At 48.4% G+C, this 57,671-nt stretch carries 57 protein-coding genes (1 of these 57 running past the window's edge); 32 read left to right on the top strand and 25 right to left on the bottom strand.

Annotation, left to right across the window (positions count from 1 at the left end):
- The 12 genes from pilM to NOG12_RS08025 all read left to right on the top strand — a co-directional run.
- Positions 1-436 carry the final stretch of a type IV pilus biogenesis protein PilM gene (pilM, locus tag NOG12_RS08080; protein ID WP_110076434.1) on the top strand. 632 nt of this gene lie to the left of the window's left edge, so the window shows 436 of its 1,068 coding nt (coding positions 633-1,068); its start codon lies beyond the left edge, outside the window; its stop codon occupies positions 434-436.
- Positions 424-1,023, top strand: a complete 600-nt coding sequence (locus tag NOG12_RS08075) for a PilN domain-containing protein (protein WP_110076435.1) — start codon at positions 424-426, stop codon at positions 1,021-1,023. The genes pilM and NOG12_RS08075 overlap by 13 nt, the downstream gene beginning before the upstream one ends.
- Positions 1,020-1,616, top strand: a complete 597-nt coding sequence (locus NOG12_RS08070; protein ID WP_110076436.1) for a type IV pilus inner membrane component PilO — start codon at positions 1,020-1,022, stop codon at positions 1,614-1,616. The genes NOG12_RS08075 and NOG12_RS08070 overlap by 4 nt, the downstream gene beginning before the upstream one ends.
- Positions 1,613-2,164 carry a pilus assembly protein PilP gene (locus NOG12_RS08065; protein WP_153826275.1) on the top strand — a complete coding sequence of 184 codons (552 nt, stop codon included), beginning with the start codon at positions 1,613-1,615 and terminating at the stop codon, positions 2,162-2,164. The genes NOG12_RS08070 and NOG12_RS08065 overlap by 4 nt, the downstream gene beginning before the upstream one ends.
- A gap of 6 nt (positions 2,165-2,170) precedes the next feature.
- Entirely contained in the window at positions 2,171-4,264 is a 2,094-nt protein-coding gene (locus NOG12_RS08060; protein WP_313932927.1) for a type IV pilus secretin PilQ, read from the top strand.
- Between the two features lie 123 nt (positions 4,265-4,387).
- Positions 4,388-4,906 carry a shikimate kinase AroK gene (gene aroK / locus NOG12_RS08055; RefSeq protein WP_110076438.1) on the top strand — a complete coding sequence of 173 codons (519 nt, stop codon included), beginning with the start codon at positions 4,388-4,390 and terminating at the stop codon, positions 4,904-4,906.
- Between the two features lie 26 nt (positions 4,907-4,932).
- Positions 4,933-6,042: a 3-dehydroquinate synthase gene (gene aroB, locus NOG12_RS08050; RefSeq protein ID WP_313932959.1), complete on the top strand. Its 1,110-nt coding sequence runs from the start codon at positions 4,933-4,935 to the stop codon at positions 6,040-6,042.
- Positions 6,035-6,898: a Dam family site-specific DNA-(adenine-N6)-methyltransferase gene (locus NOG12_RS08045; RefSeq protein ID WP_110076439.1), complete on the top strand. Its 864-nt coding sequence runs from the start codon at positions 6,035-6,037 to the stop codon at positions 6,896-6,898. Before aroB ends, NOG12_RS08045 begins: the two co-directional genes overlap by 8 nt.
- 2 nt (positions 6,899-6,900) lie before the next feature.
- Positions 6,901-7,353 carry a GNAT family N-acetyltransferase gene (locus NOG12_RS08040; RefSeq protein WP_313932926.1) on the top strand — a complete coding sequence of 151 codons (453 nt, stop codon included), beginning with the start codon at positions 6,901-6,903 and terminating at the stop codon, positions 7,351-7,353.
- Entirely contained in the window at positions 7,350-8,123 is a 774-nt protein-coding gene (locus NOG12_RS08035) for a class I SAM-dependent methyltransferase (protein WP_313932925.1), read from the top strand. Before NOG12_RS08040 ends, NOG12_RS08035 begins: the two co-directional genes overlap by 4 nt.
- Positions 8,107-8,592, top strand: a complete 486-nt coding sequence (locus tag NOG12_RS08030; protein WP_153826280.1) for a peroxiredoxin — start codon at positions 8,107-8,109, stop codon at positions 8,590-8,592. Before NOG12_RS08035 ends, NOG12_RS08030 begins: the two co-directional genes overlap by 17 nt.
- 9 nt (positions 8,593-8,601) lie before the next feature.
- Positions 8,602-9,810, top strand: a complete 1,209-nt coding sequence (locus NOG12_RS08025) for a BaiN/RdsA family NAD(P)/FAD-dependent oxidoreductase (RefSeq protein WP_313932924.1) — start codon at positions 8,602-8,604, stop codon at positions 9,808-9,810.
- Between the two features lie 13 nt (positions 9,811-9,823).
- On the opposite strand, the gene NOG12_RS08020 is transcribed toward NOG12_RS08025, so the two are convergent.
- From NOG12_RS08020 to NOG12_RS08000, 5 genes are all read right to left on the bottom strand, one after another.
- Positions 9,824-10,561, bottom strand: coding sequence for a thioredoxin domain-containing protein (locus NOG12_RS08020; protein ID WP_313932923.1), 738 nt, complete (start codon positions 10,559-10,561; stop codon positions 9,824-9,826).
- A 12-nt stretch (positions 10,562-10,573) separates the two neighbouring features.
- Entirely contained in the window at positions 10,574-11,098 is a 525-nt protein-coding gene (locus tag NOG12_RS08015) for a protein disulfide oxidoreductase (protein ID WP_153826285.1), read from the bottom strand.
- Positions 11,098-13,173: a protein-disulfide reductase DsbD family protein gene (locus tag NOG12_RS08010; RefSeq protein WP_153826286.1), complete on the bottom strand. Its 2,076-nt coding sequence runs from the start codon at positions 13,171-13,173 to the stop codon at positions 11,098-11,100. Before NOG12_RS08010 ends, NOG12_RS08015 begins: the two co-directional genes overlap by 1 nt.
- Positions 13,174-13,281: 108 nt before the next feature.
- Complete coding sequence (locus tag NOG12_RS08005) at positions 13,282-13,665, bottom strand: hypothetical protein (protein WP_153826287.1); 384 nt, start codon at positions 13,663-13,665, stop codon at positions 13,282-13,284.
- Positions 13,666-13,756: 91 nt separating this feature from the next.
- The gene (locus tag NOG12_RS08000; RefSeq protein WP_162014560.1) at positions 13,757-14,326 is read right to left on the bottom strand and encodes a TMEM165/GDT1 family protein; all 570 of its coding nucleotides are present in this window, start codon (positions 14,324-14,326) and stop codon (positions 13,757-13,759) included.
- Positions 14,327-14,507: 181 nt separating this feature from the next.
- Here NOG12_RS08000 and fnr point away from each other — a divergent pair, with 181 nt between their 5' ends.
- Positions 14,508-15,212, top strand: coding sequence for a fumarate/nitrate reduction transcriptional regulator Fnr (gene fnr / locus NOG12_RS07995; RefSeq protein WP_153826288.1), 705 nt, complete (start codon positions 14,508-14,510; stop codon positions 15,210-15,212).
- 12 nt (positions 15,213-15,224) lie between these two features.
- Here fnr and NOG12_RS07990 read toward each other — a convergent pair whose 3' ends face one another.
- Positions 15,225-15,767, bottom strand: coding sequence for a hemerythrin domain-containing protein (locus tag NOG12_RS07990; protein ID WP_110076450.1), 543 nt, complete (start codon positions 15,765-15,767; stop codon positions 15,225-15,227).
- 173 nt (positions 15,768-15,940) lie between these two features.
- On the opposite strand from NOG12_RS07990, the gene norR reads away from it, so the two are divergent.
- A complete protein-coding gene (gene norR, locus NOG12_RS07985) occupies positions 15,941-17,491 on the top strand; it encodes a nitric oxide reductase transcriptional regulator NorR (protein ID WP_153826289.1) in 1,551 nt (516 codons plus the stop codon).
- Between the two features lie 34 nt (positions 17,492-17,525).
- Positions 17,526-17,921, top strand: a complete 396-nt coding sequence (locus tag NOG12_RS07980) for a YbaN family protein (protein WP_110076452.1) — start codon at positions 17,526-17,528, stop codon at positions 17,919-17,921.
- Here NOG12_RS07980 and NOG12_RS07975 read toward each other — a convergent pair.
- The 3 genes from NOG12_RS07975 to ubiU are packed head-to-tail and all read right to left on the bottom strand — an operon-like array spanning position 17,918 to position 21,030.
- Entirely contained in the window at positions 17,918-19,123 is a 1,206-nt protein-coding gene (locus NOG12_RS07975) for an NnrS family protein (protein WP_153826290.1), read from the bottom strand. The two genes, NOG12_RS07980 and NOG12_RS07975, sit on opposite strands and share 4 nt — an antisense overlap.
- Before the next feature lie 33 nt (positions 19,124-19,156).
- Entirely contained in the window at positions 19,157-20,032 is an 876-nt protein-coding gene (locus NOG12_RS07970; RefSeq protein ID WP_313932922.1) for a U32 family peptidase, read from the bottom strand.
- 2 nt (positions 20,033-20,034) lie between these two features.
- A complete protein-coding gene (gene ubiU / locus NOG12_RS07965) occupies positions 20,035-21,030 on the bottom strand; it encodes a ubiquinone anaerobic biosynthesis protein UbiU (RefSeq protein WP_110076454.1) in 996 nt (331 codons plus the stop codon).
- Between the two features lie 87 nt (positions 21,031-21,117).
- On the opposite strand from ubiU, the gene ubiT reads away from it, so the two are divergent.
- The gene (gene ubiT, locus NOG12_RS07960) at positions 21,118-21,648 is read left to right on the top strand and encodes a ubiquinone anaerobic biosynthesis accessory factor UbiT (RefSeq protein ID WP_313932921.1); all 531 of its coding nucleotides are present in this window, start codon (positions 21,118-21,120) and stop codon (positions 21,646-21,648) included.
- Positions 21,649-21,706: 58 nt separating this feature from the next.
- On the top strand, positions 21,707-23,086 hold the full coding sequence (gene hemN, locus NOG12_RS07955) for an oxygen-independent coproporphyrinogen III oxidase (RefSeq protein ID WP_110076456.1): 1,380 nt from the start codon (positions 21,707-21,709) through the stop codon (positions 23,084-23,086).
- A gap of 77 nt (positions 23,087-23,163) precedes the next feature.
- On the opposite strand, the gene nrdD is transcribed toward hemN, so the two are convergent.
- Positions 23,164-24,981, bottom strand: coding sequence for an anaerobic ribonucleoside-triphosphate reductase (gene nrdD, locus NOG12_RS07950; protein ID WP_313932920.1), 1,818 nt, complete (start codon positions 24,979-24,981; stop codon positions 23,164-23,166).
- Between the two features lie 16 nt (positions 24,982-24,997).
- On the bottom strand, positions 24,998-25,450 hold the full coding sequence (nrdG, locus tag NOG12_RS07945; RefSeq protein ID WP_153826295.1) for an anaerobic ribonucleoside-triphosphate reductase activating protein: 453 nt from the start codon (positions 25,448-25,450) through the stop codon (positions 24,998-25,000).
- Positions 25,451-25,811: 361 nt separating this feature from the next.
- Between nrdG and NOG12_RS07940 the strand changes: the two genes are divergently transcribed.
- Together NOG12_RS07940 and NOG12_RS07935 are read left to right on the top strand one after the other, a co-directional pair.
- Positions 25,812-28,076 carry a nitric-oxide reductase large subunit gene (locus NOG12_RS07940; protein ID WP_153826296.1) on the top strand — a complete coding sequence of 755 codons (2,265 nt, stop codon included), beginning with the start codon at positions 25,812-25,814 and terminating at the stop codon, positions 28,074-28,076.
- A gap of 146 nt (positions 28,077-28,222) precedes the next feature.
- Complete coding sequence (locus NOG12_RS07935) at positions 28,223-30,022, top strand: ATP-binding protein (protein ID WP_153826320.1); 1,800 nt, start codon at positions 28,223-28,225, stop codon at positions 30,020-30,022.
- Here the strand turns inward: NOG12_RS07935 and NOG12_RS07930 are convergent.
- Positions 30,019-31,377 (bottom strand): MFS transporter, encoded by a 1,359-nt coding sequence (locus tag NOG12_RS07930; RefSeq protein ID WP_313932919.1) that lies wholly within the window; start codon positions 31,375-31,377, stop codon positions 30,019-30,021. The two genes, NOG12_RS07935 and NOG12_RS07930, sit on opposite strands and share 4 nt — an antisense overlap.
- Before the next feature lie 213 nt (positions 31,378-31,590).
- Between NOG12_RS07930 and narL the strand changes: the two genes are divergently transcribed.
- The 3 genes from narL to NOG12_RS07915 all read left to right on the top strand — a co-directional run bounded on the left by narL (position 31,591) and on the right by NOG12_RS07915 (position 33,918).
- Positions 31,591-32,235 carry a two-component system response regulator NarL gene (narL, locus tag NOG12_RS07925; RefSeq protein WP_153826298.1) on the top strand — a complete coding sequence of 215 codons (645 nt, stop codon included), beginning with the start codon at positions 31,591-31,593 and terminating at the stop codon, positions 32,233-32,235.
- A gap of 161 nt (positions 32,236-32,396) precedes the next feature.
- Complete coding sequence (trhP, locus tag NOG12_RS07920; protein ID WP_313932958.1) at positions 32,397-33,740, top strand: prephenate-dependent tRNA uridine(34) hydroxylase TrhP; 1,344 nt, start codon at positions 32,397-32,399, stop codon at positions 33,738-33,740.
- A complete protein-coding gene (locus NOG12_RS07915; protein ID WP_153826299.1) occupies positions 33,724-33,918 on the top strand; it encodes a YfhL family 4Fe-4S dicluster ferredoxin in 195 nt (64 codons plus the stop codon). The genes trhP and NOG12_RS07915 overlap by 17 nt, the downstream gene beginning before the upstream one ends.
- A 61-nt stretch (positions 33,919-33,979) precedes the next feature.
- On the opposite strand, the gene NOG12_RS07910 is transcribed toward NOG12_RS07915, so the two are convergent.
- On the bottom strand, positions 33,980-34,828 hold the full coding sequence (locus NOG12_RS07910) for a LysR family transcriptional regulator (protein WP_110076465.1): 849 nt from the start codon (positions 34,826-34,828) through the stop codon (positions 33,980-33,982).
- A 190-nt stretch (positions 34,829-35,018) separates the two neighbouring features.
- Between NOG12_RS07910 and NOG12_RS07905 the strand changes: the two genes are divergently transcribed.
- From NOG12_RS07905 to NOG12_RS07895, 3 genes are read left to right on the top strand one after another with little or no spacing between them, the layout of a single operon-like run.
- Positions 35,019-36,194: an acyl-CoA dehydrogenase gene (locus NOG12_RS07905; RefSeq protein WP_153826300.1), complete on the top strand. Its 1,176-nt coding sequence runs from the start codon at positions 35,019-35,021 to the stop codon at positions 36,192-36,194.
- Between the two features lie 43 nt (positions 36,195-36,237).
- Entirely contained in the window at positions 36,238-38,460 is a 2,223-nt protein-coding gene (locus NOG12_RS07900; protein WP_313932918.1) for a thiamine pyrophosphate-dependent enzyme, read from the top strand.
- Positions 38,453-39,490, top strand: coding sequence for an ACP S-malonyltransferase (locus NOG12_RS07895; RefSeq protein ID WP_313932917.1), 1,038 nt, complete (start codon positions 38,453-38,455; stop codon positions 39,488-39,490). Before NOG12_RS07900 ends, NOG12_RS07895 begins: the two co-directional genes overlap by 8 nt.
- Here NOG12_RS07895 and NOG12_RS07890 read toward each other — a convergent pair.
- On the bottom strand, positions 39,450-40,265 hold the full coding sequence (locus tag NOG12_RS07890) for a mechanosensitive ion channel family protein (RefSeq protein WP_153826302.1): 816 nt from the start codon (positions 40,263-40,265) through the stop codon (positions 39,450-39,452). The two genes, NOG12_RS07895 and NOG12_RS07890, sit on opposite strands and share 41 nt — an antisense overlap.
- Positions 40,266-40,310: 45 nt before the next feature.
- Positions 40,311-41,294: a hypothetical protein gene (locus NOG12_RS07885; RefSeq protein ID WP_313932916.1), complete on the bottom strand. Its 984-nt coding sequence runs from the start codon at positions 41,292-41,294 to the stop codon at positions 40,311-40,313.
- 184 nt (positions 41,295-41,478) lie between these two features.
- On the opposite strand from NOG12_RS07885, the gene NOG12_RS07880 reads away from it, so the two are divergent.
- Entirely contained in the window at positions 41,479-42,105 is a 627-nt protein-coding gene (locus NOG12_RS07880) for a LysE family translocator (RefSeq protein WP_313932915.1), read from the top strand.
- Here the strand turns inward: NOG12_RS07880 and recQ are convergent, their stop codons facing one another.
- Entirely contained in the window at positions 42,106-43,938 is a 1,833-nt protein-coding gene (gene recQ / locus NOG12_RS07875) for a DNA helicase RecQ (RefSeq protein ID WP_219968257.1), read from the bottom strand.
- Between the two features lie 126 nt (positions 43,939-44,064).
- Between recQ and rarD the strand changes: the two genes are divergently transcribed.
- The gene (gene rarD, locus NOG12_RS07870; protein WP_110076472.1) at positions 44,065-44,964 is read left to right on the top strand and encodes an EamA family transporter RarD; all 900 of its coding nucleotides are present in this window, start codon (positions 44,065-44,067) and stop codon (positions 44,962-44,964) included.
- Here the strand turns inward: rarD and uvrD are convergent.
- The 7 genes from uvrD to lptM form a co-directional block, all read right to left on the bottom strand.
- On the bottom strand, positions 44,940-47,138 hold the full coding sequence (uvrD, locus tag NOG12_RS07865) for a DNA helicase II (RefSeq protein WP_313932914.1): 2,199 nt from the start codon (positions 47,136-47,138) through the stop codon (positions 44,940-44,942). The genes rarD and uvrD overlap by 25 nt on opposite strands.
- Positions 47,139-47,242: 104 nt before the next feature.
- Complete coding sequence (locus tag NOG12_RS07860) at positions 47,243-47,959, bottom strand: HAD-IA family hydrolase (RefSeq protein ID WP_313932913.1); 717 nt, start codon at positions 47,957-47,959, stop codon at positions 47,243-47,245.
- Positions 47,960-47,981: 22 nt separating this feature from the next.
- Positions 47,982-48,881 (bottom strand): tyrosine recombinase XerC, encoded by a 900-nt coding sequence (locus NOG12_RS07855; RefSeq protein ID WP_313932912.1) that lies wholly within the window; start codon positions 48,879-48,881, stop codon positions 47,982-47,984.
- The gene (locus NOG12_RS07850) at positions 48,881-49,585 is read right to left on the bottom strand and encodes a DUF484 family protein (protein ID WP_110076476.1); all 705 of its coding nucleotides are present in this window, start codon (positions 49,583-49,585) and stop codon (positions 48,881-48,883) included. Before NOG12_RS07850 ends, NOG12_RS07855 begins: the two co-directional genes overlap by 1 nt.
- Positions 49,582-50,403, bottom strand: coding sequence for a diaminopimelate epimerase (gene dapF / locus NOG12_RS07845; RefSeq protein WP_110076477.1), 822 nt, complete (start codon positions 50,401-50,403; stop codon positions 49,582-49,584). Before dapF ends, NOG12_RS07850 begins: the two co-directional genes overlap by 4 nt.
- Positions 50,400-51,650 (bottom strand): diaminopimelate decarboxylase, encoded by a 1,251-nt coding sequence (lysA, locus tag NOG12_RS07840; protein ID WP_313932911.1) that lies wholly within the window; start codon positions 51,648-51,650, stop codon positions 50,400-50,402. Before lysA ends, dapF begins: the two co-directional genes overlap by 4 nt.
- On the bottom strand, positions 51,647-51,781 hold the full coding sequence (gene lptM / locus NOG12_RS13365; RefSeq protein WP_418055313.1) for an LPS translocon maturation chaperone LptM: 135 nt from the start codon (positions 51,779-51,781) through the stop codon (positions 51,647-51,649). The genes lysA and lptM overlap by 4 nt, the downstream gene beginning before the upstream one ends.
- A 108-nt stretch (positions 51,782-51,889) precedes the next feature.
- Between lptM and cyaY the strand changes: the two genes are divergently transcribed.
- The 5 genes from cyaY to NOG12_RS07815 are packed head-to-tail and all read left to right on the top strand — an operon-like array spanning position 51,890 to position 56,265.
- The gene (gene cyaY, locus NOG12_RS07835) at positions 51,890-52,213 is read left to right on the top strand and encodes an iron donor protein CyaY (RefSeq protein ID WP_110076479.1); all 324 of its coding nucleotides are present in this window, start codon (positions 51,890-51,892) and stop codon (positions 52,211-52,213) included.
- Between the two features lie 20 nt (positions 52,214-52,233).
- On the top strand, positions 52,234-53,175 hold the full coding sequence (gene hemC, locus NOG12_RS07830) for a hydroxymethylbilane synthase (RefSeq protein ID WP_153826309.1): 942 nt from the start codon (positions 52,234-52,236) through the stop codon (positions 53,173-53,175).
- Positions 53,172-53,963, top strand: a complete 792-nt coding sequence (locus tag NOG12_RS07825; protein WP_153826310.1) for a uroporphyrinogen-III synthase — start codon at positions 53,172-53,174, stop codon at positions 53,961-53,963. The genes hemC and NOG12_RS07825 overlap by 4 nt, the downstream gene beginning before the upstream one ends.
- Positions 53,960-55,111: a uroporphyrinogen-III C-methyltransferase gene (locus tag NOG12_RS07820; RefSeq protein WP_313932910.1), complete on the top strand. Its 1,152-nt coding sequence runs from the start codon at positions 53,960-53,962 to the stop codon at positions 55,109-55,111. Before NOG12_RS07825 ends, NOG12_RS07820 begins: the two co-directional genes overlap by 4 nt.
- Positions 55,108-56,265: a heme biosynthesis HemY N-terminal domain-containing protein gene (locus tag NOG12_RS07815; protein WP_313932909.1), complete on the top strand. Its 1,158-nt coding sequence runs from the start codon at positions 55,108-55,110 to the stop codon at positions 56,263-56,265. Before NOG12_RS07820 ends, NOG12_RS07815 begins: the two co-directional genes overlap by 4 nt.
- A 58-nt stretch (positions 56,266-56,323) precedes the next feature.
- Here NOG12_RS07815 and NOG12_RS07810 read toward each other — a convergent pair whose 3' ends face one another.
- Together NOG12_RS07810 and NOG12_RS07805 are read right to left on the bottom strand one after the other, a co-directional pair.
- On the bottom strand, positions 56,324-56,899 hold the full coding sequence (locus tag NOG12_RS07810) for a YceI family protein (RefSeq protein WP_313932908.1): 576 nt from the start codon (positions 56,897-56,899) through the stop codon (positions 56,324-56,326).
- Positions 56,900-56,918: 19 nt separating this feature from the next.
- Positions 56,919-57,464 carry a cytochrome b gene (locus NOG12_RS07805; protein ID WP_313932907.1) on the bottom strand — a complete coding sequence of 182 codons (546 nt, stop codon included), beginning with the start codon at positions 57,462-57,464 and terminating at the stop codon, positions 56,919-56,921.
- Positions 57,465-57,671: the final 207 nt, after the last annotated feature.

Below are 57,671 nucleotides of genomic sequence, written 5' to 3'. Positions count from 1 at the left end.
TGATGGCGAGGTAGTTAGCAACCGCTTTCAAGCCGGTGGTTTACAGCCCTTACTCAATGCCCTTACCGAAGGCGATTACAACAAGCATGGCGAAGTTTTGGCCAAATTACGCAGCGGTGAACATGAGCAATACCCCGATTATATCTTGGATGACATGCTCAATGATTTAGGCAGCCAAGTATCTCGGGGCATCCAAATGTACCAAAGTAACGCGGTTGAACGCGGCTTTGCGGCGCTATTTTTGATTAACACCGGGGCTATGATTCCAGTTCTACAAGATATGGTTGCAGCGCAGGTTTCCTTTCCTGTGCATGTACTTAATCCTTTTGAGCATTTCCCCTTGCCCGATAAGTTGAGCCATTTGCATGCACACGGCCCACGCTTTGTTGAAGCCTTGGGGCTAGCCTTACGGAGTTACGCACCATGGCACATATAAACCTGCTACCGTGGCGCGAAACGGTCAAGCAACGAGCCAAAACTCGATTTGGGATACACGCTGCTTTAGCCTTGGGTAGCGCTGCTCTCATTTTTGCGGTGGCCTACTTTTTAATTAATGATTACAAGAACTATCAACAGCGTCGGAATCAATTTCTGCAATCAGAAATTTTGGTGCTGGATAGTCAAATAGCTGAAATCCGTAATATTAATAAGAAAAAAGATGAAGTCTTGAATAGAATGAAACTAATTCAAGCCTTACACCAAGACCGTAACACAGCGATTACCTTATTTAATGAATTAACTCAGCGCACTCCTGATGGGGTGTATTTGCACTCGGTAGAAAAACGCGAGTTAACCCTAACCATTAACGGCCGTAGTAGCTCGAATAACCGGGTTGCTGAGTTTTTACGAGCGCTGAAAGATTCTCCTACGTTTGCTCAACCCGAGCTACGTAACGTGGTGGCCGCCAGCGCTAACGACCGCAGCATTCCTGATGCTGATGGCTTGGGCTACGATGCTTTTAGCTTAACCATTAATATTGTGCCCACAGCCTTGGCTACCGGTGATACCGGAGGCAAGCCATGAGTGTTAACTTAGATAGCCTTCGTGAACTTGATATCAATGAATTACCATTTTGGCCGCGACCCTTTCGAGTGGCGGTTCTGGTGCTACTAGCGGTTATCGTACTAGGTCTTAGCTATCACTTTGTATTAGCTGACGAGTTAAAAGCCTATCAGCGCGAGCAAACCAAAGAGGCACAATTGCGCCAAGACTTCGAGAGCAAATTCAACGAAGCCATTAATTTGCCGCTGTATCGTAAGCAATTAGATACGTTGAATGAAAACTTAGAAGTACTGCTGCAAATGCTGCCCAACAACGATGAAACACCTAAGTTATTGGACGATATCACCTTGATTGGCACTCGCAGTGGGCTTAAATTTGATCGTATTGAGTGGCTACCGCCCCAACCACGCGAGTTTTATACTGCCCTGCCGATGCGGTTTGAGCTCAAAGGTGAGTATCATCAGATTGGTGAGTTTGTTGGGCAAATTGCCAGCCTAGACCGCATCATTAGTGTTAAGAATTTCACCATGCAACTGCAAGACGGCAGCAGTTCCATTCGCTTAATTGTGACCGCTGAGACCTATCAGCAGCAAACCCTGAGGGCAGAACCATGATAAGTCTGCTACCTCGTGGTCTAGGCCTCAGTTTTGTTAGTGTCGCTTGTGCCCTGCTGATTGGGTGTGCCCCAGTGAGTTTGAGTGATTTAGAGCAATTCAAGCAGGGCGTGCAACAGCGTGCCCAGCCCGGCATTAGTCCTGCCCCAGAGCTACCAGAGTTAGCGCGCATGGGCTATTTGGGCCAATCCGCCCGCAATCCTTTTCAACCGACGCCGGTGCAAGCGCAGGCAATTCAAAGCGGCGCCGGCAGTTGCCCACAACCTAATCTAAATCGGGCAAAGGGTGCGCTGGAGGCGGTTGCGCTAGACCAATTAACCTTTACCGGCACCTTACGTACCGGCGCTAGTGGGCTTACGGCGCTGGTGGTTTCAAACGAAGGCCGGCTGTATCGAGTAACCCAAGGCCAGTACCTTGGTTTAAATATGGGTGAGGTATTAACCATCTCACCTCAAGCAATTGCAATTCGCGAGTGGATAGCTACCGGCGACGGCTGTTGGCAGCGACGCGATGTTTCGTTAACCTTGCTGAATTCGCAAAGGAATTAAAAAAACATGAAGCACTTAATTCGCACGGTCTGTTATTTGGCGCTATTACTACCCGCCACTCTTTATGCTAACGACCTGATCCGCGTTGAAAAAATCGGCTTAGGCCCGGAGCGGTTCAACTTGGAGGCGCATTTTAGCGAACGCGTAGATGCCCCTGTGGTGCGACGTCATAGCAATCCGTTAGTGCATGAATTCTTATTGCGTGGCACCTCAGCAGCCGCTCTTGCTGGGCTGTTGAACGTAGGTGAGCACCCACTATTAGATCAGGTTGAAGTAGAGCAGCAACGCGACGATGTGTTGTTACGGGTTAGCACCACCAAGCCGCTGGAACACCTGATGAGTCGCATGGGCGAAGTGATGGTCTTAGTCTTTGTGGCGAGTAAGAAAGCCCCTGATGCTGTCGCTGCAACGACTCCTGCTCAGCCAGCCCCACGCTCAGCCCCAGCAGAGCCAGCTCCGTCACCACAGCCGCCAGCTCGCGACCCTGAGTTACGTACCGCCAGTGCCGCCTATATCGCTACGCAAAACGCTAGCCATAGCACAGTCACCTCCATCAATTACTTTGGTTTAAGTGGTGCTACTGGCCAGCTCAGCATCGCTTTTAAGGGCGCTGAAATTGAACACGAGCTCGATGCTAGCAAGCAGCAGCTTGAGCTTACCCTGTTTAATACTAAGTTACCTGACGACCTATTATACGTGCTTGATGTTAGTAAGTTTGATACCCCCATAGGCTACGTTGAAACCTTTCAAGAAGGCCGTCATGCGCGCTTAAAAATTGCCGGCAAGAGCGATTTTAGACATCAACTGGAGCAGTTGGATGGTTATCTGCGCCTCACCTTTGCCGAGCGCACCGAGCCCAAGCAAGCAGCGCTAGATAAAAATCAAAAACCCATTTCGTTAAACTTTCAAGACGTACCGGTACGCCAGCTCTTACAAATTTTGGCAGAAGAAAACCAGCTCAACTTGGTGGCGAGCGAGTCTGTCACCGGTAATATCACCCTGCGTTTAGACAATGTTCCTTGGGAGCGAGCGTTAGAAACGATTCTGCGCGTTAAAGGCTTAGATAAACGCATTGATGGCAATATTCTGATTGTGGCACCAGCCGTTGAGTTAGCGCAGCGAGAAGAGCAGCAGTTAGAAGCCAATCAACGGATGGCCGAACTAGCGCCATTAACCAGCTCCTATATTCAGGTTAATTACGCTAAAGCTGCAGAGATCGCGGCTATTTTGCGCACCGATAGTTCTGATTTACTGTCCTCGCGAGGAGCGGTGACAGTCGATGAGCGTACCAACACGCTCTTGGTGCGCGATACCCAGCAGCAGATCGACAGCGTTAAAGCCATGGTTGAGGTCTTAGACATTCCAGTAAAACAAGTGATTATCGAAAGCCGCATGGTGACTGTACGCGACAACATTAGCGATGAACTGGGGATCCGCTGGGGTATTACTGAGCCTAGTGTGGATACTAGTTTGCCACTACCCTGGGGCTCAGGCACCTCTATTACTGGTGATTTTAATGTCAACCTGCCGGTAAGTAGCCCCGCTGCAACCATAGGTTTTCAAGTCGCTAAATTAGCCGACGGCCGGTTACTTGATCTGGAGCTGTCTGCGTTAGAACGAGAGAACAAAGGTGAGATTATTGCGAGTCCTCGCATTACTACCGCAAACCAAAAAGCCGCTTACATTGAGCAAGGTACTGAAATTCCATACGTAGAAAGTGCCTCTTCTGGGGCAACGTCGGTGCAATTTAAGAAGGCCGTGCTGGGGCTGCGAGTAACCCCACAAATCACCCCTGATAATCGCGTGATTCTTGATTTGGTGATCACCCAAAATACCCGTGGCGAAACCGTAACCACCCCTACTGGGCCGGCGGTTTCAATCGATACCCAAGAAATTGGCACTCAAGTTCTAGTAGAGAATGGCGAAACCATTGTGCTTGGTGGTATTTACCAACAGCAAATTCTTAATGATATTTCCAAAGTACCCTTGCTTGGTGACATCCCTTACGTTGGGGTATTGTTTAGAACGGAAAACCAAGTGAACGAAAAGCGTGAATTATTAATTTTTGTCACGCCACGAATTGTGACCAATAATCCGTAAACCTTGCTTAAATGGCTGTGACTTGCGATAATCGCGCATCTTTTTGGTTGGGTAAAGGAAGGTCTTGAGACACTCCGGATTCCGTGAGTCACAGCTAGTTAAACAAGTGAAGTAAAGCATCTAATGGCTGAAAAACGTAATATTTTCTTAGTGGGCCCTATGGGGGCTGGTAAAAGTACCATCGGGCGACAATTAGCACGCCAACTCCATCTTGAATTTTTCGATTCTGATACTGAAATTGAGCGCCGTACCGGTGCTGATATTGCGTGGGTGTTTGAATTAGAAGGCGAAGACGGATTTCGTGCGCGTGAAGAAAAAGTCATTGAAGAGCTCACCGAAAACACTGGCATTGTGTTAGCTACTGGTGGCGGATCGATTTTAAGCAAAGAGAGCCGTAATCGCCTTTCTGCGCGAGGCGTGGTGGTCTATTTACAAACCACCATCGATAAGCAGTTAGCAAGAACCCAACGTGATAAACGACGCCCTCTGATTGCGGATGCAGAAAATCCTCGCGAAGTACTAGAAAACTTGGCTGAAATCCGTAATCCTTTATACGAAGAGATTGCTGATGTTATTGTTCGTACAGACGAACAAAATGCAAAGACAGTGATTGACCAAATTATCGAACACATCAACGTATAAATTCGGAGACGCTCATGCAGACACCCATACAACAAATCACCGTTGGTCTGGGTGAGCGTAGTTATCCGATCGAGATTGGACCCGGCCTGTTGCAACGCAGTCCGCTATTTCCAAATCTTCCTCAGCAGATTTTAATCATTACCAACACCCTGGTAGCACCGCTCTATTTAGCCAAAGTAAAACAGTCGCTGGCGGCACATCAGGTGGTGGTGCATGAAATTGGTGATGGCGAAGCCGAAAAAAGCTTACCTAACTATCAAGCCATCATGGATACCCTAATTAGTCATAGTTTTGCGCGTGACTGTGCCATTATTGCCTTAGGTGGCGGTGTGGTTGGCGATTTGGCCGGCTTTGTTGCAGCAACCTATCAGCGGGGCGTGACCTTCTATCAAATTCCAACCACCCTGCTGGCGCAAGTGGATTCGTCGGTAGGAGGTAAAACGGCTATTAATCATCAGCTTGGTAAAAACCTCATTGGCGCCTTTCACCAGCCCCATGGGGTGTTAATCGATACCGACTGCCTGCAAACACTCAGTGCTCGTGATTACACCTGTGGCCTTGCTGAAGTAGTTAAGTACGGCATTATTGCCGATGCTGATTTTTTCACTTGGCTGGAGCAGCAAGCCGGCGCTCTGTGCGCACGGGATACCAGCGCAATAACTCAGGCGATCAAAGTAAGTTGCAGTATTAAAGCCGCCATTGTCGCAGCGGATGAGACCGAACAGCATCAGCGTGCCTTGCTCAATTTAGGGCATACGTTTGGGCACGCCATCGAAGCAGCCGATTATCAACATTGGCGCCACGGTGAGGCGGTCGCCGCAGGAATGGTGATTGCGGCCACCTTGATGGAACAAACCGGCCAACTAGCCAGCACAGATCTGCATCGAATTCGGCAACTCTTGCAGCAACTGGGGTTACCTGTTGAAGCTCCTCAACTAACGTTGCAGCAATGGCAAGATTACATGCAACGCGATAAAAAAGTAAAAGCCGGAGTGATTCGATTTATTCTCCCTACCGCCATTGGCCAAGCTCAAATGATTGGCTTAAGTGATTGGCAAGTGATTGCGACAGCAATAAACGCTTGTAGCAGTTCACGGCCCTTCAGCAAGCTGATGGCAGGATCGGCTGATGCTTAAGAAACGCGCGTTTTTAAAATGGGCTGGGGGCAAATATGGTCTTATTGAACCTATCACTGCGCTCTTGCCAGAGGGCAACAAGTTAATTGAGCCTTTCGTCGGCGCCGGTTCGGTGTTCTTGAACACTAATTACGACAAATACATTCTTAACGATGTTAATCCAGATTTAATCAACCTGTTTAAGATCGTCAAACGCCGGCCGCGACGTTTTATTGATGATGCTGCGCGCTTGTTTACTCTGAGAAATAATACCGCTGATGCCTATTACTCACTACGAGAGCAATTCAATCAAAGTAGCGACTTATATCAGCGTGCACTGTTGTTTTTGTATCTGAATCGCCATGGCTACAATGGCTTGTGCCGTTACAACTTATCAGGACAATTCAATGTGCCCTTTGGACGTTACAGCCGGCCTTATTTTCCACAAGCAGAATTAGAATTTTTTGCAGAAAAAGCCCAGCAAGCCGTCTTTACCTGTATGAGTTTTGAGCAGGTGTTTCGTCGTGCCCGTAAAGGCGATGTTGTGTATTGCGATCCTCCTTATGCACCGCTCAGCACTACCGCTAACTTCACCAGTTATGCTAGCGGTGGCTTTAACCTCGAGCACCAGCATGAGTTAGCTCGTCGGGCTGCTCATACCGCACATAAACGCGGCATCCCGGTGCTGATCAGTAATCACGATACGGAACTAACACGATTGCTGTACCAAGATGCGGATATTCAAAGCTTACAAGTAGCACGCTTTATTAGCCCCAAAGGCGATAGTCGTGGCAAGGTTGCAGAGATTCTGGCGCTCTACACTCAACCTGAGCGCGCCAATGTCATTCCTTTAACTCGGCGAGTGAGAAGCAGATAACGATGAACTGGCAGCTAAAATCCTTTCCTCAGCTCAGCACCAGTGAGCTGTATACCATCTTGAAAGTGCGCCAAGAGGTGTTTGTGGTTGAACAAACCTGTCCCTACTTAGACGCTGATGGGAAAGACCCGCAGGCTCTGCATTTGGTCGCATGGGATGCGTCCTCGGCGCAAGCTGAGCTGTGCGCCTACGCTCGTATTTTTATTGGTGATGCGCACACGCCATCACGCATTGGCCGAGTATTAACAACTAACCATGCTCGTGGCCGTGGGTTGGGTCGTGAGTTGATGCAGCGTGCAATCACGATTTGCCAACAACATGCTAAGACTCAGCCTATTCAAATCGGTGCGCAAGTATATCTACGCGACTTTTATCAAAGCTTAGGCTTTATTGAGACCAGTGCCGAATATCTTGAGGATGACATCCCTCATGTGGATATGGAGCGCGCCGTATGAATGCTGCCGAGGTACCCATTCTGGTGCTGACTGGGGCAGATCATGACTATGCACAAAGGTTAGCCCAACGCTGCCAACTGCAAGTGCTTAGCGCTACGAACGCTAATTTAGACCAGTATGAATTTGTGCTTGAACTTACCCCTACCCAGCTACAACTTCGCTGGCTTGCTGCGCCTAAGATGTTGCCGCTGGTGGTTGATTTTAGTCAGGGTAAAGCAGCCTTTCGGGCGGCCAAGGCGAGCCTTAAAGATGAAGCGATCGGCCGCGCCTGTGGCCTGGCTAAATATAAATCAGCAACTATCCTAGATGGTACTGCTGGCTTAGGTCGCGATGCCTTGGTGCTTGCTCAGCTGGGGGCTACCGTCTTACTGCGCGAACGTAACCCGGTAGTAGCAGCTTTATTGTTGGACGGATTACAGCGGCTGCAACACAGCGATGCTAACTTAGCCACACGGTTACAATGGTATGACGACAGTTATCAAGGGTCTATCGATGTGGTTTATTTAGACCCCATGTACCCGAAAAGCGATCGAAAACAGCGCGCAGCCGTAAAAAAGGACATGCAAATGTTTCAGCAGTTAGTTGGGGCCGACCATGATGCCGACCAGCTGCTAGCAGATGCGCGCGCCAAGGCGCAGTATCGGGTGGTCGTTAAGCGTCCACAGCACGCTGATTTTCTGGATCAACAGCCACCTCAGAGCCAAGTAATAAGCAAAAAACATCGATTCGATATTTACTTAACGGAGCAATCTCATGATTCAAGTCAATGACCGTATTCCCGCTGGTACCTTAACCGCTTTAGGTGATGTTGGCCTTCAGCAGTTTAATCCAGCAGAGATGTTTGCCCAAGGCCGTCATATCCTCTTTGCAGTACCTGGCGCCTTTACTCCTACCTGTTCAGAGAAACACCTGCCAGGTTTTGTTGAGCATGCTGCTGCGCTGCAACAAGCAGGGGTGCAGACTATTACCTGTGTGGCCGTAAACGATGCCTTTGTGATGCGCGCTTGGGGTAAAGCCCTCAATGTAAATGACAAAGTGCAGTTGTTAGCTGATGGTGATGGTTCTTACCATCAACAACTGGGGCTGACTAAAGCAACGGGCTCGTTTGGCGGCTTGCGCGCAGAACGCTACGCTATGGTGATTGAAGATGGTGTTGTCACCCACCTCTTTGTGGAAGATGAAAAAACCTTTGGTGTAAGCAGTGCTGAGCACGTGCTAGCAGCTTTAACAGGCGAGTAACCCTAGTCCATGAGTGAAGCAGTTCAGCATTATGACGTGATTATCATTGGGGCGGGTGCCGCCGGTTTACACTGTGCTGCACACGCAGCAGCCCGAGGCAAAAGCGTGATAGTGCTGGACCATGCTAAACAAGCTGGTAAAAAAATTCTGATTTCTGGTGGTGGACGTTGCAACTTCACCAACATGTTTGCGAGTGCTGAAAACTACCTCTCGGATAACCCTCATTTTTGTAAATCTGCACTAAAGCAATACACCCCATGGGACTTTATTGCTCTAGTTGAGCGCCATGGTATCGCTTATCATGAAAAAACCTTAGGCCAGTTGTTCTGTGATGTAAGCGCCAAAGACATTGTCTCTATGCTGCTCAAAGAATGTAAGCAGTATGGCGCCAAAGTACAATTACGCACCGACATAACCGCAGTTGAATACCACCAGCAGAAGTATGAGTTAACCACCTCACAAGGCCAGTTAACTAGTACTGCTCTGGTTGTTGCCTGCGGCGGCTTATCTATGCCAAAACTTGGTGCAACGCCTTTCGGTTACCAACTAGCCGAGCAATTCGGGCATACCATATTGCCCGTACGCGCTGGCTTAGTGCCTTTTACTCTGCATGACACCGATAAACAACAGTATGCGGAGCTTTCTGGGTTAGCTGTTGATGTGATTGCTAGTACGGCAGCCGATGCTAAAATGAGCGCCAGCTTCACTGAAGCAATGCTGTTTACCCATCGTGGTTTATCTGGTCCGGCAATGCTGCAGCTATCCAGCTACTGGCAAGCTGGTGAAGTTATCGATATTAATCTACTGCCTAGATTTGAGTTGTTGCAGCAGTTACAGCAACTGCGTCAACAACGCCCAAAGTTAGGACTACGCAGCGCTTTGCAAGAATGGCTGCCCAAACGCTTGGTACAAGTGCTAGCTCAGAGCCAAGGGTGGCCTAACAAGAACCTCGCTGATTGCAATAATCAGCTGCTACAAAAAGTCGCCGAGGACATTCAAGCTTGGCGTCTTAAGCCCAACGGCACCGAAGGCTATCGCACCGCCGAAGTGACCCTCGGCGGTGTTGATACTAAAGAAATCAGCTCTAAGACGATGCAAAGCACCATCCAGCCTCAGTTGTATTTTATTGGTGAAGTGATGGATGTTACCGGTTGGCTTGGCGGCTATAATTTTCAGTGGGCGTGGAGCAGTGCCTACGCCTGCTCTCAGCACCTCTAAAATCACTAGCGCTTTAATCCAGCATCTCTTGCACTAAGGCTTGTAATTGGTCGTATTCCACAAAGCCAGGAATCACTGCGCTGCCCACCACAATGGTTGGGGTGCCGCGATAGCCAAAATCGCTAAAAGCTTTGTAGTTTTCCATCAAGTTACGACGAGCAACTTGGGGATTATTGAGTTGTCCGCGTGTTCCTGTTAAGCGGGCCACATGCTCTATCGATTGAGCTGTGTGTAAGCCGTTTTTAGCGTAAAGCAGCTTGGCTACTTCAGGGTATTGCTCAGGTTGATGCTGCCACACATTCATGGCGAACTCAGACGGGTTAACGTTACTACCCTCTGTTTGTTGCTGGCGTAACGGCACCACAATATTAATCACCTTAACCCCATCAAACTCTTCCACTAAACGCTGTAAATGAGGCTCGATGCGTTTGCAATAAGGGCAATCGTAATCGGTATAAACCAGCACGGTCAGTTTGGGATCGGCTGCGCCATACCAAGGTTGCACCTTGTCGTTATCGTATAACCAGCTTTCATATTTAGCTTGAGCATTACGGCTGGCTTCTTTGCCCTCAATGTAACGCTCAACACTATTTAGCACGTCACCAATCACTTCGGGATGCTGCTTTAACAAACCGATCAACTGTTCAAGTTGTTGTGCTTGTTGATTGGCCTGCTGTGCTTGTGCAGTAGCGCCCAAGGTAGCTAAGCCGAGGGCCATCAGGGTGCCGAAAAACAAAGATTTGAACGTCATACTACTCTCCAATTAACCAGAAAAACTTGCCCACCAGCGCCGCCACCATAAGCCAGTTGGCGTGGTGATACCAGTGGTATAAGAAACAATTTCGCCTTCATGAACGATGGCGACAGTAGGGGTAGCCGTTATTTGCCACTGCTGCCCCACTTGTCCCAGTGGATCGTTCACCGTAATGAGTTGGTAATTTTGTTGCTCCAAATAATGCGCAACCTTGGCATCAGACCCCGAACGTAACGCTACCGTGACCACCGGATAATCGGCTGCCATCCAATTCACCGTTGGCGTTACGTACGTACACACCGGACACCAAGTGGCCCAAAAATACACAATGACAGGTTCACTGTAACTGCGTTCCAACCAATCTTCTGTCGTTCCTTGTAGATCGGTATAGGTCATCAGCGGCACCGCTTGCGGATCGAGATTACGGCCTCGCCACGCATCTACAGCCGTACTAATCAGCATAAACATCACCACCATGGCGGCAATATTTTTGAGCAGCTTGAGCCATTTGCTGGATTGCTTTGGCTGCGACATTATTCTCTCCCCGCGGCTTGGTCGATTGCGGCACTAACAGCCTCGGCCGTTAGAATCACAGGTAGATCGATGCCCGCAGGGGCATTTGGACCATAAACCCGATTAAAGGGCACCCCATAACGCTGATATTTGCGTAAATACTGAGTGACTTGGTCATTGGCTTGGCTCCAGTCACCTTGCATGGTCACCACCTGTGGGTCTTGCAACAATTGATATACGGGCTGCTGTAATAGCACCCCTATTTTGTTGGCCTTGCAGGTAATACACCAATCAGCGGTAATATCGACAAACACCACTTGACCTTGGGCCACGGCCCGGCTGATCTCCGCTTCATTTAAGCCTACCCAAACGTGATCGGGGCGCGGGCCACTAGCCCATTTAGCGCTGGTAAGACTAGCGGTGACGGCTACCGCAGCTACCACTAACAAGCTACTGGCCACGGCAATCAACAGTCCTTGTTTGCCGTAAGTTCTAATCACCAGTAGCGCGGCTACTACTAACCAACTTAACGCTAAGAGCCAGACCATCGCAGCAGTTAAATGATTATTGAGTAAAGTGAATAGCCACAGGGTGGTGGCCGCCAACATCAGACTAAAAATCACTTTTGTGATCTGCATCCAACGGCCCGGTTTAGGTAGCAACTTAGCCAAAGATGGTAGCGCTGCAACCAATAACCAAGGCGATGCCATGCCAAGTCCTAAACCAGTGAAAATAAACCAGAGTTGTAGATTAGAGGCGGCCATGGCAAAACTTACTGCGGTTCCTAAAAAGGGGGCCGAACAAGGCGTTGCTAATAAGGTCGCGAACATGCCTTGGACAACATGCCCTAGGTACGAATTATCACCACGTTGGGCAGCCCAAGTTTGCCAGCTACTAGGTAATCGAAATTCAAATAGGCCAGCCAAGTTGAACGTAAATAAACCAGTGACTAGCACCATAAAGCCAATGAACCACGGGCTTTGGAATTGAATACCCCAGCCTAGCGCGCTACCACTCGTTTTTAGGCCCCAGATAAACAGTGCCAACAACCAAAAAGACAGCACAATACCTAATGCCGATGCTAAGAACTGACGCCGAATAAGCCCTCTCTCTCGCGGTATCAACAACACGCTTTGCAACTTCATCCCCAGCACAGGTAGGACACATGGCATGATATTTAAAATAAGCCCGCCAAGCAGCGCAAAAGCAAACATCAAACCAAGACTACTAGATACCGCTGGTGCATGAGTGACTTGCGCCACGGCCTGCGCCGTTGTGGATAGTTCAGCCGCTAGCGCCTCATCTAACACAGTAATTTGAATGGGATAACTAGCCACCTCGGCAGCACCTAACCAATGGCTAATGTTGAAGGTAGCCAGTAACCGCTGACCATCGATATCCAAGCGTGGTGGTGCCACCGTCATATCTGCCAATTCCGTGGCCAAGCTATCAACCAAGACATCCGGCTGTTGCCAGCCCTGTGGGTGGGTAAGCTCAAGTTGCAACTGCTGTTGACTGGCTGACCATTCTGCCCGCTCCAAGACCACCGCGGGATGGTCTAGCCGAGGCACTTGGCTTAGTGCCTTCTGCAATTCAAACACCCGCTGCTCAGATGCGGCCAGTTGGGCCGGATTGAAGCTGATATCAACGGGGAAATCCGTTAACACGCAGATGTTAGTGCAGCTAGACATGGTCACCACACCTTGTAGTCGCGCTGGCTGCTGCCAGTTTTCTATCGTCAACGTTAGCGGAAAGGCAACCGTGCCCTGATAGCCTACCGTTTCAATCCCTTGCACTTGATAACGTTGTGGAGCAGGCCACTGCCACTGCACCCTACTGATATTACTCTTGGTTTGCCACTCTGCGGTAGGGGGAATGCCGCCCTCTCCGGGCGCCCGCCAATAGGTCTTCCAAGGGCTCTCTAAGCGAACCTTTAGCAAGGCTTGCAACTGTTGCTGATCGGCTTGCGCGGTCACTAAATCTAACTTGATTTGAACGTGCGGATGCTCTGAGCTGGTTATCCAGTCAGTAGAATCCTGTGCCCATGCAGAACTCATCAACATGAACAATAAAATAAAGGGGATTATGTGTTTCATCTATACATCTCAACTAACCTATGACTGAGTACCTACTTGAACCGATTCGAACAGAACAGTCGTACCCCTCGCTTGCTGCATCAAGCAGCTACAGACAACTCAGTGAGGTTATTCTCGAAACACACAAAAGTGCAGATGTGGCCGATATCGCCACCGCGGCGGTGGCACTGTCAAAGTTACCGCGGTGGTGCCTAGCCGGCTGGAGAAAAGCAGAGCAACGACTAATAATAGGCCGACACTCAGTTGGTCAAATAATTGCTGTAATGCCTGCTGCAATAGTTGCTCACTGGCACTACAATCACTCTCGCTAGCTAGGGCACTAGCGGCGTCGCTGGTGGCGCTAGTTGCCACCAGGCTAGCCTGCGGTAGCGCCTGCTGTTGTAATGGACAGCCTTGAATCCAACTACTTTGTTTCGCCAAACACAGACACAACACCAGCATGACGGCCCATAGGCAGCCACGTGCGCGTTGTTGTTCAGTCCAGTTAAGCATCAGGTTATCTCTTTAATTTAGCTGTTGCCGATACTAGCAAGTTTTCAACGCGCGGCCAAGTTTTAGCCAGCGCCAAAGTGGCTTAGAACGTTTAAGCCAAGAGTTGACTTAGCGCAGTAGCAATACCTAGCACCACGAACAAGGTCGCCGCAATATAACGAGCTGCATTCAGAGGTAGTTTTTGCATCAACCGTTGTCCGAGTAGCACGATCGGAACATTGGCAAGCATCATCCCTAAGGTTGTTCCTAATGTAACCCACAATACACTGGTGTATTGAGCTCCCAGGATAACCGTAGCTACTTGGGTCTTGTCACCTATTTCAGCAATAAAAAACAGCACTGTGGTGGCGATAAAAGCGCCGTATTTACGCACGTTTTCGTGTTCGTCATCATCTGCTTTATCGGGTATCAGTACCCACAGGCCAACGGCTATAAAAGAACCTGCGACCACATAGGTGGCGAGTGTTGCTGGGATGACATCCACTAACCATGAACCCAGCCAAGCGGACGCTAAATGATTGAGCAGAGTCGCCACTAATATCCCCATGATAATCGCTGTTTTGTGGCGGTAACGCGCCGCCAAGAACAGGCTTAGTAATTGCGTTTTATCACCTATTTCGGCTAAAGCGACGGTCACGGTTGAAGTTATAAATGCATCCACTTAGGTGCTCCTGCTGGTTTGGACGCGCATTTTAACAGTATCGGGCAAACCCCACAAACCCTACCAACTACCCCCTCTTAGGCATATTGGAGGTACTCCATCGGCACAAGGTTACTTTTCAGGCGTTGGGCGTATACTGCAGTTATTCGTTAGGGATGTTGATCTAAATCAGGAAATCATTATGGCTAATCTGACTTCTCACATACATTGTCAAAATTGCAGCATGGCAGCGCTATGTTTACCGTACCAATTAGATCAAGAGGGTATGAATCGGCTAGACACTATTATTCAGCGTCATAAGCCTCTGCATAAACGTGACGTGTTAGTTAATGCCGGTGCGCCGCTCAAATATTTATATGCCGTGCGTAGCGGTTCACTAAAGTCTTACACCATCGACGATAATGGCGTAGAGCAAATCATTGATTTCCATTTGCCTGGCGACCTCGTCGGTTTTGATGCTTTAGCTGAAGGTCAACACCGCAGTTACTCACAAGCGCTAGAAACCACCATGTTGTGCGAAGTGCCTATTGTGTCACTGGATGAGCTAGTGATTGAGATGCCATCCCTGCGCAAACAAATGATGCGTTTAATGAGTAGCGAGATATTCTCCAGCAAACAACTACTCGGCACGTTGAACAACCGCTCAGCCCATCAACGTTTAGCGCACTTCTTAGTCACCTTGTCCGATCGCTTTAAAGCGCGCGGATTATCTAGCACTTCGTTTCGCTTAACCATGACTCGCGCTGATATCGGTAACTACTTAGGCCTCTCGGTAGAAACCATTAGCCGTATTTTATCGGCACTGCAAGGCGAAGGTGTGATTGATGTGCAGAACAAGCTAGTTAACATCATCGAGCCAGCCCGCTTGCGCGAGCTAGCTCACTAACTGACGCAGCACTTATTGGCAACCACCACAGCAGTGACCATTACCATGGCCACTGCTGGCTGGTTTATCTGCTTGCTTAAAAAGAATGCTATTTTCAATATCGATGTGCAGCTGCAAGTCTTTCACTAACTCATTTAACCCCTCATAAAGCATGATCCAGCTTCCACATGCGCCGCGTGGAGCTTGGTTTTGATGGGTCAACTCTAATAATTCGGCTAACATTTGCTCGTGCTGGTCGTGCTCTTCTTCCATCACCGCGATAGGTCCGCTTGGATAGATCCCACCAGCTAACATCGGAAACAAAATTTGCTCTTCTTTCATCATGTGGCTTTCTAGCTCTTGGTACATGCTTTGCAGCAATTCTGCCAAGCCTGCTGGACAGGCTTCATGATCATTATGTACGTCTTCTATTTTGCGCGCTAAGTTAATTAACTCCGGCAGCTGTGCGCGATGCTTATCGTGAAAATTCTCAACAATATAATCAATTAAATGCTTGCTAGGCATGGCTTGAAACACGGCTAAAGCTTCTGCATGAATGGTAGATGGTGTTGACATAATAACTCCTAATTTTGAGATAAAAGCGGCCAAAATGGACCAGCAATACCTGTTGATATTGCAAAATAGATGCCAAAACTACCTACTTTGATTTATATCGAGTTTTTCCCTGCAATGGTAAATTAAACCCATATTTATTTGGGTCAAAAAGGACTTTAAGGGTTAAATCTACCATGCAAGATGTCACCTTACTTGAAACTCTGATCGCCGATTTAGTGACCGAACAGCCTGCCGTAGTACGGCTAGAGAAAGTCGTCAAAACACTACGCCAACACTTTCATTGTGGTGCCGTGGTGCTGCTTAAATTAGAGCAGCAAATGCTTAAGCCCATTGCTAGTATCGGTTTAGCACGGGAGGCCTTAGGGCGCCGTTTTATTGTGCATCAGCATCCGCGCCTAGCCACCATTATGGCGAGTCGCGAAGCGGTTCGATTTGAGCCAGATAGCCACCTCGCAGACCCCTATGACGGGCTTATAGAAGATAGCCCCGATGGCCATTTGGCAGTACACGATTGTATGGGGATCTCATTACATGTTGAAGGCAAATGCTGGGGGGTTCTGACCCTAGATGCCCTCACCCCAGGAACCTTTGATACGGCTGCCATGCATGCACTGCAACGAGCAAGCTTGCTGGTTGAAGCGGCGATTCGCATGGGGCAAATTGAGCAAAGCGTCAGAGCCCTACGTAATCAACGGCGCGATCAAGAATACTCGCTTAGTGGCGAGGCTTCCGCTAGTTACGAAATCATCGGGCGTAGTGCTCCATTGCTCAATGTGATGCAAGAATTGAGTGTTGTGGCCGGCTCAGATCTTCCGGTATTACTGCTGGGTGAAACCGGCGTGGGTAAAGAGTTATTTGCACGACAGTTACATCGCCAGTCACAACGAGCGCAGCAGCCCTTAGTGTATGTGAATTGTGCAGCGTTACCTGAGGCTCTGGCCGAGAGTGAGCTCTTCGGCCATACCAAAGGGGCCTTCTCTGGGGCAACCAGCGAGCGGGCCGGTCGGTTTGATAGCGCTGATGGCGGCACCATCTTCTTAGATGAAGTAGGTGAGCTGCCACCAGCAATTCAGGCCAAGTTACTACGAGTATTGCAGAATGGCGAGATTCAACGCTTAGGAAGCGATCGTAGCCATACCGTCAATGTCCGAGTTGTGGCGGCAACTAATCGCGACTTGAAGCAGCAAATAAAATCTGGTGATTTTCGTGCTGATCTCTACCATCGCTTATCCGTGTACCCGTTACCTATTCCACCGCTGCGTGAGCGTAGCGATGATATTCCTGTGTTAGCCGGTCACTTCTTAGAGCTTAACCGAGCTCGCCTTGGGGTACGAGCGTTACGCCTCACCCAAGCGGCAGAGCATGCCTTATTGGCTTATGATTGGCCTGGCAACGTGCGCGAACTTGAGCATACCATCAGCCGGGCGGCGATTAAGGCGCTTAGCATAGGTGCGGCACGAGAAGATATTGTTAGTATCGATATTGGTTTGCTGGATTTACCTGGTGCAGCCACCGCCAGCGTGCAAGTCACGGATATATTGCAGAGCAACCAGCGCAAGGCGTTTCCCACCATGAACTTGAAAGATACCCTCAATGCGGTGCAGCGTCAGCTTATTGAGCAGGCTTTAGAGCAAGCGGACTACAAATGGACCCAAGCGGCCCGTATACTAGAGATAGATGCAAGCAACTTACACAAATTGGCGCAGCGGCTGGGCTTAAAATAGCAGCTGCCCACTACCAAGCCATGCAAGGAGCTCTATGACGGTTGTGCTGCGGATTTTATTGTGGCGGACGCTAGCTATTATTACGCTAGCGCTGGGTATCATTGGTTTATTGTTGCCCATCATGCCAACGGTACCTTTTCTGCTGGTGGCCGCATGGGCCGGCGGCAAGGGCTGGCCGGTATTAGAAGCCAAGCTATTGGCGCATCCAACCTATGGCCCGCAAATCATTGCCTGGCGCCGCTACGGTGTCATTAAGCGTAGGCCCAAAGTGATTGCATCGGTGATGATGTCCGGGAGCGCAATCATGTTGGCATTTAGCCCAGCACCTTTATGGTTAAAAGGCTTAGTTATTGGCATTATGGCCACCGTTGCAGTATGGATGTGGCTGCGCCCAGAGCAACAGCCACCTGATTCAGGCTCCGATTCTTAACCTGGACGTCCATCTGGACGTGGCGTGGTAAGAATAGGAAAGTACACCAGTACATAAATGCCATAGGCCAACACCCAAGCAAACGCACTTAGGGCATACCAATACACGGATAACTCTGGCCATAAGCCTTGCACAAATACGCGAACCACCGCAGCTACTATCACTAACATAAAGGCTGCGCTAATGATGGGTTTGGGTTGTAGGGCACGACCACTATGGCCCAGAGAGACCCGTGCAATCATCGCTAAAATCATATTACCCATAGCGCCAGCAGTTAATGCATGTAACGCCAAGCTGTTGGTGATAGGAAAGCCCGCATAGCGCAGCGCATATAGCGCTAAGCCAATTGGAATAAACCAGTAAGCTACATGTAGCGACCACAGTAACGGTACTTTCCAGGTGATCCAGATACGCCAGCGGGCGCAGCGAATAGCTAAAGCTAAAGCACTTGTCGCGAAGAGTAGAGCCATCACCAAGGCCGGTACCATGGCGCTGAAATTGGTAATATTCAGCACAAAAATCAACCACAAACTACCTAACCCGATGCGGTCTAACCAGACGATGGGTTCGGCTTTTGGTGTCATAGTTCCGTTGGCGGTGAACATAGGGAGTACCCGACCCCCTACGATGGCCATCAGTAAAGTGACCAACCACACCGCATTTTGGCTACCTAATTGTTGAATTTCGTATTGTCCGGTCTGCAGCCCAAAGTGCATGAGCGCATTGCACAAGGTTAACAAGAAAAGCACGGGCACGAAGAATAGGTTTCGCTGCTGCTTCACCGCAATTAAGGGCACAGCCAATAAAATCGCCGCTAACGGTAAAAATAATAGATCAACCGCAGCTACCAGCCACCAAGGTAGCCAAGCCCCAACTAAAAGCCCTAACCGACCCAACACCCATACCGCAGTGAGGATGCCAAGGGCCCGTCCGTGGGTAGCGCGTAAGCCAGTCCAATTCTGTACGGCGGTCAGCAAAAAGCCCACGATGATGGCCGCCACAAAACCAAAGATCATTTCATGACTGTGCCAGAATAAGGTTTGCCCATACACGGGCAGCTCGATGACCTGAGCTAATACCAGCAGCCACAAGGTGATGGCCAAGGCACTAAAGCTCGCCCCCAATAAAAACATCGGCCGAAAAGCTTGCCGCAATAACGGCCACATTTTTTGCTCAATTTGTAAGTCAGTAATTTGAATCATGCTGTCTTCCTATATGGTTGCTAGCAACCCTAATTATGCTGTTTGCACTAACCCTGCTAATGCCATCCAATAGCCGTTACTATCGTTCGGCTCGAGGGCTTGGGGCTGTTCGCCATGCTGGTTCTGCCGAAATTTTTCTAACCAAGAAAAGGTGCCTTCTAACTGCGGACTTAAACGCACTATGTCAACTAAGCCTTGCATGCTAGGTAACTGATTTACCAAGTTATAACGAGTTCCGGATTGCGTTTGAATACCATTTAGAACAAATACTTGCTGGCCTTCTTGGCTATCGACACGACGCCCCTCTGGGTATTTAATGCAACAGAGTTCGCATTGGTCTTTGGCACGGTTTTCTGAGCGCGCCGTAAAACAGCGACCGGACCAAGCCAAAGGCATGTGCCCAAAGCTAAACACTTCAACTTCTAAGCAATCGCGCACATCTTTTACCATCGGCTGTTGCAGTAATTTCTGCAACCAGTCACGAGATAATTCAACCGGCATCACCCAACGGCTCATCCCCATCGTCATTAATTGCCGCAGCGTGTGTTGGTTGTAACAGTTGATAGCGGCTCCTGCGACAAAGGGTAGTTGGTTATCTTGCAGTAGTCGAATGGCGCCCACGTCGTTGGCTTCCACTAAAAACTCACCATTATCACAATACTTGCGTAGCTCTCGTAGCTCGGATGGTGCTTCTAACAGGGTCATGGTAGACAGCACCACCTGTTTGCCCGCCTCGCGTAATTCATGAGCGACTTGCAGCCAATCAGTAAACTTCAGTTCACGCCTTTTACTACAGACCGTCTCGCCTAAATAAACAATATCAACGGCAGATTCTGCGGCTTGCCGATAGAAGTTTTTTACCACTTGCTGCGGCCAATAGTATTGAATTGCTCCTAGAGAAAATTTCATGATTACTTCCATTTCCGGTGGTAGGCACCCAAAGTGGTTTGGCTGCCTTCAGATAAACCTGCGAGAGTCGTATTCCAGTCGGGCTGCACGGCAAAATTAGCAGGATCTGCTAGCACTTTGTCTATAGCCTGACGCCACACCCGCGTTAACTGGGCGACATAGGCTGGGCTGCGTTGCCGACCTTCAATTTTTAAACTCACAATGCCCTCTTTATGTAGCTCCGGTAACAGGCTTAACGTATTCAAGCTGGTTGGTTCTTCTAAGGCGTGATAGGTGTCTTCACCGACGGTGAAACGTCCTTTACACAACGTGGGATAGCCAGCAGTTTCATTGGGGGCAAAGGTATCAATCAGAATATTGTTTAGCCGTGACTCTAACGAGCCATCTTCGTGTTCATCCCAGCGTACGTATTTTGCCGGTGAACAAGCTCCTGCGGTGTTCGGTGATTCGCCTGTCATGTACGAGCTTAAATAACAGCGCCCTTCGGCCATAATGCACAGGCTACCAAAGGCAAAAACTTCGAGGTCAACATCGGTGGTGCGCGCTAGGGTACGTACTTGGTTCATCGAGAGCACGCGCGGCAGCACCACGCGCTTCACATGAAACTGTTGATAAAACTCTATTGCGGCCGCATTGGTGGCTGAGGCTTGTACCGAAAGGTGTAATTCAACCTGGGGATAGCGCTCCGCTGCGTAAGCTAGCACCGCAATATCCGCCAAAATGAGCACATCAGCGCCGCACTTAACCGCCATATCAACCGCTTTCCGCCAGTTTTCCCAGCTATCTGCATGCGCAAAGGTATTAATGGCAACATGCAACTTCTTGCCATGGCTATGCGCAAACCGAACGGCTTCAGTTAAACCTGCTTGGTCAAGATTTAAACCAGCAAAATGACGTGCGTTAGTTTCATCTTTTAAACCTACATATACCGCATCTGCACCATTTTCAATGGCTGCTTTCAAGGCTGGCATACTGCCGGCGGGGCAGAGTAATTCCATAATTATTGATCCCGTCCATAAACATGCATTGGTAATGAGTATTATAATCGGGTTAAATTTTTCTGGGCTGATTAATCGAGGTAATAAATGGTTATCCCTAAAGTAGTAGATCTGGCCTATCAGTGGGGCCCACACCTTTCTAAATCCTTATTGCAAGTAGCCCCGCGTGGGGTAACTCAACGCCTATTCGCGCAAGCTCTTAACCATGTTCTCAACGATGAACTGGTGGCCGATAAATTTGCTTTCTTGCGCCAGCGATGGGTTCTTATTGAGGTGCCAGACTTAGCCTTAAAGTTCAGCGTATCCCTCGCCAACCAAGGCCTACGACCACGCCTACAAGTAACTTTTGACGGCCCGCAAGCAGACGTTACCATGCGCGGCAATAGTGAGTATTTATTGCTGATGCTAAGTGGCAAAGTAGACCCGGATACCTTGTTCTTCCGACGCAAATTATTGATCAAAGGTGACACTGAATTAGGGCTTGAAGTGAAGAACTTATTGGACACCATTGAGTTGAATCAACGCCTGCCCAAGCCTATTTTTAGGTTTAATCAGGCCTTAGCCGAGCGTATTTTGCAGCAGCAAGCTTATACCCCTTCAGGCGTATCAAAATTCTGATCTGCATCAAGTATTATGAGCGACAGAATTTAACCAAGGTGTCACCAAGGGGTAACGCATGAACGCATCAGTAGCAAATATCACCTGGAGCCAAGAGCTCATTGATAAATACAACATTAACGGTCCGCGTTATACCTCGTATCCGACCGCCTTGGCGCTGCATGATAAGTTTCCGATCGGTACTTTAGAGCGCACCCTGGCTGATGCGCCAGAAAAGTTAAGCCTCTATATTCATTTACCTTTCTGTCACAAGCTTTGTTACTACTGCGGCTGCAATAAGGTGATTACTCGGCATCAGCACAAAGCCGATATCTATCTTGATTACTTAGCCGAAGAAATGGCGATGTACGCCAAGCTGTTAGGGGCTCGTAAGTTTGAGTCTGTGCATATGGGCGGTGGTACCCCAACCTTTTTAACCGAGCAACAATTGTCACGCTTAGATGATTTGCTACATCAACACTTCAGTTTCACTGACGATGCTGAGTGGAGTATCGAAATCGACCCACGCAGCTGTAGTGATGAAAAATTACGGCATTTACGAGCGCTCGGTTTTAATCGTGTAAGCTATGGGGTGCAAGACTTTGACGAAAAAGTACAGATTGCGATTAACCGTGTCCAAGATACCGATCTCATCCGACATCAAGTAGAGCTGTCCAAAGAATTGGGCTTTAAGTCGATCAACCTAGACCTAATCTACGGTTTACCTTACCAGCGTCCAGAAACCTTTAAAGCCTCAATTGATCAAGTGATTGCCTTGGCTCCCGACCGGGTATCGTTATTTAGCTACGCTCATTTGCCGGCACGTTTTGCTGGTCAAGCAAAAATCCCAACTGAGAGCTTACCTAAGCCATCGATTAAGTTAGAACTGTTGCAGCTTGGGATTACTCGTTTTAACGCTGCCGGTTATCAGTTTATTGGTATGGACCACTTTGCAAAAACATCTGATGAACTTGCTATTGCTCAGCAACAAGGGCGCTTACAGCGTAACTTCCAAGGCTACACCACCAGCGGCCAGGATGCTTTGTTGGGGATTGGAGCTTCTTCCATTAGCCAAATTGATGGGGTGCTTTGGCAAAACAGCAAAGAACTACCTGACTATTACAAGCACCTGAAGGCACAACGCCTACCGGTTATTAAAGGATTTGAACTGAACGCAGATGACCGCTTGCGCGCCGCACTTATTTCGCAAGTTATCTGCCACTTTGAATTGGATATTGCTGCGTTTGCACAGGCTTGGCAGTTGACTGATTTTTGGACTTACTTTGCCAATGCTAAACAGAAATTAGCCCCCTTTATTGAGGATGGGCTGGTGACCATTGATGACTCGCAATTACGTGTTACTGAATTGGGTCGCTTATGGGTACGGAGTATTTGTGCCTGCTTTGACGCCTACTTAGACGATGCAGCTACGGCTCCACGCTACTCTAAAGTCGTTTAACTAAGAAGAGGCTCTCGATAGGTGCTGCCATAGTCTAGCTATGGCAGCATCATTTGTGCTGGCCTGACCATCCCAAGCTAGCCAGCTTGGGATGTTGCCGCCTCTACCGCCCGCTGCGGCTGGCGATGATAATGGCGGGCGGCATGTTCTTGCCGACGCCCAGCACTAAATGCCGACACTCGTTTTAAATAGCCAATCACCCGCGTACCATAATCAATATCGTCAGAGCCGCAACTTGAGCAGTTATGCAGGGTGCGCTTATCAATATGTTCACAGTCATTACAAATGGTAATCTTCACATTGATACAGAAATAATTGCAGCCAGTTTTAGCAGCAATATTTAACAGTGATAAATAGCCATCCTCGTTAAGTTTTTCATCTAGGTTAAGATGTAGAGCCGAGCCACCATCTAAAAACTCTATTAATTCATGACCATGTAAGGTGAACTTATCAATTGCATTGGTTTGTTCATCCTCTACCACGTAAAAGTAGGAGTTGTAGCAATCACGCGGCACAACATAGCCATCGGCGCGGTCCCACTTCGCATTTTTGACACCAAGGTTTTCTGCCGGCACAAACTCGGTATTAAACATATAGCCATATTCTTGTTTGGCTTTTTTATTAGCATCGTAAATAACCTTTAAGTGGCGCTGCACAAATTCAATGTACTCAGGATTATTACTGGCCGTTAAACCTTGCGATTCCGCCGCCTCTACCATGCCATTGATACCAATAGTTAAGAACTGCTTATCCAGGGTAATAAAACCAGCATCGTAAACCGTGAGTAAACCGGCTGCTTGGTAATCTTCCATGAGCAGCCGATAGGCCACTTGGTATTTTTGAATTTTCTCAATTTCCTCACCCAAGTCGCGTCCATCTTGCACTAACCGATTCATATTAATGGTGATCACATTAATGGATCCGGTCGCGACGCCACCAGCACCAAGGGTGTAAGAAAAGGTATTATCACTAATTTCAGAGCGTAAACGACAGCAAGAAGCTAACGAATCGGCATTGGGTGACAGATACACGAAGAATGAGTTACCGACAGATAATTCATGGGCAATATGCTGAGCAAATTGCTGATCTTTGCACTGACCATTTTCGGTCAGCATAGCCACGGTAACGACCGGGAAAGTGAGTATGGTTTTCTTCCGTTCTTCATTAAACCAATGTAAGAAAAAGTCCTGAAGCTGGCTCACCGATTGCCATGATGATTTGCTGAAATCGGCGGGAAAGACAAAGTCACCAAACATACTTTCAAAATAATGCTGGTCATAGACTGAGATATTCCAGAAGACACTTTGATAACCGCGCGCTGCCGCGGGCTGATTGAGGGCATACACGACGTGCTGTAAGTGGTTTTCAATCTGATGGCGATGTGTTTCTAGGTAGTTATCACCGTAATCTTTACGAGCAAAATAATCAAAGTAAGCCAAAAATTCGACGGTGGCGACGGCCCCGGCAAACTGTGAGCTCACCGCAAAGACGAAGTTCACGAAAGTGCCACAAAAGCTTTCTAGGTGTTTTGGTGCTTTTGATTCGCCGCCCAACTTAGTGAGCCCATCACGTAAAAACGGATACATGGTAACCGACACACAGTAAGGCTTTAAGCTAGTTTCATCATGCACATAAATCTCATGATCTTCTATTTGACGAATATACTCCTGCGCCAACGGCGGGCCAAACAACTCTGCAATTTTATTGCTGACTTGCTTGCGGTTCACTTGAACAAAAAAATCCTTCATGATTTCTGACTCTAGCGTCGCAATATTCTTTTGCGTCACGTTCGCATTAGCATCCATTTTTGAGCCATCAGCGGCATTTTCGGCATGGAGATATTGCTGAATAAAGTCAACTTTGGCGTCTACTTGATCGGGGTATAAGCGCAACATAGGTATGCTCCTTGTTTTAATCAGTGCTTAAAAAGCGCACGTTTAGTAGTTGTTGATTGCGTAAATCAATAAACTTCTGATTTGTGTTTGGACTATCTAGGCCACCAAGCTCAGCTATCCAAGGGCCCGTTTTTAAATAGGTGAGCTGTTCGCGGAGTGCAGGCAGCACCTGCTCATAACCGGTATACAGACAGGTTTCTAGCCCCTGCTCACGAGCTAATTTAAGTAAGTGCAGTAATTGCTCTGGGTACCATTCACCCCCTAAAAACAACACGCAGGTGATGAGGCCCCGATATTGCTGCAGCCGCTTCGTAAAATACTCTGGGGTTAATTCCACTCCGCTATGAGCGGGCCAGCTATCAACGCTATGACAGCCTTTACAACCCACAGGGCAGCCGGTGATGGTATAAGCCAACGAGACTTCGCCGGGCACCTCCTGAAAGGCTATTTGCTCTGAACAGTAGCGCATTAAAACCCCACATATTGTGCTTGATTGCTTATTTGCATCTATATATTGTGTTAAAGCCTAGACGATCACCTAGATATTGTGTTGATCCGGATCAATAAATAAGCAGCCTGAAAAACTCTGAACGCCGCTTGGCCAAGCTAGCCAAAACATGCTGGTGGGTAAAAATAACCCTACGGGTTACTAGCACCCTCAAAAAGTGCGGTTATATCTACCCTAAAAACAAACAAAAACCAATAAAATCAGATGGATAAAAGTTGGCACGAGACTTGCTATAAGGAAAGGGTACTCATCTATGAATGCGTGCGAAATGCAATAAAGGGAGACTCTCGCATGAATCAACAACAACAACCGGAGGTGCCATATGGCCGGTTATAAGAAACTTTGGTGGATACTCATCGGCATCCTAGCGATTACCTTTGGTATCTTGGGTTATTTTGGTAAAGAGGTATACCGCGAAGCACCGCCTATTCCAGCGCAGTACGTGACGGAATCGGGACAAGTGTTAATGACTGAAGAGAGTATTCTCGATGGTCAAACCGCTTGGCAATCCATCGGTGGTATGCAATTAGGCTCGATCTGGGGCCATGGTGCTTATCAAGCACCCGATTGGACTGCAGACTGGTTACACCGTGAGCTCGTAGCTTGGTTAGAAATTGTAGCGCAACGTGATTACGGCATGAGCTACGATAGCTTGAGCCCAGCTGAGCAAAATGCTCTGCAATTTGCGTTAAAACAGGAATATCGTACCAACACCTACGATGCTGCAACTGATACGGTGCTACTAAGTGAGACTCGAGTAGCAGCCATCAATGACGTAGCGGATTATTATATTCGCTTATTCAGCGATGCTCCTGAGCTACAAAGCACGCGCGAAAGCTATGCAATGAAAGAGAACACCTTGCCGAGCCTTGAGCGACGCGAGCGTATGACTGAGTTCTTTTTCTGGACTGCTTGGTCAGCCGCTACTGAACGCCCTGATAGCAATGTCACCTACACCAATAACTGGCCGCATGAGCCGCTTATTGATAATAAGCCAAGTGCTGAGAATATCATTTGGTCTATTATTAGTGTGATTTTACTGATTGCTGGTATCGGTGCTTTGATTTGGGGTTGGGCTTTCTTGCGCGACCACGATGAAGAAGAAATTGAGATTCCTAAGCAAGATCCAATCACTACCTTCAAACTTACACCATCACAAAAAGCACTAGGTAAATATTGCTTTATCGTCGTGGCGTTGTTTGCTTTACAAGTTTTGTTAGGTGGCTTTACTGCTCACTACACTGTAGAAGGTCAAGAATTCTATGGTATTAACGTGTCTGAGTGGTTGCCCTACTCGCTAGTGCGTACTTGGCACTTACAAGCGGCCATGTTCTGGATTGCTACTGGCTTCTTAGCTGCTGGCTTATTCTTAGCACCTATCATTAATGGTGGTAAAGATCCTAAGTATCAAAAACTAGGAGTCGACCTACTATTTTGGGCGTTAGTTGTAGTGGTTGCTGGTACCTTTATTGGTAACTTCCTCTCTATTGCTCAAATTATGCCTGAGCACTTAAGCTTCTGGTGGGGTCACCAAGGTTATGAATACGTCGACCTCGGTCGTGCATGGCAGATTGGTAAGTTCTTAGGTATCGTGTTCTGGTTAGTGTTGATGATGCGCGGTGTCTTCCACGCTCTTCGTCAACCAGGCGACAAGAACTTATTAGCACTACTCACCGCATCTGTTGTTGCTATTGGCCTGTTCTACGGTGCTGGCTTCTTCTATGGCGAACGTACTCACTTATCAGTGATGGAATACTGGCGCTGGTGGATCGTGCACTTGTGGGTAGAAGGCTTCTTTGAAGTATTTGCCACCGCTGCCCTAGCCTTTATTTTCCATAGCATGGGCTTGGTTTCTAGAAAAATGGCTACTACGGCCACCTTAGCGTCAGCATCGTTGTTTATGCTTGGCGGCGTACCTGGTACTTTCCACCACTTGTACTTTGCCGGTACCACCACTCCCGTGATGGCCGTTGGTGCAACTTTCTCTGCGCTAGAAGTCGTTCCCTTGATTGTCTTGGGCTACGAAGCTTGGGAAAACTGGAGCTTGCAACGCAAAGCTGAGTGGATGCAACGCATTAAATGGCCACTCATGTGCTTTGTTGCGGTAGCCTTCTGGAACATGTTAGGTGCTGGCGTGTTAGGTTTCATGATTAACCCACCTATCTCGCTGTACTATATTCAAGGTTTGAACACCACACCAACTCACGCTCACGCGGCCTTGTTTGGGGTGTATGGCTTCTTAGCGCTAGGTTTTGTCTTACTCATCTTGCGCTACATTCGTCCAAACCTGCAATTTAACGATAAACTGATGACCACTGCATTCTGGTGGATGAACATTGGCCTTGGCATGATGCTATTTACTAGCTTGCTGCCAGTTGGCTTCATCCAGTTCTATGCATCAGCGTCTGAAGGTTTATGGTATGCACGTAGCGAAGCCTTTATGCAACAACCGTTGCTAGAGGGTCTACGTTGGGTGCGCACTGTTGGCGACGTGGTCTTTATCGTCGGTGCTTTTGCTATCAGCTGGCAAGTGGTGTATGGCTTGTGGTTTGATAAAAGCTCACGTGAACAACAGCATATAGCTTAATCACAGCCTGAAATTAAAGGTGAAGTTAAAGGCGGTGGCACTTAGGTGCTGCCGCTTTTTTTACGGTTGATTGTTGTTCAGTTGCTATCCGAGGTACACTAACGCATCTGTTTAAATCAACCCAAGAGTTTGACTCCTAATTGTCTATGCCTAATTCATCTATTGTGACACGCATTGGTTTTGCTTTGAGTTTTATGGTGGCGCTTACCGTAGTCACGCTGTTGGCTTCGTATTGGCTCTCAGAAAAAGCAGATCAAGATGCCTTAGCCATAAATATTGCAGGCTCACTGCGCTACCAAGCGTATCAATACAGCTGGCATCAATTACATGATGCTGATAGTGCTGCAGCAGCAGCCATGCAAGCCGAATTTGAACAAAGTTGGCATCATCAAGTCTTTAACCGTTTTAGCCATAGTGAGTCTGATTTAGCAACCTTATATACGCAAACTCGAACCAGTTGGCAGCAATTCCAGCAGCAAATAGCCGATGGCGTGGTCACCAGTGCTAATTTACAACAACAGATTTTGCCGCAAATAGACCAAATTAATCGCTTTGTTACCGCCATTCAACAAGATGCCGAGCAGCGCATACGTTCCATTCGATTAATTCAGGTGCTCTCGTTGTTTTCTAGCATTGGTTTAGCGCTGGTTATTTTCTATTGGTTACGCACCCGCGTTAAGTATCCATTAGAGGTTTTAACTCTCGCCGCCAAAAGAATTGGTCAGGGCGACTTTACCGCCCGTGTGAATCATCCCATGCGTGATGAGCTAGGTGTGCTCTCGGGCACCTTGAATAAAATGAACGAAGCTGTGGGTTACATGTATGGCAATCTTGAAAAACGCGTCGATGAACAAACCCGAGCCATTTCTCAAAGCAATGTGCGCTTGCAGTTTTTGTACGACACCGCGCGAATGATCATCGAGCATTCACCTGGTTATCACGACTTTACCACCATTGTTGAAGGGTTAAAGCGCGCCTCTGAGGTTGAAGACCTCGAGCTTTGCTTAATTACCGAGGCAGGCAATAAACCCTATTTACAGGTGCAGCCTATTGGCGCCCCAGAAGATCCTTGCGAAGGGGTTGATTGTAGCCAGTGTGTGAATGCTGGGGCCGGAGTGAGTATCCAGAACAACCAGCGCATTTATCGCTTTAGCATTGAGCGCGAACAACAAAATTACGGGGTCTTGGTAGCTCGTTGTAGCCTTAGCGAGCAACTCAACGATTGGCAACAACAGTTGCTACAGTCAGTTGCCGACCAACTGGCCATTGCCCTAAGCCTGAAACAAGAAGAAGAGCAAGTACGGCGCCTAGCTCTTATTCAAGAGCGTACGGTGATTGCGCGTGAGCTGCACGACTCTCTTGCGCAGGCTTTGTCCTACTTGAAGATTCAGGTGACACGCCTCAACAAAGCCATTGAGAAAGATAATAAAGAAGTGATTGATGATGTTGCAGAAGAGCTTAAACAAGGGCTTAATGCCGCTTATCGGCAGTTACGCGAATTGCTTACCACTTTCCGCCTCAAAGTAGATGGTGCGGGGCTGTTGCACGCCCTGCAAACAACTATCAATCAATTTAGTGAGCAGTCTGATCTGTCCTTCAGGCTGAACTATCAGTTAGAGAATACCCCCTTGGTACCGCATGAAGAAATTCATTTGCTGCAAATTATCCGTGAAGCCTGTCAGAACGCCATTCACCACAGCCAAGGCACAGATGTGGTGGTACAGCTAAGCCAGCACGATCAGCGAATTGAATTAAGCATTGAAGATAATGGTGTAGGTATTCCCGATCAGGCCGAAAAAATGAATCATTACGGGCTTGCTATCATGCAAGAGCGTAGCCGTCATCTAGGTGGCACCATTGAAATAAAACGCCGTTCTGAAGGTGGCACAGGAGTCTATTTTAGTTTTGTGCCGCAGTACCTGTTAGAGCGTGAAGCGACTGTTTAAGGGTTATAAAACTCGCTACGCCGGCGCAGATACACCCAGCTAACTAGTGCCGCACACAGCACGTAAAAAAGTGCAAAGGCCACCAGCGTATTGGCGCCATGGGCTTGGCTCACATTGATATACCACAGGGCTGGTATGTAGATAGCGCCAGCAGTTGCCACGGCTGTAAGCCAACGCAATGCTAATGGTAACTGCTCTAATGGCAGCACCACACTGGCAGTTTTAAAGACCGCACTACTAGCCGTTCCGGCCGCAATAAAAATCACCAAAAAGACCAGCAGGTAGGGTAAGAACCACTCTTCAGGAACCCTACTTTGCAGGGCTGCTGCGGTCATGTAAGCGGCACTCAAGCAAGCCATAGCCATCACTAAAGCACACACCACCAAGACTTTGGCGCCACCGTACTGGTCAGCCAGCCAGCCACCAAAAGGTCGGGCCAGCACTCCTAAGAGTGGCCCAATCCAAGCATACGTTAGGGCACTTGGTGTGTAGTTAGCACTAAAGGTTTCAAGGCTTAAGGGTAGTGTCATCGCAAAGCCAATAAAGGAACCAAAGGCCATCACGTAGAATAAAGTCATCAACCAAGTGTGGCGGTTCTTTAGAATGCGCCCTAGCATCGGCGGTTGGGTGTTGGTAACAACAGGCTCAGCGCTGGGGGGATGCCCTGAGGGGCTAGGCATAGCCTGAGCTCCTCGAGCACGGCGCTGCCCTAACGAATACAGGCTTGTTGCAATCACTGCCACCATCAATAACCAGCCCGTGTTGGCAAGCCATAGGGGCGTACTCGGCGGTAACACCCCGACAATATCACCACTTGTTTGATGAGTTAACCAAGGAGAAGCCGCCCAATCACCTAGCCAGTTGATACCGCTAAGCAACGGTAGTAGGGTTTGTGCCAACACAATCCCGACCCCACCGATCCCTGCGTTAACCGCTAGCACCCAGCCAAGTGAGCTCTTCTCAATCCGTGCACCTGCAGCAGGTTGTAAGGCAATAAATTGGGCGCCACCTAAGCCAGAAAGAAAGGCCAACACATACAGTTGCTCAATCGCAATCTCCTCCACACTTAGCTGCCACGTAAGTCCAATTGCCGGTATCAATAACAGTACTGAACCTACTTGAATAAAGCGCTTATGCATACTGCGCTCACCCAGCCATAAAAAAACAAACTGAAACACACAAGCACCGCTCCCGGCTGCTGCCAGCAAACTGTATAGCTGTGCATAGCTCAAATGAACCGTTACTGCATGGAGCTGCACCACCAAGACACTCCAACTTAGCCACAAGGTCATCCCCACAATCAGATTGATTGCGGTGAGTTTGTCGATGGTTGGCGAAAGTCGAATGGTGTTCACATGTTACTCCTCAGCTATGCTAGTAACTATGCGTGAGCACCGCCAAATAAACAATTTAGCGAGGGGGATAAATAGCAATGCAAAAGAGGCAGTTAAAACTACCCCCAAAGGGTTAATAAGGTGCTAAGCTTTGGCTAACGGGGCTACATTGTGCAAAAATACCCCCTATAAAATATTGACGCTTATCATCATAAGACATTAAAGGAGCAACTCATGTCTGATACTCCAGCTAGCATTATGCTTGTGGACGATCACCCACTTTTGCGTAAAGGGCTCAAACAACTGATTTCGCTTGAAGACGGCTTAGAGGTTGTAGCTGAATGTAGCAGCGGTGCAGAAGCACTAGAGTTAGCCGAAGAAATTGATCCGGATTTGATTATCCTTGATTTGAACATGCAAGGTATGGATGGATTAGAAACCCTTAAGCGGATGCGCGACAACGGGGTGACCTCTCGGATCGTCATGCTCACCGTGTCTGATGCCGATGAAGATGTCGTTACGGCGATAACTAACGGGGCCGATGGCTACCTATTAAAAGATATGGACCCGGAGTTATTATTAGAACAAATTCAACGCGCTATTGAAGGCAAAATGGTGCTTAGTGAGTCTATTACCGAAGTTTTAGCAACCGCCTTGCGACGTCCCTCAGCACCTTCTGCGAGCAAGTACGATAGCCTCACCAATCGCGAACAAGAAATTTTAAAACTCATCGCTAAAGGCATGAGCAACAAGGTGATTGCTCGTGAGTTAGATATTTCTGACGGTACCGTTAAAGTACACGTGAAGCACTTGCTGAAAAAGCTAGGTTTACGGTCGCGGGTAGAAGCGGCAGTGTGGATGGTAAACCACGACGCTTAAGCTAGTTAGAACCTGAGCAAACTCCAGCAAAGATTGATGCCGATCAAGTTTTGTCTGGGGTTTTATTTGTAACATGAGCGGCTGCGCACCGTAGCCTCTTAATAACCCATCTAAGCTCTCGCTTAGATGCCATGTACCTTGTAGTAAGAGCAATGACCATCATGACAAGCCCTGAACTTCTTTCGCCCGCTGGCAGCCTAAAAGCTATGCGTCTGGCCTTTGCCTATGGCGCCGATGCCGTTTATGCCGGCCAACCAAGATACAGTTTACGCGTGCGTAATAACGAGTTCGATCTCGCTAACCTTGCGCTCGGTATTGCTGAAGCACACGCCCTAAACAAGAAGTTCTATGTGGTAGTCAACATTGCTCCTCATAACGCTAAGCTTACCCGATTTGTAGAAGACATGGCGCCAGTGGTGGCGTTACAGCCGGATGCTTTGATCGTTTCAGACCCTGGCATCGTGATGCTGCTAAGAGAGCATTACCCGCACCAAGCATTACACCTAAGTGTACAAGCCAATACCGTCAACTGGGCGGCGGTTAAATTCTGGCAACAACAAGGCATTGAACGGGTCATTCTGTCTCGTGAACTCGAAGTACGCGAAATTGCCGAAATTAGGCAGCGCTGCCCCGAGATGGAAATTGAAGTTTTTGTGCACGGCGCATTGTGTATGGCCTATTCCGGCCGTTGCTTGCTGTCGGGCTATTTCAATAAACGAGACCCTAATCAAGGTGCTTGCACCAACTCGTGTCGCTGGCCCTACCAAGTGCATGATGCTGAAGAAGATGCCGTCGGCCAGTTTAATCCGATTGATAAGCCGGTATTATTAACTGAGCCCCAGCGCCCGGGCGAATACATGCTGATGGATGAGGATATTCACGGCACCTACATTATGAATTCAAAAGATTTACGGGGTATCGAGCATGTCGAGGCACTCACCCACATGGGAGTGCATTCGTTGAAAATCGAAGGCCGTACCAAGTCGCCTTATTATGTAGCTCGTACTGCACAAATTTATCGCCAAGCTATCGATGATGCTGTTGCTGGTAAGCCTTTTAACCGGGCGTTACTTAACGAGCTAGATGGCATGGCCAACCGCGGCTTTACCGAAGGCTTTTTACGCCGCCATGTACCCAGTGATACCCAAAATTACGACACCAGTCATAGCTTAGGTGAGCAGCTATTAGTGGGTGAGATTATCCGTAGTAGTGGCACCCAAGCTTATGTCGAGGTGAAAAATGCATTTGCTATAGGCGACACTATCATCTTGATGAAGCCTTCTGGCAATATCCAATTTACCTTGTCCAGCATGCAAGATAATCAGGGCCTTGATTTGGTTCGCGCCGCGGGTGCCGGTCGTCAAGTTACGATTGATTTGCCATGTGCGTTAAGCGAAGCAGATGCTCCATTTGCGATGCTTATCAAAGTTGCTGCGGTTAAACCCCAGCAGACGATTCCTGTTGTTGATCTCAATGTGGAGGTTAAAAATGCCGGTGCTCATTGAAAGTGACTGCATTAACTGTGACATGTGTGTACCCGAGTGCCCTAACGAAGCCATCGCTATGGGCCCAGAACATTATGTGGTTGATGTTGAAAAATGTACTGAATGCGAAGGCTTTTATGATGAGCCAGCCTGCATTCCAGTCTGCCCCATAGAATGCATGGTGCTGGTGCCTAATTAGCCTGGCTCTAGCACCGGTCAAAATGGCAACCTCTCGGTTGCCATTTTATCTTGGTTGGTGCTTATTGTAGGTCGTGACTGCGTTGCTGGCATAAAGTGCGCAGCCATTCTAAAGCCGGTTGTCCTGATTTAGAGCGTGGATAAGCTAAACCAATAGTGCGCTGTAATGTTAAACCTTGCAGCGGTCGTAAAATCACATCCTGACGTTCACGTAACGCCTCAAAATCTGGCACTAGTGCTACTCCAACACCTGCAGAAACCAATCCTAATGCATATTCAATGGTGTGAATGTCTGCTCGAATATCCGGTTGGATGCCATTTCTTATCAACTCTGGATACAACTGTGACCACGCATCGCATGGGGTGCGCTTAATGAGTGCCAGTTGATCAAAATCAGCCAAATCTAAGGAGCTTTTTAACCCCAGCGGGTGTCCGGCAGGTAACGCCACCAAAAAGTTATCAGTCCAAATGGGTAGAAATTGCTCGCCCGCTTTCAGCATTTTGGGTGTGATAATACGAGCATCCCCTTCGTCTTCTGGTTCAACAAGATGCAACTCTAAACCCTCAACCCCGGCACTGAACTCTCTTAATAGCTGGCTCATTCGTTCTACCCCAAGCGCGCGAATTAAGCCTAAACGAAACTGAACGCGCTTCACGCTTTGCCGAAAAGACGCACGCAAAGATTGCATCTGACTAAGCATACGCCCGGCATGACCATATAAACGCTCACCATCCTCAGTGGGGGTGACACCTCGTGATTGCCGCGCAAATAACGCAACGCCTAGTTCATCCTCTAGTTGTTGTAAGGCTTTTGAGAGACTCGGCTGAGCCACATTACAAACCCGCGCAGCGGCGCTAATACTGCCATTTTCATAGACAGCCACAAAATAATTGAGTTGGCGCAAATCCATAGTTATTAACTATACCTGATGTAGATTTTATATGATTTAACTTTACAGCAAACCGGAGTAAAGTGAAGCCTATGAAATAAGAACAAGAGCGATATTAGCTATTAAACATGAGCTATTGATTGATAGCACAGCTCTAATATCCAATATCTAATAGCTATTATCCAATTTGCATTAATACAGAGGATTCTCCATGGCACGTTTTCCTTTTGACTGGCAAGACCCGTTTCAATTTTCTAGCATGCTGACTGAAGAAGAACGCATGATTCGCGATACTGCTCACCAATATTGTCAAGAGCGCCTTATGCCGCGGGTACTGACAGCTAATCGCGAAGAACGGTTTGACCGCGAGATTATGAACGAACTAGGCGAGTTAGGTTTGCTCGGTGCTACTTTGCCAGAAAAGTACGGTTGCGCTGAAGTTAACTACGTTTGTTATGGTCTTATTGCCCGCGAAGTAGAACGCGTCGATAGCGGCTATCGTAGCGCGATGAGCGTACAATCAAGTTTGGTCATGCACCCGATTTATGCTTACGGTACCGAACAACAACGAATGAAGTACTTACCCAAGCTCGCCAGTGGAGAGTGGGTCGGTTGTTTTGGTTTAACTGAGCCAGACGCGGGTTCAGATCCTGCTAGCATGCGCACTACTGCCAAGAAAATTGATGGCGGTTATGTGCTTAAAGGCAGCAAGATGTGGATCACGAACTCCCCTATCGCAGATGTGTTTGTGGTGTGGGCCAAGTTAGATGGTGAGATTCGCGGCTTTGTTTTAGAAAAAGGTATGAAAGGCCTTTCTGCACCCAAAATAGAAGGTAAATTCTCACTGCGCGCCTCCATCACTGGTGAAATTGTGATGGATGATGTGGAGGTTGGCGAAGATGCCTTACTACCAAATGTAAGCGGCCTCAAAGGGCCTTTCGGGTGTCTCAACAAAGCTCGCTATGGGATTGCATGGGGGAGTTTAGGTGCCGCTGAATTCTGTTGGCACGCAGCGCGCCAATACACCCTAGACCGGCATCAGTTTAATCGTCCACTTGCAGCTACCCAACTGATTCAGAAAAAACTGGCCGATATGCAAACTGAGATTAGCATTGGTCTGTTGTCCTGCCTGCAAGCTGGCCGTTTGATGGATTTAGATCAGCTTCCGCCAGAAACTATCTCGCTCATCAAGCGTAACTCTTGTGGCAAGGCATTAGATATTGCCCGGGTTGCTCGTGATATGCATGGCGGCAATGGTATTGCTGATGAATACCATGTGATTCGTCACGTGATGAACTTAGAAGCTGTTAATACCTACGAAGGTACGCACGATGTGCATGCGTTAATTCTTGGCCGCGCCCAAACTGGGTTACAAGCGTTCGCTTAACCAACTCATTCAAGCTAGCCATAGTAACGCGTAGGAGAATTGCATGTCGACCTCAGAGACCATGCCACGGGCTGCTATGCACCCCTGGCTCTCGGAACTGTTGCAGCGCATTGAGCAGGGCCAACTGCCACAGGCGCACGCCGCTGGTGGTGTGTTGAGTGACGCCGAGCTGTATGATTTATTTGATTCGCAGCTTAGTAGTCGTTTATTAGATTTACAGTCTCGCTTAATGCAAGCTGCCGGCCAGAGCTTCTATACCATTGGTAGCGCCGGCCACGAAGGCAATGCTGCCGTTGCGAAAGCTTTGCGGGTTACCGACCCGGCCTTTTTACATTATCGTAGCGGTGCGTTTTTTATTCAGCGCGCCAAGCAAGCACCGGGCTCCACTCCGTTGTACGACATGCTACTCAGCTTTGCCGCAGCCGCTGATGAACCTATTGCTGGCGGTCGTCATAAAGTGCTTGGCAGTTTGCATCTCAACGTACCACCGCAAACAAGTACCATCGCATCGCATGTGCCAAAGGCGATGGGTACCGCTTTTGCATTAGGCTTGAGTAAACGGTTAGCGCACCAAGGCACTTGGCCTCATGATGCTATCGCGGTTTGCAGTTTTGGGGATGCCTCAGCAAATCATTCCACCGCTTTAGGTGCGATCAATTCAGCCAGTTGGGCCGCTTATCAACAAATTCCGATGCCTCTGCTACTGGTCTGTGAGGACAATGGCTTGGGGATTTCCACCCACACTCCCAGAGGATGGATTCAGCAACAGTTAAGTCAGCGCCCAGCCCTTAAGTATTTCAGTGCTGATGGCAGCAACCTTGCCGAAACCTATTTGGTGGCTCAGGCCGCGGCCGATTACGTACGCAATAAGCGCAAACCTGCCATCTTGCATTTACGCACGGTACGCTTGTTTGGGCATGCGGGCGCAGATGCCGAAGTTGCTTATCGCAGTAAGCAAGAAATTGCGCTAGACAATGAACGAGACCCGTTACTGCATAGCTGTGCCGCGATACTTAGTCGAGGATTACTCGATCCGCATCAACTCGGTGCATTTATTCAAACGCAGCAACAACGTATTGCACGTATTGCGGTGCAAGCAAGCCAACGGCCTAAACTCAATTCTGCCGCTGAAGTGATGGCCAGCATCGTGCCTCCAGCACGGTCGCAAGCGCTGCCAAAACCAGCGCCAGCCGAACAACGCCAAGCGCTATTTCAGTGGGACAAGCACAATGTCGGCAAGCCCCAGCATTTAGCTAAGCACATCAATTGGGCGTTACATGATTTAATGGCGCAATACTCTAATATCGTGATGTGCGGTGAAGATATCGCTAAAAAAGGCGGTGTTTACCACGTCACTCAGCATTTGATGGAAGCTTTTGGCCCCAATCGCGTCCTTAACACCGTGCTTGATGAACAAAGTATTCTCGGGTTGGCCATAGGTATGGCGCAACAAGGCTTTATTGCGATGCCAGAAATTCAATTTTTGGCTTATGTGCATAATGCTGAAGACCAAATTAGAGGCGAGGCCGCAACCTTATCTTTCTTCTCCAGTGGTCAGTATACCAACCCCATGGTGATCCGAATTGCTGGCTTAGCTTATCAACGCGGTTTTGGTGGTCATTTTCATAATGACAATTCGTTCGCGGTGTTTAGGGATATACCAGGGATCATCTTGCTGTGCCCGAGTCATGGTCGTGATGGCGCATTATTGATGCGACAAGCGGTGCAACTTGCAGCTCGTGAACAGCGAGTGGTGATCATGCTCGAACCTATTGCTCTGTATATGACGCGCGATCTACATCAAGTGGGTGATAACGGCTGGCTAAGTGATTATCCAGACCCGCAGCATCCTGTGCCAGAGTTAGGCGAGCCAGCCGTGTTTGGAGACGGTCTCGAGTTGGCTATTATTTCTTACGGCAACGGCTACTATCTAAGCCGTCAAGCTGAAGCCAAGCTAGCCGCAGCAGGGCACTCGGTTCGGGTTCTTGATCTAAGGTGCTTGGTGCCTCTGCACGTAGATAAAATCATAGCTGCACTAGCGGGCTGCAAAAAGGTGCTGATTGTGGATGAATGTCGTAGTCGCGGGTCATTAAGCGAAGAGTTATTCACAGCCCTGCACGAACATCAGCCAGGATACTTTCATATCCAGCGCCTTAACGCTGCTGACAGCTTTATCCCATTAGGTGCAGCAGCCTATACCGTCTTACCTTCGTGCACCGATATCGTGACTCAAGCCTTAGCTTTGCTGGAGCAACATCATGACTAACTCTCGCAAAACGGCAGTGGTTGTTTGCCCTGGCCGCGGTACCTACAACAAGCCAGAGCTTGGCTCTATTAGCAGCGCCTTACCTGCAGCTCTGCAACCTACCTTGGCGCAAATCGATCACACCCGCACCGACCTCAATCTAGCAACTGTCAGCGAATTAGACCAAGCGCCGTTGTTTAAAAGCTCGCTTCATCAGCGCCCGGAGCATGCGGCGGCACTGATTTATGCCGGTGGCTATTTAGACTATCAAGCGCTTAATACCGATCAGTTTGAGGTTGTGGCTATCACCGGTAATTCAATGGGCTGGTACACCGCCATGGCCTGCGCCGAAAGCTGGAACATAAATACCAGCACACGCTTAGTAACGCGCATGGCGCAGTTAACTGCTGGCGGTGCTGGGGCGCAATTTATTTATCCTGTCGTCGATGAGCAGTGGCGACCTTGTGCCGCCAAGCAAGCAGCAGTAGCGCAGCAGTTAGAGCGTTTTGCCGGTGATTTAAAAATGTCGATAAAGTACGGCGGCTATGCCGTGTTAGCTGGTTCCGAGGCTGCTTGCAGTGCTGCTATGGCGGCTTTACCTCGATTAGATGAGCGCTTTCCTATGCTCTTACCAGGCCACGCCGCATTTCATACCCATTTTATGCAACAGGCATCGCAACAAGCTTTAGCTGAATGGCCAGCAGCGGCTTTTCATGCTCCACAAACGCCCTTGATTGATGGTCGCGGCCAGATCTGGCCTGCCCATGTAACTCATCAAGCGGCATTACAGCAATACACACTGGGGCACCAAGTCACCGAAACCTACGATTTTAGCAAAGCGATACAAACGGCCGCGAAAGAATTTGCCCCTGACCACTTTATCCTGTTAGGCCCAGGCGCAGGGCTTGGTGGTGCTGTGGCGCAAGCACTCATCGAAATTAACTGGCAAGGTCTAGACAGCAAAGCCGAGTTTAGCGCACGCCAACAGGTGCCATTGCCCTACTTGTTATCTATGGGGTTACCTGAACAGCGTGCTCTGGTGACAGGTTAGCAAACTCAATATTTAACGCGCGTAGGCAAGCTTTGCCTCGCGCCGTTAAATCTGTCATGAACTGAAATTGTTGCCGCGGATCTATCGGATAAGCTTTTAAACGGTAGTGAGTGCCCCACGGCTTCTCAAGAATGATCACCACAATCGGTTGTTTCAGTTGCACATAAGGACTGGTCAGAGCAACATCTTCAAGCAGCTGTTTAACCTGATGCGCATCATGATTAGCGGCTAAATAAAAATCGGTGACCACCATCAGGCTGGGCCCGCCATTGTTAGCGTTATGGATTAGGCTATTCCATAATTTTAAATGAGGCACAAACACCACGGTATCATCTGGCGTCACCATCTCTACCGCACGCATACCAATGTGTTTTACTTCACCGTAAGTGCCGTCAACCTCAATCCAGTCGCCCGGACGATAAGGTAATTCATAAACTGCGACAATACCGGCAATTAAGCTACTCACGTAATCTTTAAGTGCAAACCCTATGGCGAGCCCAGCTGCGCCTAATATCGCCACCATGTTTTGTACGGTGGTTTCAATTACCATCGGCACTATCCACAAGGCCGCTAAGATGAAAACCACCACCCGAAGGGTTGGGATCATAGCTAAAACAAACAGCCGCTGCTTACCATGTAAATGGTCTGCTAACCAAGGTAAGAGGCGCTGACTAAGCCAAATAATAGCTACTGCGACAGTGATCACTATCGCAATCTCTATCACAGCGGCACTCGTTACTGTTTTAAAGAGCCCCAGTATTTTATCGGTTTCCATGAGTTAGATTATCCTGTTTGACCCATTGCGGATGCTCGTTTGCACTTAAAACGAATCCATGAAATAACCACGACTGTTAAGAAAGTCATGCGCGGCTAAATAACCATAAACAGTAACTTCCCACTTACCTTGATTGCACTCGACCAGATCAGCTTGCTGTAATTGCAGTAGTTGAACATCCAGCTGGTCTGCCGCCAACGTAGGAAGGACGCTTTGTAAGGCTGCACCACTCAGACCGTTGTGAAGAAGCAGTGCATATAGAACAAAAGCACTGGCATCACCGCAATCAGCTGGCATCGCTGGTAAATCTTTAGCATCATCTTGTGTCACGGCCCATAAGGCTAGTGCTAACCCAACGTTTCCCATGGCTCGTGCTGCCAATGCGCGCAGTTGTTTACTCGGTGCCTGAATACCTACTTGCTGCAGCAACGCTTCTGTTGCGGCTGAAAAACAATACACCTGTGGCAAATGTACTGGCCAAGCACGCTGTAGAAAGGCAAAGCTCCAGCTATCACACACGACGATTCCCTTACCTAACTCGCCGCGCATTAACTTAGGTAGCAGGGCACGAATAAAAGCTAAGCCATTGGTTTGTCGCTGCCAATAATCAGCCAAATGATCAATCACCCACACGGGTGCTGCTTGCGGTTGCCACCAGGCCTCGATATCAACACCGGCAAAGAGTTCAGCCTCCGGCGCTTGTAAAACAGGTAACTGGTGACGTTCTGCCCACGCTCGACTAATTGCCGCGGTGCCACTAAAAGGTGGGCTCACCAAAAACTTCACCCCAGTGCCGTCACTAGCCAACCATTCTTGCCACGCCTCATCTAGCGCATCAGCGGCCGGAGCTAAGTCAAAATCACGGTAGCCAGGAAAGTCTTTTGCCTCAGATTCTTCTGTACCTTGCTCTGAGCTAGGAAAAAGATTGCGCAAGTGCTGCACCAATTGCTCAATCCGTGTGCTTGCTGGAGCACTTGGTCGCTCAAATTCAGCAAGCTTAATAATCTGCCAATGATTGTCCTGGCTCATTTGGGTCCTTGTTCATCATGAGGGTTCAACTTTATAGTACCTCGCATGCGGTTGTCGTCAAGCTCACGTGAGAGGATGACGCTCGTGGAGCAAGAATAGTCTAAATTCGTGCTTGGGATCTTGGCTTTATTGGCAAACTACTATTAAATGACAGCATCATCCATGACTAGATTGCACACGGACTATGTTTGAAATTTTCATCGCCGTCTTATTTTTTGCCTTTTCTACAACCATCACTCCCGGCCCAAATAATGTGATGATCATGTCTTCGGGCATGAACTATGGCATTAAAGCCAGTATGCCGCACTTTCTTGGCATTTGTTTTGGCTTCCCATTGATGGTGCTCTTAGTTGGGCTTGGCTTTGGGGTGATTTTTGATAAGTTCCCTAATCTGCACCAATTGATTAAAGTGCTAGGCGTGCTTTATCTCATTTGGTTAGCTTGGCATATTGCTAGTGCCGAGCCACAAGCTATCAAACGTGGTGAGAAAAAACCTTTCAGTTTTTGGCAGGCAGTGTTGTTTCAATGGGTTAATGCGAAAGCTTGGGTGATGGCCACCGGTGCCGTTGCAGCCTTTACTACGGTGCAAGGCTCTCCGTTCATGGAAGTATTGGCTATTACTTTGGCGTTTTTATTGATGGCGTTTCCATGCGTGGGTATTTGGCTGGTCTTTGGTTCGCTCTTACGTAAAGTGCTGACCAACCCGCTAATGCAACGTCTGTTCAATATCACTATGGCGCTTATCTTAGTGCTTTCTGTGGTGCCTGTGATGTTAGAGTTGTGGCACTTCTATATGGCGCCAGCCGCCTAATTAAAAGCGACTGATAGGTTCATCATCAGCATCTAGATAGGCGGTAATGGCAGCAATAAACTCATCGCCATAGCGCTCTAGCTTCTTATGACCCACCCCACTTATGTTGAGCATAGCGCCAGCCGTGGTGGGGTATTCTATCGCCATTTCGACCAAGCTATTATCATTAAAGACCATATAAGGTGCCAACCCTTCGGTATCAGCAATCGTTTTACGAAGTGCGCGTAAACGTCGGAACAAGACTTTGTCATAATCGCCTCTATCAGCCACTCGTGGCTTACTCGTGGCCAAGTTGATTCTTGGTTCAGCTAATTGTAGGGCAATTTCACCACGTAAAACGGGACGTGCAGCTTCAGTGAGTTGTAGCACGCCATACTGTTGCACGTTCTGGACTAATAAACCTCGATGCACCAGTTGTCGAATAATAGCTTGCCAGTACTCTTGGCTATGCTCGGCACCTATACCGTAGGTAGAGAGCTTATCATGCCCAAGATCCATCAACCGCTGTGACTTGCTTCCACGTAGTACGTCTATCACATGAGTAGAACCAAAGCTTTGCTGCACTCGATAAACACACGAAAGTACCTTTTGTGCGTCCACTGTCCCATCGTATTGACGTGGTGGATCTAAACAAATATCACAGTTATTGCAGGGCTTATCACGGTATTCGTTAAAGTAATTTAGCAGCACCAAGCGCCGACAAGTTTGTGCTTCGGCCATGGCTTGCATGGCGAGGAATTTATGAGTCTCTACCCGCTTGCGATCTTCATCCGGATGATCATTAATCACTGAGCGAATCCAGCCCGCATCACTTGGTGCATACAACAGCATTGCTTCAGCGGGTAAGCCATCACGTCCGGCTCGTCCGGTTTCTTGATAATAACCCTCGACACTGCGCGGTATGTCAAAGTGCACGACAAACCGCACGTTGGGTTTATTGATACCCATACCGAAAGCTACGGTTGCCACAACCACATCAATGTCGTCACGCACAAACCCACGTAGCACCCGTTCGCGTTCATCATGGTCCATGCGAGCGTGATAGCCTGCTGCACGCAAACCGTCTCGCTGCAACATCTCAGCTAGCTCTTCTACTTTTTTGCGGCTGCCACAGTAAACAATGCCTGAAGCGCCTTTTTGCTGTGCAATATAGTCGCGTACCTGCTTGAAAGGCTTGAATTTTTCTTCCACTAAGTAGCGAATGTTAGGGCGGTCAAACGAGCCTTTGTACACTTCCGGCTGGTTTAACCGAAGGCGCGAAATGATGTCTGCCTCGGTGGCGGCATCGGCGGTGGCTGTAAGTGCCATAAATGGCACTTGTGGTAGAGCTTCTCTTAATTGCCCCAACTGGCCATATTCGGGACGGAAATCGTGCCCCCACTGGGAGATACAATGAGCCTCGTCGATGGCTACAAAGGCGACTTGCCATTCTTGCAACCGTTTAATAAAAAAGGGCTGCATCACGCGCTCAGGGCTTACATATAAAAGCTTGATCCGTTGCTGCTGTAGCTGTTGATAAATCTCTGCATTTTGCTCAGGGGTGAGGCTGTTATTCAACGCGGCTGCCGCCACACCCATTGCGTGAAGGGCCTCAACTTGGTCTTGCATCAGTGAAATTAACGGCGAAATAACAACCGTCAACCCTTCCGCAGCCAGCGCTGGCAATTGATAGCACAGCGATTTACCGCCCCCAGTGGGCATCAGCACTAAAGCATCATGCCCCTCTTGCACCGCCTGCATCACTTGCGCTTGGCCCTCGCGAAATTTGGTGTAACCAAACACTTCGGCAAGAAGTTGTGACAGCGTAGAAGATGACAAAATAAAGGCCCCAATTGACGGCAATGAACGATAGCTCTATTGTATGCATCCCTGTCGCTGAACACTACCGGCACAGGCCTTTTTCCGTGATATTCCGCCACCATCTGATTAAAAATCGCACGAATGTGAGATCCGACCATAATGACTGAGACCACCCAACGTAGCCGCCAGGGCGTGCTATTTGCTATTGCTGCTTATACCATGTGGGGCATTGCACCGGTTTACTTCAAAGCCCTCGAGAGTGTGCCGGCGATAGAAATTGTTAGCCATCGTATTATTTGGTCATTTGTTCTGGTGTTAGCGCTTATTCTGCTCTTGCGTCGTGGTGGCCGGCTCAAACCCGTGTTACAGAATCGCAAGCACATGTTGCGTCTTACTGTCGCGACCTTTTTACTGGGCGGTAATTGGTTTCTTTTTATCTGGGCGATCAACAACGATCACATTTTAGATGCCAGCTTAGGTTATTACATTAACCCATTACTTAATGTGGCTATCGGCATGGCGTTTTTTGCCGAACGGATGCGGCGTTTACAGCTGGTAGCGATAGGGTTAGCTTTTACTGGGGTGTTTATTCAAGTGGTATCGTTTGGTTCGGTACCTTGGGTGGCTCTTATCTTAGCGAGTAGTTTTGCTATTTACGGTGCTATTCGTAAGCGCCTTCCGATAGATTCTATTACTGGGCTGTGGCTAGAGACTGTGATCTTGTTACCTATCGTACTGGTTTATATGCTCTTTTTCGCTCAATCAGATAACGTGAACATGCTCGACAATAGCTGGCAAATCAACAGTCTACTGGTAGCGGCAGGAGTGGTAACTACCGCGCCGCTGCTCTGTTTTACGGCAGCAGCACAGCGGATCCGCTATTCCACTTTAGGCTTTTTTCAATACATAGGGCCAAGCCTGATGTTTATTCTCGCTGTCTGGGTTTATCACGAGCCGTTAGCGTCAGATAAACTGGTCACCTTTGGCATTATTTGGGCTGCACTGGCGCTGTATAGTTTTGACTCACTGGTACATCAACACCGCTCTAAACGAGCATAGGCAGTCATTAACCATTTGGAGCCTACGCCATCAAAGTTAATTTGAATGCGGCTTTGGGCTCCTACGCCTTCGTAATTAAGCACGGTACCCTCACCAAATTTAGGATGTCGTACGCGCTGTCCTAGCTCATAGCCCGTTTGCTCAAAGGTCTCATGGCTGGCGCCACTATGAAAGCGGCCAAGTGCAGGGCTGTGATGCTGAGTTCGGCTTTGTAAGCGAACATGGTGGAGGGTTTCGGGAGGCATCTCACCCACAAAACGGCTTACTTTATGAAAGAACTCTTGCCCATAAATACGTCGCTGTTCAGCATAGCTAATCACTAATTTTTGCATCGCGCGGGTCATGCCAACGTACATAAGCCGACGCTCTTCAGCTAATCGTCCGCTTTCATCCAAAGACTGCTGCGATGGAAATAGGCCTTCTTCTACACCCACCATAAACACCAACGGAAACTCTAAGCCCTTAGCGCTATGCAGGGTCATTAATTGCACTGCATCTTGATGTTCTTCCGCTTGCTCATCGCCTGATTCAAGGGCTGCATGAGCCAAAAAACTATTCAGCGGCGTCATATTTTCATCGTTGTTTTGCTCATCAAAAGCATGGAAATTATCGCAGGCATTCACTAACTCTTTTAAGTTTTCGACCCGCGTTTCAGCTTTTTCACCTTTCTCAGCTTGATACATCGCCATCAAACCGGAACTTTTGATAATAGTATCGACCTGTCGTCCTAACGGAAAGTCACTGACATCGTCTTCTAATCGATCGATTAAATCTAAAAACGCTTGAACGGAATTACCGGCGCGACCACTGAGAATCTTCTCCTGCACCAATTGCTTGGCCGCATCCCACATGGTGGTTCCACGAGCTCGGGCCCCATCACGAATAATGGCCAGAGTTCTATCGCCGATACCTCGCGTGGGAGTGTTGATCACGCGCTCTAGTGCCGCATCATCGTTGCGACTGGCTAACAGCCGCAAATAAGCCAGCGCATCTTTGACTTCTTGTCTATCAAAGAATCGCAAGCCGCCATAAATTCGGTAGGGAATACGCGCATGCAATAAAGCTTCTTCAATTACCCGTGATTGCGCATTACTACGATACAAAATCGCGACATCTTGCAGGGCATGGCCTTGTTCATGCCACTGCTCGATTTGTCCGGCAACATAGCGTGCTTCGTCCATCTCATTAAAAGCGGCATAAAGATCTATCGCATCACCACTTCCGTCTTCGGTCCATAATTCTTTACCTAAGCGATCGTTATTGTTGGCAATCACTTGGTTGGCAGCCTGGAGAATATTATTGGACGAACGGTAGTTTTGTTCTAAGCGGATGGTTAGTACATTTGGATAGTCCCGCAAAAACTGCTGAATATTTTCTACTTTCGCACCCCGCCAGCCATAAATAGACTGATCATCGTCACCGACAATGGTGACATAATTGGTAGCTTCAGCGCTGTTACTAACCCCTGAGAGTAACTTTATCCATGCGTATTGAATCGAGTTAGTGTCTTGAAACTCGTCCACTAAAATATGTCGAAAGCGGCGCTGATAGTGCTCCCGGACAATAGCGTTGTCGCGCAGCAGTTCATGCGCTCGCAATAATAGCTCGGCAAAATCCACCAGCCCCGCGCGGTCACAAGCTATTTGATATTCTTCATAGATCTCTTTAAAGGTGCGCTCATTAAAATCAAAGCCATCCAAATGATGCGGACGTAATCCTTCGTCCTTCTTGGCATTTATAAACCACTGGGCTTGTTTAGCTGGCCAACGTTTTTCATCTAAGTTTTTATTTTTAATGATACGTTTAAGCAATCGTTGCTGGTCATCGCTATCAAGGATCTGGAAATTTTGCGGCAGCTTAGCGTCCATAAAGTGAGCGCGTAAAAGACGATGAGTTAGCCCGTGGAAGGTTCCGATCCACATAGCGCGTACAGAATTACCTAAAATCTGCTCAATCCGTCCACGCATTTCTGCGGCTGCTTTATTGGTGAAAGTAACGGCCATGATGCTATGGGGCGATACCCGCTGCTCTTGCAGCAACCAAGCGATTCGGTGTACCAGCACCCGGGTTTTACCGCTCCCCGCGCCAGCAAGAACTAGCATGTGCCGCTCATGTGCAGCTACTGCTTGCTGTTGCTTGTCATTAAGTTGGGCGAGTAAAAGGTGCTGAGTCATAAAGTTATCCGAGCTTAGGTATCTATTAAAATGAAAATTACTGGCGCTTGCGGCAGTTTAGTTTTCTAATACTGTATATGCAACCAGTTATTTAGCGAAGCAACTTACTTTAATAAATGCTGCGTTAGGTCTTCAAGGCGCTGATAAGCAAGCGTTGGCAGCACTCGCAAATGCTCAGCTTGACCAAGCCCACCGGTAAACCAGGCACTTTGCCAACCCGCTCGGTGCGCCCCTAAAACATCGGCGTAGGGGCTATCACCAACGTGCAACCACTGCTGCGGATGTAGTTCTGGAAACTGTCTAGCGGCGGCCTCAAACATGTCGGTAAATGGTTTTCCACGTAGCTCTGCATTGGGCTGCAGTATCAATTGAAAATAAGGAGCTAGGCCAATCTCAGTCACGTTCACGTTACCATTGCTTATCGCAATTACGGGTAACTTGGCACTCAGTTGTGCCAGTAACTGATGTACTTGGGGATCAATTTCAACCAAATTACGATACCGCATAAACTCGGCCATCGCTGCAGTAGCACCCGCTTCTGCTTCTGCACTTGGCACGCCAAAGTGCGCCAGCCCCGCGGCTAGAGCAGTTAGTCTAAGTTGGGTCATATCGCTGGCTAAACGAACATCGCGTTGCATGATTTGTTGGCGTAATTGAGCCCAGTCGTGCGGCTGCCAGGTAGCTGTTTGAGGGAATTCACGTACCACATAATCTCGAACGGCTTGCTCGGCGCGTTGCATCACTGGCACGTTGTTATAGAGGGTATCATCCAGATCAAAACTAACTGCTGCAACAGGTAACAGTCGTCGATAAAACTGCATTATTTATTCCTTACTTGAATGACTACTTTTTGCGGGCGCGCGGGTGGGCTCCGTCATAGACCTTGGCTAAATGCTGAAAATCCAAATGGGTATAAACCTGAGTTGTACTTAAGTTTGCGTGCCCTAATAATTCTTGCACAGCACGTAAGTCACCACTTGATTCTAACATATGCGACGCAAACGAATGACGCAGCTTATGCGGATGCAATGAGCCTTTTAGTCCTTGCTGTTCGCCCCAGTAGTTCAAGCGCTGCTGCACTGTCCGCGGGCTCATTCGTGTTTGCCGCTGGGTAACAAACAGAGCAAGCTCGGTTAAGTTGCCTTGCAGCCACTGTGTCCGTACCGGCAACCAGCGCTCAAGTGCAGCTGCGGCGCAGCGTCCGTAAGGCACAATCCGAGTTTTACTCCCTTTACCAAAGACCCGCAGCTCACGATGGCGCGGATTAATGGCATCAACATCTAGTGCCACCAACTCAGCTAAACGAATGCCACTGGAGTACAGCAGTTCCATAATGGCAGCATCACGCAGCGCCAAAGGCTCATTTTGTGGTAGTTGCAATAACTGACTAATGCTGTCTATATCAAGGTTCTTTGGCAGTCGCTTGGCCGCACGAGGAGCTTTCAGTTGTTTGGCCGGGTTATCCTGTAGTTCACCTTCGCGAAGCAAATAATCACAAAAAGTACGCCACGCGGCTAACCGTAAAGCTAGCGATGCATCACCAAGCCCTCGGCGACGCCAGCTAATGAATAACCGCTCTAATACTGATAATTGCAGTTGTTGTGCTTGCTCAATCCGTTGCTCAGCCAAACTATTGAGGTCTTCCACCAAAATGCGGTCGTAACTATTGAGCGTATGTTGAGCTAATCCGCGCTCGCCGGCTAAGTGATGAATAAACCGATGTTTGAGCGCACTGAGTTGCATTATTCCTGGCCCGGTTGCGTTTGGTGCTGTAGTAAAGGCGGCAGCAATTTACTCAATAAATGGCGTAATTGATTAATCAACACCGCATCCATGGTTGGCTGAAAATGACTGGCATCTTGATTGCCTATAGCCAGCATGCCTAATTCGCCTTGTTCACCCAAGAGCAGTAGCGCCACTGAAGCAATGGCTTGCTCAGGAAACAGCAACCGTTGCTCACTTTCAGTGAGGCGACCTAAGTACAAGTTAGTGTCATTAAAACGCTTACTTAGTAACTGTTTGTGAGTGTCAGCAATAAAAGTGAATTGCTCTGGTAGGGGCAGTGGGCTGGCGAAGAATTTCAAGCTCACTGCCGGCATGTTGAGCTGCTCGGCAAAGGTAGCCTGTAAACAATTCATGATATCGGCCAAGCTGTGACAATCGAGTAAAGCAATATACAGCTCGCTGTAGATATTAAAGAGTTGCTCATTGCGTTTAGCCGTGATCATCAATTCGGTAATATCATCTTCCAGCTGACCAACTCGCTGCCGCAATACTTGTTGCTGACGCTCAACCAGGCTTACGGTACCTTGTTGCTCATGGCGTAGCCGCATGTGCTGCAGCAACTGCGGATGACGCTCAAAAAAATCTGGATTTTCAGCCAAATATTCAGCGATCAGCGTATCATCCACTAATGTTTTCGGATCCTTGATTAACTCACCTGTCATAGCTTTAAATATCCATCATAAATATGTTCAGCGGGGCCCGTCATGCGTACGGTCTGACCTGACTGCCAGCGAATTGAGAGGCTACCACCTGGTAACTCAACTGTAACCTGTTCATCTAATTTGCCTTGACGCATACCAATCACGGCGGCGGCACAAGCACCACTGCCACAAGCTTGAGTTTCGCCAACGCCGCGCTCAAACACGCGCAAACGCACACGATCACGAGCGATTATCTGCATAAAGCCCACATTCACACCTTCTGGAAAGCGCTCATGGGTTGCCAGCGCCTGACCAAGCGTTGCTACCGGGGCGGTTTGTACGTTATCCACCTCAATAACTGCGTGCGGGTTACCTATGCCCATCACCCCACACAAAATCGTTTGGTCTTGCTCGCGTAAAATGTAGGTTAGCTCTTCTTTATTCGCTTTAAAGGGAACCTCAGCTGGCGCAAATTGTGGTAAGCCCATCTCTACGGTGATACGCCCATCACGCTCATGATGCAAGACCATGCGGCCTGCTTTGGTGCTTACTTTCAGATGGTTTTTGTGGCTCAATCCTTTCATTTTTACAAACAGCGCAAAACAACGAGCGCCATTACCGCATTGGGATACTTCAGTTCCATCGGCATTAAAAATTCGGTAATGAAAATCTAAATCCGGATCGTACGGTGGCTCAACTAAGAGCATTTGGTCAAAACCCACACCGCGGTGTCTATCGGCCCAATGTCTGATATTTTCTGGGTTGATATAAATATTCTGGGTGACATTATCAATCACCATAAAATCATTACCCAAACCATGCATTTTGGAGAAATTCATCGTGACTCCTCCACCAGCTGTTCGCCCTGCCATAGCTGCTCTAAAGTCTCGCGCGCACGAATTAAATGGGCACGATCACCATCCACCAGCACTTCAGCTGCACGCGGGCGAGAGTTGTAATTGGAGCTCATAGTAAAGCCATAAGCACCGGCATTTAAGACAGCTAAGACATCCCCCTCAACTGCGGCAATATGACGAGCGTGGCCAAGAAAATCACCAGTCTCACAAACCGGCCCAACCACATCCACGATACTGGGTTCAGCATCACTTTGGCGAACCGGGATGATGTCATGATAGGCCTGATACAGCGCGGGCCGGAGTAAATCATTCATTCCCGCATCAACCAATAAGAAATTCTTATCCAAACCTGGTTTATTAAATTCAACCCGAGTTAGCATAACGCCAGCGTTACCAACAATCGCTCGACCTGGCTCTAACATCAGTGTCAAATCGGTCACATCTTGAGCTTTTTGCTGCAACCTAAGTAAGTAATCACTTACATCCATCGGCTGTTCATGGTTGTAGGATATGCCCATACCACCGCCCATATCTAAGTGCCGAATATGAATGCCTTCGCTACGTAACTGGCGAATTAAATCGAGCATGATGTCAGCAGCATCAAGAAACGGACTGGCTTTTAAAATTTGCGAGCCGATGTGACAATCCAAGCCTTTTAAATCAAGATTCTTTAGGCTTGCCGCATGCCGTGCCAAAGCGACCGCATCCGTCATGGCAATACCAAACTTATTGGTTTTTAGCCCCGTTGATATATAAGGATGGGTTTGCGCATCCACGTCCGGATTAATCCTCAGACTGACCGGAGCCACCTTATCCAGCGCCGCGGCGACATCATTCAAACGTTCTAATTCTGCCGCCGATTCCACGTTAAAACAGTAGATGCCTTGCTCTAGAGCATAGCGCATTTCTGCCCGCGTTTTTGCGACGCCAGAAAAAACGACGCTATCAGCGCGTCCACCTGCAGCCAATACGCGCGCGAGCTCACCACCTGAGACTATGTCAAAACCTGCGCCCAGTTTGGCCAGTTGATTAAGAATAGCCAAGTTGCTGTTAGCCTTAACCGCATAACAGAGTCGGTGAGGTGCCGGCCAGACCTTAGCGAATTGCTGCCAATTAGCCAGCAACTGAGCTTTGGAATAAACAAACAATGGCGTACCAAAACGTTCAGCCAGCTCATTGAGCGGACACTGTTCCGCATGTAATTGCTGCTGCAGGTAATCAAAACTCATTGGCTTTTATCCTGTAGCAAAGCTGTGGTTACTGGTGTTTGATTAGGCTCAGCCGGTGGCGGTAGTTCAAGCGGACCTTTTTGTCCGCAGGCGACCAACGTCAGCGATCCTGCTACAATGATCAGACGCATTACTTTCAGATTAAACATCGGTAAACTGTACCTACTTTATTTGGGTCATAAATCGTATGGTGTCTATCATCGCATTGAGACGCACAAATGTCATTATTAGGAGTGGACATGCAAGAGCACGACTATCATGAATTAGCAGAAGCTACTATTTTAGCTATTGAAGAGGCTGTTGAAGCCTGCCACGTAGACATAGATACTGAATCGGGCGGAGATATTCTGGAGCTGACGTTTCCTAATAACACGAAAATGGTGATTAATAAGCAGCCACCCCTACAGCAGTTGTGGGTTGCAACCAAATTTAATGGTCATCATTTTGAGTATCGTGATGGTGTCTGGATTGATAACCGGACGGGTGCTGAATTGTGGCAATTATTGAGTGAAGCAGCCAGCAAGCAAGCTGAAACTGACGTGACACTAGCTCCATTAAGCTAATCAGGATGTGGGGATAAAGGATGAGTGAGACACTACGTATTGCTACACGTAAAAGCATGCTGGCGATGTGGCAAGCAGAACACATTAAAGCACGTTTAGAGGCCCTGCACGAAGGGCTCACGGTTGAGTTACTACCTATGAGCACCCGCGGAGATGTGATTTTAGATACACCGCTGGCCAAAATTGGTGGTAAAGGCCTCTTCGTCAAAGAACTTGAAGTGGCGATGTTAGAGGGCCATGCCGATTTAGCTGTGCATTCTATGAAGGATTTACCGGTGGAGTTTCCACCAGGGCTTGAGCTCTTTGGTATTTGTGAGCGCGAAGATCCGCGAGATGCCTTTGTCTCAAATACCTATGCAAGCCTTGATCAGCTTCCTGAAGGAGCCGTGGTCGGCACCTGCAGCTTGCGCCGCAAATGCCAAGTATTGGCACAGTTTCCTCACTTGGTTGTCAAAGACTTACGTGGCAATGTGCAGACCCGCTTGAACAAACTTGATGAAGGCCAATTTGATGCCATTATTTTAGCCGCATCAGGGCTTATCCGGCTGGAGCTACAACATCGTATTAGCCAGCGAATTCCGGCAGAAACCTGTTTACCCGCTAATGGCCAAGGTGTGTTAGGCATTGAATGCCGTAGTGATGATGCTCGTACCAAAGAACTCTTAGCGCCCTTAACCTGCCCTGACACACGTAGTTGCGTATTAGCTGAACGGGCGATGAATCGACGCCTACAAGGTGGTTGCCAAGTACCTATCGGTGCCTATGCTGAGTTGCATGGCGACGAACTGCATTTACGTGGTTTGGTGGGGCGTCCTGATGGTAGCGAGATCATTGAAGGCGACATTCGCGGTCTGCGTGATGATGCCGAGCAATTAGGCATTGAATTAGCGGAATATTTGTTATCCCGCGGTGCTGATGTCATCCTGAAAGATGTCTACGCTGAGAACGAGCTACATTCATGAATCATAAGCTACTTATTTTACGCCCTGACGAGCAATCAAAACCTGTGCAAATGCGCTTACAGCAACAAGCTAAACAGCTCGAGCTAGGCGACTTGCAGACAGAATGCTTTAGCATGGTGAAAATTAGTAGCTATGACGACCCCAACAGCAGTTACGTGCAACTATTGGCTGAACCTTGGGATGCCGGGTTGATGGTTAGCGTAAATGCTGCCCGCTATTTTGCAGAACAAAAACAAGCATGGGCTGCCGATGTCCCGGTGCCGATGGCTCGCTGGTTTGCTGTTGGCCCTACTAGTGCCGCAGCTATTGCAGCAACCGTTGGCCGACCTGTTACTTGTCCATGGCGGCAACACAATAGTGATGCTTTACTAGAGTTGCCGGAGCTACAGCAGGTGGCTGGCCAACGCTGGTTGCTAGTACGCGGACATGGTGGCCGCGAGGTCTTTGCGGAGACCTTACGCGCACGAGGTGCCGACGTACACTATTTGGAAGTTTATCAACGCACTCCCGTAGCTATTAAACCGCAGCTTATTACCCAGTGGCAAACTCAGGTACAGGGCATTATGGTCACCAGTGCCGAGCAGCTCGATTATTTTCTTACTGCGATGCCCAGCTCTGCATCAACTTGGTTAGCCCAATGTTATTGGGTTGTCGCTAGTGAGCGGTTAGCACGCATGCTACCTACTACCTACCAACGAGCATGTGTAGTTGCTGATAGCGCTACTCCCTTTGCTCTCACTCAGGCTTGGGTAAAAGCCATTAAGAACCAACAGGATACCATTCTATGACGCCAACCAAATCAACCAAGGATACCGATGCGGTAGCTGAAATTGATAGTCCTACCGATATCGATAACCCTACCGAGACCACCACACCTACGAGTAAGCCGCGGCGCGGTGGTATGGGCTGGTTGGTCGCAGTGCTGGTGCTTGCAGCCGCAGGAGCTGCACTCTGGTATGGTTATCAGGTGGTCGTGCTTAAACAAGCACAGCAACTGCATGAGTTAACTCGCCAATATTCCACACTAGAGCAACAGTTTAGCCAGTTACAGCAAGATCTAAAATCCCAAAATGATACCTTTAAAGCCACTGTTGACGAGCAGATCCAACAATCCAATCGCGGGCTACAACGAGTTCTTAACGAACAAGCCGACCTCTTAGAAAGTAACCAAATGGCCGTTCGTTCTGTGCAAGCCGAACTAGCGCAACTGGATATCACTCAGCAATCAAGCTGGCGAATTTTTGAAGCACGGGCGCTAGCGGAACGCGCCGCAAGTAAGTTGTGGATAGAACAAGATATTGCTGCTGCAGTTGAGTTATTAAAGCTCGCCGATTCGCACCTGCGAGCATTGAGTAATCCCGCTCATCAAGCGGTTCGTCAAGCCTTAGCAGATGATATTTTGCGCTTAAGCTCACTGCCAGCGCAACAAAGCGAAAGCATCACTCTCACGCTAGGAAGTTTACGCAATCAACTACAGCATAGTCACTGGTATCAGCAGCCTACACCAGGTGTTAGCAATTCGGTAAACGAGGCCTCTGCGAGTGGCTGGCAACGCTTTAAACAAAGTTTCACGGCACTTATGGATAAGTTAATTCGGGTGCAACGTCGTGATACCCCGGTGCAGCCTTTAATTGCCGATACCTATTTTACCGCCAGCAAAGAGCGCGTGTTACTGCAGCTGCAACTAGCCCAGCAGGCTGCTCTGAGCGGCTCGCAGCAGGTTTTTGAGCAAGCCCTTGCCACTGCAATCGAGCAACTCACAACTATCACCGAGATCAGCGATAATGCCGACATTGAGCCTATCCTCGAGCAATTGATGACCTTACAAGAAGCCAAATTGCAGCCTGAGCTACCAGCTCAGTTACCTGCTGTTGCTCTCCTTTCCCGATTAGCTGAGCAATATGCCGTAGGGCAAACCGCTGAGGAGGACTTATGAGGTTTGCGCTAACGCTGATTATTTTATTGATTGCAGGGTTATTGATAGGCCCTCTGTGGTCAGGTAATACCGGTTATATTCTGATCAGCCTGGGTCAATGGACTATAGAGACAAGTATTGTTGCGGCCGTTATTATCCTAACCTTATTGATTTTAGTGCTACGGCTACTTTTAGCTGGCATTCGCCGGGTCATTCGCGGTACCAGCTGGGGTATGAGTTGGTTTGGTAGACGCCGTGAAGCCAAAGCTGGTGACGCCTATACTGACGCCCTTGAAGCACTGCTACAAGGCGACTATGTGCTAGCTTCACGCAACATCAATCGTTGTTATCAGCTTGGCAAAGATCAGCAAGATGCCTTATTAGCAGCATACATCGCAGCCCAATTAGGTGATTTAAACCAAGCCCAAGACTGGCTCAATAAGACTGGCCGTACCGATGATTTTCGCTTAGCGGAGATGTTATTTTCTTTACGGGCAGATCCTGCTAATGCAAGTAGTCGAATAACCGAGCTAGCCGGTTTATTGAAGCAGTATCCTCATCACCCGCAGCTCGTTAAGTTAGCGATTTTGAGTTACCGCAACTTACATAAGTACCGTGAAATTTCTGATTTATTGCCAACTGCAGCACAATTAAATTTGTTCAGCGCTACCGAATTAGCGGAGCTTACTGAGCAAACATACTTAGCCTTGATGCTAGCCGCAGCGAAGTTAAGCTTACCTTCATTACGCCAATATTGGCAAAGCTTAAGCAAAGAACAACGTGCCACCACAGCGATCAGGACGGCTTACTTACAGACACTGATTAAGCTCGAACAAAGCACTGCTGCCGATAAAATAGCTGCTCGTGGGTTAAAACGTGGACAGTTAGAATTAGCGGACTTACTGCAGCGTCAGTTATTGGTTGCCGGCACAGAATTACGGGAATGGTTACAACAGCAATTAAAACAACATCCCGATGACGCGCTGCTGTTGCAAGCTTTAGGTCAGATGGCCTACCTCAGCAAAGACTACTCGTTAGCACAACGGGCATTGCGTAAAGCTACTGAATTAGCACCATCGCAGCGAGTATGGTTCGATCTGGCTCAAACCTATGATGCCTTAGGCGATACCAACGCTGCTTTACGTGCCTATCGCGAAGGGCTACAGTACTCGTGATAAACGCACCATAATTGAATGAAAGGGCAGTTATTACTGCCCTTTTTTATCATTGCTATTACTTACGAATACCTTCAATCGACAAATAGATTTCTACGGTTTCAGATGCTGGACCCAAATCATAGTCCATACCAAAATCCGCTGGAGTAATTGTCACCGCCCCTTCAAACCCGCGACGGAATCCACCCCAAGGGTCTTGCCCAGCGCCAATTTCTGTCACATCAATTGAAATGGGTTTAGTGGTACCGTGCAAAGTAAAGTTACCCTTCAAAACACCGGTACCGTCGCCATTAGCAGTGTAGCTCGTTGACTCAAACTTAGCTTGCGGGTATTTACCAACGTTAAAGAAGTCAGCGCTGCGTAAATGCTTGTCACGCTCGGCGTGATTACTGTCTAAGCTTGCCACGTCAATAGTTACATTAACTTTGGCTGCACTAGGGTTGGCCTCGTCGTAACTGAAGGTTCCTTCAAAATCGTTGAACCGACCGAGCAACCAGCTGTAGCCTAAGTGGCTAACCTTAAATTGTACGAATGCATGAGCACCGCCCGTATCAATCACATAGTCTTCGGCTTGCACCGGAGCTGCTGCTAAAAAAGTAGCTGACATAATCGTGGCTAACAAAAGTTTTTTCATGATAAATCTCCGTTATTAGTTAATCATTTATTGGTCGCAGCATGCGCTTTAGGGTTTCATCTTTGTGAATAAAGTGATGCCTTAAGCCTGCTAGACCATGTCCAATCGCTATAATCACAAGACTCAGTGCGGCATACCAGTGCACCTGTCCAGCGATGTCTTCTTGCTGCGGAATGGAGGTGATCAAGGCTGGTACTTCAAACCAATCAAACACCGAGATTCCACGCCCATCCGCCGTTGAAATGAGGTAACCACTGATCATGGTGATAAACAACAATGCATAAATCAGTGCGTGTCCTAACTTGGCACCTACTTGCTCAAACGTCTTGCCAATAGCTGTGGGTCTTGGTTGCGTAAGTTTCCAGGTCAGCCTAAAGATGGTGAGCAATAACAACGTCATGCCAAATGATTTATGCCACCATGGGCCTAATCGATACCAGGCATCGTAGTAGCCCAGTGTTAACATCCAATAGCCTAAGCCGAATAAGGCAAAAACCATCATAGCTGTTAACCAATGCATGATAATTGCCACCCAGCCGTAGCTACGTATTGAGTTCTTGAGCATAGTCAGTCTCCAAGTTACATCTGTTATTTTAGTCTCATTTATTGAAATTAATATCGGCAATTATAGACTGTTTAATTCTATTTTTTAGAAAGGTTTGTGTGATGGGTAGCCGGCAGCCGTTCGCGATCTTTTCGAGCGCGCAACGAAAAAACCCCTAGCATAGCTGCTAGGGGTTGTTCGTATTTGGTGCCTGGCGGTGACCTACTC

It is taken from the genome of Pseudidiomarina fusca, from assembly GCF_032227045.1.
Classification (GTDB): domain Bacteria; phylum Pseudomonadota; class Gammaproteobacteria; order Enterobacterales; family Alteromonadaceae; genus Pseudidiomarina; species Pseudidiomarina fusca.
Note: the sequence above shows the minus strand (reverse complement) of the source record. Positions and strands in the feature narration are given on the sequence as shown.

Bases quoted from the DNA above. Each gene is read 5' to 3' on its own strand.
- hemN (WP_110076456.1), top strand. From the start codon at position 21,707: ATGAACGCATCAGTAGCAAATATCACCTGGAGCCAAGAGCTCATTGAT.
- NOG12_RS07850 (WP_110076476.1), bottom strand. From the start codon at position 49,585: ATGACAGGTGAGTTAATCAAGGATCCGAAAACATTAGTGGATGATACG.
- dapF (WP_110076477.1), bottom strand. From the start codon at position 50,403: ATGAATTTCTCCAAAATGCATGGTTTGGGTAATGATTTTATGGTGATT.
- NOG12_RS07900 (WP_313932918.1), top strand. From the start codon at position 36,238: ATGTCGACCTCAGAGACCATGCCACGGGCTGCTATGCACCCCTGGCTC.
- NOG12_RS08025 (WP_313932924.1), top strand. From the start codon at position 8,602: ATGAGTGAAGCAGTTCAGCATTATGACGTGATTATCATTGGGGCGGGT.
- NOG12_RS07915 (WP_153826299.1), top strand. From the start codon at position 33,724: ATGCCGGTGCTCATTGAAAGTGACTGCATTAACTGTGACATGTGTGTA.
- NOG12_RS07860 (WP_313932913.1), bottom strand. From the start codon at position 47,959: ATGCAGTTTTATCGACGACTGTTACCTGTTGCAGCAGTTAGTTTTGAT.
- nrdD (WP_313932920.1), bottom strand. From the start codon at position 24,981: ATGTTGCGCTTATACCCCGATCAAGTAGACGCCAAAGTTGACTTTATT.
- NOG12_RS08045 (WP_110076439.1), top strand. From the start codon at position 6,035: ATGCTTAAGAAACGCGCGTTTTTAAAATGGGCTGGGGGCAAATATGGT.
- trhP (WP_313932958.1), top strand. From the start codon at position 32,397: ATGACAAGCCCTGAACTTCTTTCGCCCGCTGGCAGCCTAAAAGCTATG.
- NOG12_RS07905 (WP_153826300.1), top strand. From the start codon at position 35,019: ATGGCACGTTTTCCTTTTGACTGGCAAGACCCGTTTCAATTTTCTAGC.
- NOG12_RS07980 (WP_110076452.1), top strand. From the start codon at position 17,526: ATGACGGTTGTGCTGCGGATTTTATTGTGGCGGACGCTAGCTATTATT.
- NOG12_RS08035 (WP_313932925.1), top strand. From the start codon at position 7,350: ATGAATGCTGCCGAGGTACCCATTCTGGTGCTGACTGGGGCAGATCAT.
- uvrD (WP_313932914.1), bottom strand. From the start codon at position 47,138: ATGACTCAGCACCTTTTACTCGCCCAACTTAATGACAAGCAACAGCAA.
- NOG12_RS07805 (WP_313932907.1), bottom strand. From the start codon at position 57,464: ATGCTCAAGAACTCAATACGTAGCTACGGCTGGGTGGCAATTATCATG.
- narL (WP_153826298.1), top strand. From the start codon at position 31,591: ATGTCTGATACTCCAGCTAGCATTATGCTTGTGGACGATCACCCACTT.
- NOG12_RS08005 (WP_153826287.1), bottom strand. From the start codon at position 13,665: ATGCTTAACTGGACTGAACAACAACGCGCACGTGGCTGCCTATGGGCC.
- NOG12_RS07975 (WP_153826290.1), bottom strand. From the start codon at position 19,123: ATGATTCAAATTACTGACTTACAAATTGAGCAAAAAATGTGGCCGTTA.
- NOG12_RS08040 (WP_313932926.1), top strand. From the start codon at position 6,901: ATGAACTGGCAGCTAAAATCCTTTCCTCAGCTCAGCACCAGTGAGCTG.
- NOG12_RS08030 (WP_153826280.1), top strand. From the start codon at position 8,107: ATGATTCAAGTCAATGACCGTATTCCCGCTGGTACCTTAACCGCTTTA.
- norR (WP_153826289.1), top strand. From the start codon at position 15,941: ATGCAAGATGTCACCTTACTTGAAACTCTGATCGCCGATTTAGTGACC.
- NOG12_RS08015 (WP_153826285.1), bottom strand. From the start codon at position 11,098: ATGTCGCAGCCAAAGCAATCCAGCAAATGGCTCAAGCTGCTCAAAAAT.
- NOG12_RS08020 (WP_313932923.1), bottom strand. From the start codon at position 10,561: ATGACGTTCAAATCTTTGTTTTTCGGCACCCTGATGGCCCTCGGCTTA.
- NOG12_RS07885 (WP_313932916.1), bottom strand. From the start codon at position 41,294: ATGAGCCAGGACAATCATTGGCAGATTATTAAGCTTGCTGAATTTGAG.
- NOG12_RS08070 (WP_110076436.1), top strand. From the start codon at position 1,020: ATGAGTGTTAACTTAGATAGCCTTCGTGAACTTGATATCAATGAATTA.
- cyaY (WP_110076479.1), top strand. From the start codon at position 51,890: ATGCAAGAGCACGACTATCATGAATTAGCAGAAGCTACTATTTTAGCT.
- NOG12_RS08065 (WP_153826275.1), top strand. From the start codon at position 1,613: ATGATAAGTCTGCTACCTCGTGGTCTAGGCCTCAGTTTTGTTAGTGTC.
- NOG12_RS07880 (WP_313932915.1), top strand. From the start codon at position 41,479: ATGTTTGAAATTTTCATCGCCGTCTTATTTTTTGCCTTTTCTACAACC.
- NOG12_RS07855 (WP_313932912.1), bottom strand. From the start codon at position 48,881: ATGCAACTCAGTGCGCTCAAACATCGGTTTATTCATCACTTAGCCGGC.
- NOG12_RS07825 (WP_153826310.1), top strand. From the start codon at position 53,172: ATGAATCATAAGCTACTTATTTTACGCCCTGACGAGCAATCAAAACCT.
- NOG12_RS07910 (WP_110076465.1), bottom strand. From the start codon at position 34,828: ATGGATTTGCGCCAACTCAATTATTTTGTGGCTGTCTATGAAAATGGC.
- ubiT (WP_313932921.1), top strand. From the start codon at position 21,118: ATGGTTATCCCTAAAGTAGTAGATCTGGCCTATCAGTGGGGCCCACAC.
- NOG12_RS07970 (WP_313932922.1), bottom strand. From the start codon at position 20,032: ATGAAATTTTCTCTAGGAGCAATTCAATACTATTGGCCGCAGCAAGTG.
- ubiU (WP_110076454.1), bottom strand. From the start codon at position 21,030: ATGGAATTACTCTGCCCCGCCGGCAGTATGCCAGCCTTGAAAGCAGCC.
- NOG12_RS08010 (WP_153826286.1), bottom strand. From the start codon at position 13,173: ATGAAACACATAATCCCCTTTATTTTATTGTTCATGTTGATGAGTTCT.
- hemC (WP_153826309.1), top strand. From the start codon at position 52,234: ATGAGTGAGACACTACGTATTGCTACACGTAAAAGCATGCTGGCGATG.
- NOG12_RS07935 (WP_153826320.1), top strand. From the start codon at position 28,223: ATGCCTAATTCATCTATTGTGACACGCATTGGTTTTGCTTTGAGTTTT.
- rarD (WP_110076472.1), top strand. From the start codon at position 44,065: ATGACTGAGACCACCCAACGTAGCCGCCAGGGCGTGCTATTTGCTATT.
- nrdG (WP_153826295.1), bottom strand. From the start codon at position 25,450: ATGCGCTACTGTTCAGAGCAAATAGCCTTTCAGGAGGTGCCCGGCGAA.
- lysA (WP_313932911.1), bottom strand. From the start codon at position 51,650: ATGAGTTTTGATTACCTGCAGCAGCAATTACATGCGGAACAGTGTCCG.
- NOG12_RS07990 (WP_110076450.1), bottom strand. From the start codon at position 15,767: ATGTCAACACCATCTACCATTCATGCAGAAGCTTTAGCCGTGTTTCAA.
- NOG12_RS07815 (WP_313932909.1), top strand. From the start codon at position 55,108: ATGAGGTTTGCGCTAACGCTGATTATTTTATTGATTGCAGGGTTATTG.
- NOG12_RS07810 (WP_313932908.1), bottom strand. From the start codon at position 56,899: ATGAAAAAACTTTTGTTAGCCACGATTATGTCAGCTACTTTTTTAGCA.
- lptM (WP_418055313.1), bottom strand. From the start codon at position 51,781: ATGCGTCTGATCATTGTAGCAGGATCGCTGACGTTGGTCGCCTGCGGA.
- NOG12_RS07940 (WP_153826296.1), top strand. From the start codon at position 25,812: ATGGCCGGTTATAAGAAACTTTGGTGGATACTCATCGGCATCCTAGCG.
- fnr (WP_153826288.1), top strand. From the start codon at position 14,508: ATGGCTAATCTGACTTCTCACATACATTGTCAAAATTGCAGCATGGCA.
- NOG12_RS07895 (WP_313932917.1), top strand. From the start codon at position 38,453: ATGACTAACTCTCGCAAAACGGCAGTGGTTGTTTGCCCTGGCCGCGGT.
- NOG12_RS08075 (WP_110076435.1), top strand. From the start codon at position 424: ATGGCACATATAAACCTGCTACCGTGGCGCGAAACGGTCAAGCAACGA.
- NOG12_RS08060 (WP_313932927.1), top strand. From the start codon at position 2,171: ATGAAGCACTTAATTCGCACGGTCTGTTATTTGGCGCTATTACTACCC.
- aroK (WP_110076438.1), top strand. From the start codon at position 4,388: ATGGCTGAAAAACGTAATATTTTCTTAGTGGGCCCTATGGGGGCTGGT.
- NOG12_RS07820 (WP_313932910.1), top strand. From the start codon at position 53,960: ATGACGCCAACCAAATCAACCAAGGATACCGATGCGGTAGCTGAAATT.
- NOG12_RS07890 (WP_153826302.1), bottom strand. From the start codon at position 40,265: ATGGAAACCGATAAAATACTGGGGCTCTTTAAAACAGTAACGAGTGCC.